This window comes from Amycolatopsis sp. M39 (genome assembly GCF_001651785.1).
GTDB classification, from domain to species: Bacteria; Actinomycetota; Actinomycetes; order Mycobacteriales; family Pseudonocardiaceae; genus Amycolatopsis; species Amycolatopsis rubida.
In genome coordinates, this window is the sequence record NZ_LWSF01000016.1 from 1 (window position 1) to 55506 (window position 55506).

Genomic DNA, 55506 nt, shown 5'->3' on the forward strand with positions numbered 1-55506 from the left:
GACCCGCGTCACGAGCCGGAAGAAACACCCCTACTACCGATTAGGAAGTCAGCGATGACCGAAAACCAGGGTGCGGGCACTTCCGGCACGGTCGGTGCGCGCGCGTATCTCGAGCAGATGGTCCGGCGCTACTACGCCAGCCTGATCGACGCCTGGCACTACGCGGGCGACCCGGAGAAGGCGATGGAATGCGCGGCCGCCGCGGTCCGGCAGGGGGTGTGGGACCAGCCCTTCCAGCGGGCCCGGGAACACATCCCCGGCCTGCGCGCGCGGCCGGTGCATGACGCCGGGGAGTTCTGGTTCACCGCCTACCTGGAGGAGAACTACCCGCTGATCCGGGCGGAGATCGAGCAGGTGCTCGACACCCCGCTCGACCCGGTCGTGCCGACCACCGACGACGCCGGGCTGATCCGCAAGGGCGCGTGGAAACAGGCGCACCTCTACCGGGACGGCCGGTGGCAGACCCGGATCTGCTCGCGGTTCCCGGTCACCACCGGCATCCTGGACAAGGTCCCGGACGTCACCGCGCTCAGCCCCGGCGTGATCACCGTGTCCCGCGTTTCCCCGGGAACGCACATCATGCCGCACTGCGGGCCGACGAACGCGCTGCTGCGGATCCACCTGCCGATCACCGTTCCGCCCGGGGTGAGCATCCGCGTCGCGGACCGGGAAATGCGGTGGCAGGAAGGGAAATGCCTCGTCTTCGACGATTCGTTCGAACACGAGGTGCACCACCGCGGCACCGAGGACCGCGTGGTGCTGATCCTGGACGTGCTGCACCCGGACCTGGCGGGCGACCACCAGGAACGCCTGCTGCGGCGGCAGCGGAACTTCGAGGAGCAGATCGTCGCCTTCATGCGGGAACGCGGCCTGGCGCGCGTGCGGGTCCGCGACGGGGAGATCGCCCTGACCCCGGACGACACGGTGCGGCAGCTGGTCGCGACCTACCTGTCCGGCACCGGGATCACCGGCGCCGAACTCGACGGCGACCAGGTGCGCTGGGAGCGCGCGGACGCGTCGGCGGGAGCGCCCCGATGATCAACCTGTTCGAGCCGGTCCTCGGCGAGGAGGAGCTGGCGGCGATCGGCGAGGTGTTCGCCGACGGCTGGCTGGGCAAGGGAAAGCGGACGCGCGCGTTCGAAGCGGCGTTCGCGGATCATCTCGGCGTGGCCGAAGAACAGATCGTCTCGGTGAACTCGTGCACCGAAGGGCTGTTCCTGGCGACGGAGCTGCTGGAGATCGGGCCGGGCGACGAAGTGGTGCTGCCTTCGGTGAGCTTCGTCGGCGCGGCCAACGCGGTGGCGGCGCGCGGCGGCAAACCGGTCTTCTGCGACGTCGACGCCGACACGCTGAACCCCGGCACCGCCGAGATCGCGCGCCGGATCGGCCCGGCGACCAAGGCCGTGCTGGTGCTGCACTACGGCGGCTGTCCCGGCGACGTGGCGACGATCGCCGCGCTGTGCCGGGAACACGGGATCGCCCTGGTGGAGGACGCGGCTTGCGCGGTGGCGTCCCGCGCGGCCGGGACCGCCTGCGGGACCTTCGGCGACCTCGGCGTGTGGAGCTTCGACGCGATGAAGATCCTGGTCACCGGCGACGGCGGGATGCTCTACGCCAAGGACCCCGCGCTCGCCCGGCGGGCCGCCGAACTGGCCTATCTCGGCCTGCGCCAGCTCAGCGGCTACGCCGAGGCCGGAACCCGCAAGCGCTGGTGGGAATTCGACGTCGGCCCGTTCGGCCGTCGTTCGGTGACCAACGACATCTGCTCGGCGATCGGCATGGTGCAGCTGGGCAAACTGCCGTCGTTCGTCCGGCGCCGCCACGAGATCTGCCGTCGCTACGACGCCCGGCTCGCGGCGGTGCCCGGGCTGCGCGTCCCGCCGCGGATGCCGCCGGGACACGAAAGCTCGTACTACTTCTACTGGGTCCGGATGGACTCGCGGATCCGCGACGACGTCGCGGCGCGGTTGCACGAACGCGGGATCTACACGAGTTTCCGTTACGCGCCGCTGCACCTGCTGCCCGCCTACGGGGCGCCGCGGCCGGAACTCCCCGGCACGGAACGGGCCGCGGCGGAAACCCTGTGCATCCCGCTGCACCACGGGCTCGACGACCGGGAAGCCGACACGGTGGCGGACGAACTCGCCGCCGCGGTCGCCGAATTCGGCGCGGCGAGGGAAAGGACGGAACCGTGAACCGGGCCCGGAAAGCGGCGAAGCTGGCGCTCGGCGGCGGCGAAGGCGTGCCCTGCCTGTGGGTGGGCGATCTGGACCGGGCGGTGTCGTTCTACCGCGACCGGGCGGGCTTCCGCGAGACGGAACTCCTCGGCGGCCAGCGGCCGCACGCGGCGCTGGCCTCCGGGCACGGCGCCACCGTGCTGCTCCGGGCGGCGGGGGGCGAGGAGCGGGAAAGCCGGCGCCTCCGATCGGGGAATTCCGACTGGGACGCCCTGTTCTTCGTCGGCGACCTCGACCGGGTCGCGCGCGAACTGCGCGACGGCGGCGTCCGGATCGAGGTCGGCATCGGCGTCTCGGCGGTGGCGTACCGGACGCTGGAGATCCGCGACGAGTGGGGCAACGCGCTGGCGTTCGCCGAAGCGGCCGGGGGATGGCGGCCCGCGACGCGGGATCTCGCCGAACGGGTGATCCCGGCGCGGCTGCGGACTTCGCTGCGGGACCGGAAGTTCGCCAGGCAGGAGCGACCGGAGCACGCGAGGTTCGCCCGGTTCCACGCGGAGCTGCCCGACCGGCGGGACCCGGTGTACATGTTCTTCACCAAGGGTTTGCTGCACTGGGTGGCCGCCTCGGCGAAGCACATTCCGCCCGAGGTGAACCTGGTGTTCTTCGGCTCGGGCCTGCCCGCCGAAGAACAACGATGGCTGAGCGAGCACCTCGGCCGTCCGGTGTTCAACTCCCAGCTGGAAATCGACGACAACACCGCGTGGGAGATCCTTTTCGCGGCCAACACGACGAACTTCGGCTACGTGGACATCGACTGCTTCGTGCTCGACCCGCGGGTGTTCGCCGACCTCGCCGCCATCGGCGACGACGTGGCGGTCAACGCGGCCTGGACCTATCCGGCGGCGCCCGGGGTCCCGGTCGCCTGCACTCATCTCGTCTTCCTCAACGCCGGGATCATCGCGAAACTGCGGGACAGCGGCCGGTATCTCTCCCCGGCCAACTACGCCTGGGACGGCGGCATGGTCCCGCTGCTGCACCACCGGACGTACTGCCGCGTTCCGACTCCGGAGCAACGGCGGCTGCTGCTCGAAGTGCTGCCCGCCGACGAGCGGGGGTTGCCGAAAGCCCCGGGCGAGGCTCCGTTCTTCGACACCTTGATCGGCTACCAGATCGCCGCCGCGGCGGCGGGGTACCGGACCCGCGCGATCCGGCCCCTCGCGCACCGCACGCAGGCGATGTTCGCGGACGCGGCGGCCGCCGGGAAACACGTGTGGCAGCAGGATTTGTCCGACGAACTCGTGCACATCGGCGGAATCAGCTACTACGGCCGCTATTTTCACGCTGCGGAGTTCCGCAAGCTCTATCTGGCCGCAGAATATTCCGTCCTGCGCGCGTCGGTGGACCGCCTGCCGCCCGGATACCGGGAACGGCGGTCCACGATCGAACGGCAGCTGCGCGAGGCCGGCCTGGATCCCTTGCTGGCACGGGAATTCATCCGCGAGCACCTGGTGGCCGACCGCGGGATCGGCGCGGAGGCGGCCGACCGGATCCTCGGCGGGCCGGAATAGCCCCCGGTCAGTATGCTGGCCGCCGCTGCCGCACGGCGACCAAGGACGGAACTCGGTGGAACTGAAGACCTCCCGGCTGGACCTGACGCCGCTGGACCCCGAAGAGCACGCCGACGCCCTCCACGCGGCCTACGGCGATCCGGTGGTGATGTCGTGGTGGACCCGGCCCGCGACCGCGACCGAGGCGGAGACCCGGCAGCTGCTCGCCGCGGACGCCGCGCAGCCGGGCGCCGCCCTCTGGGCGATCCGGCGGGCAGGCGACCCGGCCGCGATCGGAATGGCGGGCCTGCTCGGCGGCACCGCGATCCCCGGGCTGAGCTGGATACTGGCCGAATCGGAGTGGGGACACGGTTTCGCCACCGAAGCGGCCTCCGCGATCGTCGAGCACGCCTTCGGCGCCGCCGGGCACGACCGGGTCGAAGCCTGGGTCGAATCGACCAACACCCGCTCGATCGCCGTGTGCCGGAAGATCGGCCTGACCGAACGGGGACGGCTCGCCCAGCGGTACGAGCACCGCGACCGCCCGCACGAGATGATCGTGCTCGGCCGGGCGCGGCATCCGGAGCCGACCTCGGTGCTGCACCTCGAACCGGTGCTCCCGGTGACCGACGTCGCGGCGACGACCGAACTGCTGCGCGCCGCGCTGGCGGGCCGGGTCTCCTTTTCGGCGGGCGAACCGCCCGAGGTCGCCGGGATGGTCTTCGGGCCGTGGAGCGCCGGGCCGAGCGTCCAGTTCGTCCGGAAGCCGCGCGGGGAGTGCGCGCCGGTGGTCCTGACGCTGGACGTCGTCGCGGGGTTCGACGAGCTGTACGCCGCGGTGACGGCGGCCGGGACGGCGGGAGTCGAGCCGCCGGTCCGCGAGCCGTGGGGGCGGCGCGAGTTCGCGTTCCGCCTGCCGGAGGGGCACCGGATCGTGGTGAGCACGCCGGGGTGAGCGCGGGTCACCCGGAAGCGGCGCCCGGGTTCCTCAGCAGAACGCGCGCTTCGAACAACTCCCCGAAGACCGGCAGCACGGAAGGGAATTCCCCTCGTTCGAGAGCCTCGGCGTCGGCCCGATGGCACGCGGCGGGGTCCGGCGCGGGGACCGGCCACCGCACGCCCGTCTGGTTGACGCCGCGCCGGGTCAGCCGGCCGTCCACCGCCGCGGCCGTCGAAGTCCACTGGGGACAGCTCGGCAACGTCGCCACGACGGCCCCGTTGACCAGCAGGTCCGCGGTCGTGCCCGCTGGCGCGTCCGGCATCCGGTAGGTCACCGCCAAGGTGAGATCCCCGGGGCGCGCGAGAGCGAACGCGAACACCGACCGCCGAGCCATCCCCCGGTGGTAGGCGAGCGGCGGCCGCCAGTTCGGGAGCGGATGCCCGTCGGCGGTGGGGCTTTCGAGCAGATCGGCGTCGCGATCGCTCCCGGGCGCCGATTCGAAGAGTTCGCTGAGGCATTCCCGCAGAGTCCACAGTTCGGGCGGCACGCACCGGGTCTGCACCAGGCCGGAGAGAAACGGCAGCAGCTCCGCGGCCTCGGCCAGCCGCAACGCGGCCGGATGCGTCCACAATGGACGCGGCGCGTCCAGCAGCGCCAGCGTGCCCGCCAGGACCGGACCCGCACCGGGGTCGGCGTCGACCGCGGCGCGCAGCCGATTCAGCACCGGAAGCACCGGCTGGCCTTGGAAAGCGATGTGCGCGGCGGCGTGCGCGTGGCCGAAGGCCCGCAGCCGCCGGTCCGGTCCGGGGCCGGGCGCCGTGGTTCCGGGAGGGCTGCCGGTGACGGCGTCGGCGACGGCGGCCATGGCGCGTTCGATGCCGGGGCCGGAAAGGTGGCAGTAGTCGTGGAACAGGTCCGGGTCGGGCAGTCCGGGGGCGCCGAAGACGGTGCGCAGGTCGACACACCGCCAGCCGCGGTCGCGGGCGAAGGACGCGAGCAGGTCCTGGACCGGCCGGGTGATCCTGGGGACGTGCCGGACGAACAGTCCGCACACCGCGTCCCGGGAGTCCTCGAACGCCGCCCGCGCCGCCGCCTCGTCGCCAGCGCCGCCCGGCCGCGCAGCCAGCCGGGGATCGAACTGGTGCCCTGATCGAGCGCGGCCATGGCCGCGGCCAGGGGGGCGATCTCCGCCCACCGCCCGGTTTCGGCGGCGTGCCCGGCCTGGTCCTTCAGGTCGTGCCAGGAGGCGAGCGCGGCGGGCGGGAGCACCGGGGTCTCGATGTCGGCGGGCGGAACCCAGCCGCGGAGATTGAACTCGGGCACCACGACGACCACCTCGGCCGGGCACCGTTGCCGAAGCGCGGCGAGGCGCTCCAGGAACCCTTGGGCATAGGCGTGCGTGACCACGGAAAGGAACCGTTCCCGGAGCGCGGCGTACCCGCCTTCCCGCAGCGCGTCCGCGAGCGTGTCGCGCACCTCGATCTCCCCGGCCAGGCCGAGCCGGAAGAACGGTTCCGCCCAGTTGTTCCCGGCGAAGGCGATCACGACGTCCGGAGCCGCCAGGTCCAGCCGGTCGACGAGGGTGTTCAGGACGGCTCCGGTCGCGCCGGTCTTGGCGAGGTCGACGCATTGGTAGCCCTCGCCGCCCAGCTGGCGTTGCAGCACTTGCCCGCAGCTTTGCCCGTGCTCGAACGGCCAGCCCCGGGCCGCTGATTCGCCGATCAGCACGACCCGCCGGGCATCCCCGGCCGGCGGCAGGTACTCCACGGGGGCCCAGGATTCGAGTTCTTCGGGCGGCCAGTCCGTCCGGCGCAGCGCGGTGTCCGGTTCGACCCGCCACGGCCCGAGTTCCGGAATCCGCTCGCCCGCCGGTCCGGGCCGCTGCCGCCGGACGGCCAGTTTCTGGAGTTCGGCCAGGATCTGGGCGCCGGCGGCGTCGCCGAGCAGCGCGGCGAGCCGGTCCGCCCTCTGCCGGAGGGGTTCCGTCGCGGGCATGGGCACCTGCTTCCCGGGAAGGCGTCAGACGAAGCTGTACACGGTGGTGCGCTCCCGCGGCGGCGAGGCGGGGATCAGGCCGACGAGCCGGTCCCACCCGTCCGGAAGATCCCGGGCGCGCACCAGCAGGTCGCCGAGGACGAGAGCGTCGAGCCCGCAGCGGACGAACGCGGCCAGCGCGTCCGCGGGAGTGCACACGATCGGTTCTCCCCGCACGTTGAACGAGGTGTTGAGCAGGATCGGGTAGCCGGTGCGCTTCCCGAACGCGGTCAGCAGGCCGTGGAAGCGCGGATCGACCGCGGCGTCGACGGTCTGCAGCCGGGCCGAACCGTCGACGTGGGAGATCGCGGGCAGCGCGGCGGGGTCGAGGACCCGCGCGGTATCGAGCATGAACGGCGCCGGGCCGGTCCAGGCGAAGAACTCGGGACAGCGGTCGGCGGCCACGGCGGGGGCGAACGGCCGGAAGGACTCGCGTTTCTTCACCAGCGCGTTGATGCGGTCGCGCATCCGGGAGTCCCGGGGATCGGCGAGGATCGACCGCGCGCCCAGCGACCGGGGGCCGAATTCCATGCGGCCCTGGAACCAGCCGATGATCTCGCCCCCGGCCAGCAGCTCCGCCGCGGTGTCCAGCAGTCCGGTCTCGTCCCCGGCGAACGCGAGGTAGGGGACGCCCGCGATGTCGAGGCCTGCCCGGACCTCGTCGGCCGGATAGGCCGGGCCGAGGCGGGCGTCGGTCATCCGCTCCCGCACATACGTTCCGGTCAGCCGGTGGTGCACCAGCGCGGCGGCGCCGACGCACCCGCCCGCGTCGCCCGCCGCGGGCTGGACGAAGAGGTCGCGGAACGGCCCGTCGCGGCGGAGCCGGGTGTTCGCCACGCAATTCAGCGCGACACCGCCCGCGTAGCTGAGGTTTTCCGATCCGGTGCGCTCGTGCAGATGACGCGCCTTCGCCAGCAGGATTTCTTCGAGCACGATCTGCAGACTGCGCGCGAGGTCCTGATGGACGGTCTCGATCTCGTCGTCCGGCCGTCGCGGCGCAACGGGCAGCAGGTCGGCCAGCGCGTCGGTGTACATCCGGTCCGGCCGCCGGAAGTCGAAGTACTCCGGGTCGAGCCGGAACTGGCCGCCGGGCAGGTCGGCGACCAGCGTGCGCAGCGTCTCGGCGCAGGTGCCTTCGCCGTACGGAGCGAGGCCCATCACCTTGTACTCGTCGCTGTTGACCTCGAACCCCAGGTATGAGGTGAGCGCGCTGTAGAACAGCCCGAGCGAATCCGGGAACGCGACCTCCTCGAAGAGTTCGATCCCGTCCGGACCGGCGCGGCCGTAGCTCGTCGTCGTCCACTCGCCGACCGCGTCGGCGGTCAGCAGGGCGGATTCGGCGAACCCGGAGAAGTAGAACGCGCTCGCCGCGTGCGATTCGTGGTGGGTGACCGGGACGACCTCGCCGGAGTAGCCGAGCAGCTCGCGGATCTCCCGGAACGGCCGGTCGGCGTCGAGCCGGAACAGGGTTTCCGGACTGCTCTGCGGCAACTCGGGCAAGCCGTTCCACAGCTGACGGCCCAGCCGCGCGACGGGATCCTCGTAGTAGGCGACGCGGTCGATGTCGGCGATGCCGATCCCGGCCTGGCGAAGGCACGCGCGAAAAGCGTGGGCGGGCATCGACGCGTCGTACCGCCGCCGGGTGAACCGCTCCTCCTGCGCGGCGGCCGCCAGCCGTCCGTCGATCAGCACAGCGCACGCCGAATCGTGGTACAGAGCCGAAATCCCGACGACGATCACGCGAGGCTCACCTGCCTGTCCCTTCGCTTGGCGGCGGTCGAGGTCATCCCGGTCCTCCGGCGGGCTCCTGGCGTCCGACCGCGAGCGCGGCGGCGTGCGGAGACAGCCCCCGTTCCTCGACCAGGTGCCGCGTGCAGAGGTCTGCGACAGATTCCTCGGCGATGCCTTGCGCGGCCAGCGTTTCGGTCACCGCGGCCAGCCTCCTGCCGTACCAGTCGGGCAGCGTGGCGGCGACCGGGGCGAGCGCCAGGTACTCGGCCAGCAGATAGCGGAGCCGGACCTCGGCGTCGTGGAAGTATCCGCTGAATTCTTCGAGCACGTCGGCGTGCCCGAGCCCGGCGATGTACATCAGCTCGTCCGAACTCTCGTCTCCCGCCGTCGCGCCCTGCGGCGTGCCGTAGCCGGAAAGCTCGCGCACCTGGGAGATCCGCTTCCCGAGGGTGCGAGCGGCGAGCTGGTACAGGACGGTCGGTTCGTAGAAGGCCATCCCGCCGGGGACGGCCGGGCCTGCCAGTTCGCGCAACGCCCGCGACGGAGTCCTGCTGTAGCAGCGCCGCCCCTCGACCTGCCGGTTGAACCGTTCGCGGGCGTAGACGCCGGGACCGACGTCGATGCCCGCGTCCCGCACCTCGGCGATCGTCCCGGCGCTGAAGAACGCGAGATGGGTGTTGGCGATCGGGAAACCGGCTCCGGAGTCCCACGACCACGCGCAGGCGACCGAAGTGTCCTGGTCGAGCGCGGACAGTTCGGCGAAGAGACCCGGGTTGAGCACGAGGCATCCCGGCTCCAGCCAGCCGAAATCGTCCCCGGCCGCGGCGAAGAGGAACTCCAGCACGCCCGCGTCGTCCATCCGGAGGTCGATGTGGTGGAAGGGACGGCCGAGATTTTCCCGCACCCAGGCGCGTTCGGCGGACGGGAGAGCGGAACCGAGCAGCACGAGGGGAACGTCGCCGGGGACGAGCCCGGCGGTTTTCCCCGCCCAGTGCAGGAGTCCTTCGGTGAAGTGGAGGAAGTAAGCCCCGGACGTCCGAGGCCGCGCGCGCAGAAACTCGCGGAACGCCAGGAGCCCGCGGTGTTCGGCGCGGGCGGTCCGGCTCCGGTCGAGCGCGCGGCGCGTGGTGTCGAGCGGCTCGGCGATCCGGTGCCGGAGCGCGGAAACCCCGCCCGCCGGGCCCACGGCGATCACATTGCCGTAGCAGTCCCGGAAACCGTACGAGCAGTCCGGCCGCGCCGTGCCGGGGCCGACCAGATGCGCGCCCCGGTCGTCGAGCCTGCGGCGCAGTATTTCCGGTTGCGCGACAAGGATGACCGCGTCCGGCACCGGTGTGTCTTCGGCGCGCTGCCCGGCTCGGAGCGCGAGGAAAACGCCGTGCCCGTGCAGCAGCGCCGCTTGGCCGGAGACGGTGACCGGGGCGAAACCGAAAAAGGTACGGTAGTAATCGACGGCCTTGCCCACGTCGCCGACCTGGAGACAGGGAACTCCGGACGGCCGGTGAACGCGCATTCCATCCTCCTGCCGCCGACGAGAAGCGCGTTGTCGAGAGTAGTACTTTTCGCGGACGCGGGCGATAGCCTTTCCGGGTCAGCCGCACCGAAAATACCCGTGCCGGCAACGAAAATGGCGAGAGAACGGTGCGGCGGCCGTCTCCGCGACGGGCGACCGGGTGAACCGCGGATCACCTCATCGCCGGACCCGCGGCGATGATCGGTGACGGTGCGCCGATCACGGCAGCGGATTCTCCTCCGTCCGGATCCGGATCCGCCCCGGCGAAAGCATCCGCCGGGTACCCGCCGTCGCGCGGTTTTCAGACGGCAGCTCACCGGCTTTCGCGTTCGACGGCCGCAGCGATCCCGTCGACGGTACGAGCGGTGGCGATCGCGTAGAGGCCGATCTCCACGCCGAAACGCCGCTGAACACNGAGGCGAGGCGAGCCGCGTCCATCGACGTCCCGCCGAGCCGGAAGAAATTGTCGTCGCCCGCGACGTTCCGCGCACCGAGCACTTCTCCGACCAGCTCGGCGACCCCGGCGGCGGTCGAAGGCGCCGGTTTCCCGGCAGGCTCGGGCCGGGCCGGGGCGTGCGTCCGCCATCGCGCCGGTCTCTCGAAGGCGAGTTCCGAGATCCGGGCCTCCGGTCTCGCGACAGCGTCCCGCAGCAGCGCGACCAGCAACTGTTCGACCAGCGGCAGCGACGCGGGCGCGAACAGCACGTCGTCCAACTGGAGGCGGATCGGCAGCTCTCCGTGCCCGGAGTCGAAGACCTCAAGCCAGAGATCGGCTTCCGAGCGACCGGCCGAGGCACCCGGTTCCGGCTCGGGCAGGGCGGCCGGGGCCAGCCCGGGCAGCGGGGTCTTCGCGCGGGGAACGTTGTGCACGGAAAGCCCGAACTGCCGAAGCGGACTCGGCTCGCGGTCGCGCGCCGGGTCCAGCAGGGCGACGACTTCGGCGAACGGCAGCTTCGCGGCGTCGAACGCGTCGAGCGCCGAATCTCGTGCCGCGGCGAGCAGTTCCCGGAAAGTGGGATCCCCGGGGGCGCTGAGCCGCAGCACCAGGCATTCGGTCAGCAGGCCGACCGTCCGCTCGGTCTCGCTCCCGTGCCGTCCGGCCGAAACCGAGACCACGGCGAAGTCGGCGGCCCCGCTCCAGCGGCTGATCAGCGCGTGCAGCCCGGCCAGCAGCGTGCCGAACAGCGTGACCGCTTCCGCCGCGCCGAGCCGGCGCAGACCGGTGCTGAGTTCGTGGTCGAGCACGGATTCCCGGGAGTGGGAGCCGAGGTTGGGCAGTGCCCGCCGCGGCCGGTCGGAGGGCAGGTCGACCGGGCGGACTCCGCCCAGCCGGTCCCGGCAGCGCTCGCGCAGCGCGGACATCCTGGCCGGAGTGAGCCGCCGCCGTTGCCGCCGGCCGAGTTCCGCGGGCTGCCCGAGCGGGGGCTGCAGCCGGTGCGGCCTGCCCGCACAAGCGGAGCTGTAGGCCGAAGACAGTTCCTCGAGCAGCACCGCGATCGACCAGAGATCGGCCGCGAGATGGTGGACGCTCAGGAGGATCACGTGGTCTTCGGGCGCCAGCCGGAGCACACCGGCCCGGAACGGCGAACCGGATTCGAGGGCGAAGGGCCGGGCCCGCTCCTGCGCGACGACCGCGGCGAGCGGGGGAGCGCCGGGCCCGGCGAGGTCGAGGATCCGGATCCTCGCGGGCGTATACGGATCGACCACCTGGCCCGGGGCGCCGTCCCGCAACGGAAACCGGGTGCGGAGGCTTTCGTGGCGGCTCGCCGCCACGCCGACCGCGGCGTCCAGCGCCGGGATGTTTAGCGGTCCGCGCACCCGCGCCATAACCGGTTCGTCGTCGGCGACGGACGCGGGGAACAGCCGGTCGACCAGCCACATGCGTTCCTGGTCGAACGACAGCGGCAGGGGCCCGTCGCGGTCCGCCGTTTCGCGCGTTTCGCGGTCGGCCGGTCGCCGGGAGAACAGCCGCCGGGAGAACAGCCGCCGGGAGAACAGCCGCCGGGAGAACAGCCGCCGGAGAATATTCCGCTTTTCCCCGGGGCCCCCGCGCCGCCCGGCCGGAATCCGAACCACATTTCCTCCCGGACGGAACGTCGGAGCGCGGCTTTTCCCGGCCGACGGCTAGGGGCGAAGTGTCGAGAGGCTGAAATTGCCGGTGGCCGTCTTTCAGCCTAGCTGTTCGCGGGCGTTACGCGAAGGGGCGAATCGGGCCGCGCGCATTCGCCAGTCCCGGCTCGGGCGGTAGGGTGGGCCGCGACGAAGAACGACGACCGCCTCGGGTTGGAGATGGCTGAAATGGCTCTGTTGACCGCGATTCCGTGTCTTCCGGTCGCCGACATCAAGCAGGCCGCCGATTTCTACGCCGAGAAGTTCGGTTTCGCCGCCGGCTACGTGGGCGACGACTACGGCGTCGTGGAGCGCGACGGGGTGGAGATCCACTTCTGGCCGGCGAACCAGCCGGGCACGGCCGGCGCGGAACCGCATCTCGCGGGCTCCGGCTCGTGCCGCGTCCGGGTGTCGGACGTGAAGGCGCTTTACGAAGAGCTGCGCGTGCTCGACGTCGTGCACCCCAACGGGGCACTGGACGCCCATCCGTGGGGCCCGGAATTCACCGTGCTCGACCGGGACCACAACGCACTCACCTTCTACCAGGCCGCCGGAACCGAAAGCTGATCCGGACGGGCGCTCGCGTCCGGAACCCGGCGCCGCCTTCAGCGGCGCTTCGTCAGGCTGAGGCAGGCGACCGTGATCGGAGGCGGGAACGGCGCCAGGCCCTGCCCGGTCGCCAGGCATCCCAGCCGGTACAGCAGCGGATGCCGCCACGGCAGCAGCCGCCGGTCGAGCTTGGCGGCGTAGGACGTGGTCAGCCGGTCCGGGAGGGCGAGGTCGGCGGCCACGTCCGCGCCGTCGTCGTCGGAGAACCCGGCCGCCAGCACCGAAAGGACCTGGACGGCCTCGTCGACCAGCGGCGGGTCCGGCGGCAGATCGGCGGTGAGGATCAGCCGCCCGCCGGGCCTGAGCACCCGGTGGAATTCGGCCACGATCTCCTCCTGCCGGTCCGTGTGCTCGAGCACGGAAACGCAGCAGACCACGTCGAAACTGCCGGATTCGTAGGGGAGTTCGTGCAGATCCGCGACGGTGAACCGGATCGGGCCGTCGACGGCGTCGAACACCGAGGCGAGCGAGGCGTCCTGGTCGCAGCACCACACGTCCGCGTCCGGCGCGGTCTCGGCGATGAGGAACGGAAGGAAGGTCACCCCGGAGCCCGCGTCGAGGACCCGGGCGGGCCGGTCGGGCATCCGGCTCACCACGAACGGGTATTCCCATTGCCTGCTCCACTGGTGCAGCGGATCGGGAACCCATTTCCGGCGGTACGGCCGGAGCGCGGTCCAGTGCCGGGCGAGGAACCGGTCCGAGTACCGCTCGACGACGGCGAAAGCCTCCGACCGCAGCAGGCGCTCGTAGCCGGCGACGGCGGGGATCCCGGCGGGCAACGGCGGAATCAGCACTTCTTGCCCTCCTTGCCGGAAAACCGGGCGCACAGCGTCTGCACGTGGCGGACCGTCCAGGCGGCGGCCCGGTTCATCACGCGCAGCCGCAGCGGCACGCCTCGCATGCCCTTGTGGTGGATGGCGTACATGTCCTCGTGCCCGGGCAGCGGTTTGCGGTCGCGGCCGACCTGGTACCGCGCGTCCCCTTCCAGCACGTGCCCGGGGACGACCAGCGCGGTGCCGTCGTCCCGGCAGCCGAGGCGGACGACGCAGTCCTCCAGCATCTCGGAGCCGGTGCTGCGGCTGACGTAGTACATCTGGGTCCAGTCGAGCAGCCTGCCGGGGCGCGGCGGCGGGCGCTCGCGGCGCCGCCGCATCGCGGCGAACACCTCCGGCCACAACGGATGCCCCGGCACGCTGCCCATGATGGCGTTGCCGATGCAGTTGCGGTCGCAGAAGATCAGCTGGTGGTCGCCGAGCAGCGTGTCCAGCGGCCGGACGAACTCGATGTCCATGTCCACGTAGAAGCCGCCGAACCGGTGCAGCAGGAAGTAGCGGATCGCGTCGCACCGCTGGATGCGGAACCGGTACGCGTCGAAGACCGGGAGGAACGCCGGGTAGTGCTCGCGCAGCAGGCCCCTGGCCGATCTTTCGGTCCAGAACCGGTGGCACCAGTCCGGGTGGCTGGCGAGCACTCCTTTCCGGTATTCCCGGTAGCTGCTCGGCGCTGCGGCCTCGTCGGGGAAATACAACTGGTGGATGATGCGCGGGATGGGTTTCACCGACACCTCTTTCACCGATTCCGGGGATATGCCGATGGTGCGAATCACCTTGACCGTGGACGGGCTCGACGACCGGGACGGCCAGCTCGAATACGGCCTGCAGGACCGGGCCGGCGCGCTCGAGCCCGGCACCGCGCTCGCGGACGGCGCGGTGCGCTACACCACCGAGGTCGGCACCCGGCCCCGCCCCGACGGCACCGTGTCCTACTCCGGGGACCACGTCCACGGCCCGGCCCGGGAACGGTTCCTCTACCTCAGCTTCCGGCCGCCGGGCGGAACCGAATGGACCCGGCGGCTCAAGGTGCCGCTGCCCGAAAGACTCGGCGAGTCGGTGGTCGAACTCGTCGGCCGGGTCACCGACCTGGGCACGACCCGGGGCCGGTTCCACGACGACGGCTGGACGCGGCGCGAGGGGGAGTGAGCCGCCCGGACGGCAGCGCGCGCCGGGAAAACCGCCCGGGGCCGCCTCAGAAGAGGCGCGTCCGCGCGTGATCCCGGACCGGCCCCACGGCCGCGAGAGGAAAACGCCTTCGGGAAACAGCTTGACGACCAGTTCGCGCACGAGCGGATTCCCACCCTCCGCGGGGCAGCGAGTGCGATGCGTGATCCCTCGACGGTGCCGGATCTCCTCCGCGAAGGTCAACTCATCCGGCTCGAAGTGACCGAACGGCGCAACGCCCGCCGACCCGTATCGCGGCCGCCGCATCTCGACTGCGGTCCTCCGCGACGCGACGCATTGAGACGTCGTCGTGACGAAGCTCGGCTCCGAGCACCCGCGCCACCACGATCTGCGGCACACGGGGCTGACCTGGATGGCTGATGCGCTCGTACCTCTTCACCACTTGCGGAAGACCGCGGGCCACGGCTCGTTGTCGACGACGCAGAGATATCTCCACCCGAACCTGAGCGCGATCACCGGCGCCGACGAGTTGCTCGCCCAGCACCTCAGGTCGCCGAAACGCGCGCATTTGTGCGCAGTAAGGTAATTCGGTGAAATCTGTCGGAGTATCCTGTCACAAATGCGTTGCGCTTTCGGCCGTGTGAGAGGAATGGTTGTCGAACGTCGTTTTTCGCCAAACGCGGACTTTCTTCAGTCCTCCTTCTGCGGTTGACCAATCCGCCGACGGCCTGATTCCTGCGGCCGGGCGTCATCGCGGGTTGGATCGCCATGTCCGGCAGCCGCTGATGCCGACTGTGCGGACGTCGGCGGTGTCCGGGCGGCACGCGTGCCATGCTTGGTCAAGACCCCGGGGGCCGAGTCTGGCGAGCCACTTGGCAAGATCAACATTATGATGACAAAAAAGCCGCCCGACCTGGGCTTTCACCCAAGCCAAGCGGCTCGTTNCGTCCGGTCGGGCTGACAGGATTCGAACCTGCGACCCCTTGACCCCCAGGACGGTGGAGTCAGGGTTTTCGCAGTTCAGGGGGCGTTTGCTTGATCGACTGGCGTGTCTGAAACGCCTGGTCGTGTGGGTCCGGGCATGACGTGTGGTCCCCAAATGGTCCCCAAGATCCTGCCTGGTCATGGCCTGGTCGCCGTCTCGCCCCGGGCGGTGGCCATCGTGCGGAGGCAGCCTGGCCTCTTCCTCGTCCCTGCCGCACCTAGCGTCGGAGTGGCGCGGTCAAGGGTGAGCGAAGCTCATCGCGCCAGCGACGCCGGAGGCGCCCTTGAGGGCGTCGGTCCGCCGTTAGACGATCGCCGACGAGGAAGCGGCCTCCGCAACCCAGACGGCAGGCAAGTAACACGGGCGTCGCTTTGAGCGTTCTATGTCTCATGTGGATCTACATGTTCGGTGCGAGCCTGGGGCGGCGCGCCCCCGCACCCGCACCTTCGGCGGCCTGCCCCGCGGCCGGTGGCCGAAGCGGAGCGGCAGGCCGCCGTGCCGCATGGGGGCGGGATCGCCGGACGCTAGGTGACCAGCGCGCTGCCCGAGGCGGCGCGCCTTGATCCCATAGAGCCAAGTTCGGCAGTCGTTAGGTAATAGGAGACTTTACGTGCGTAGTCCAGTTTATATGAATGTTCCACTGCTCCAAAACATGGCCGACTATTATAACGTTCCTATACCTGAGGACGCGCAGGTTACGCGTAAGAGTACCGGCTCAGCGGGCTCGAAGATCGGAATTGATAAGGGGTTAGTTGCATCTCGGGACACTGGAAGGTCCTCGGAGCTTGTCGAAGTATTCGAAACCAGACTGCGACCTGTCCGTTTGCTAAATGATGTAGTGGATCATATCTCAAGGGAGACCAGCGGCGTCGACTTGACTCTCAATCCAGACGCTTCAGTGGTCCATAGGGAGCCGATCATTGTTGAAGGGGTGATATCTCCGTCGCCCGCAACCAAGGCTGCCGAATATTTGGAGCCAATGATTCCCCAATTGATGGAGCAAGCGGCGGCTGGGGCAACTGAAATGAAGCTGGATCAGGCGCGTTTCATTTCCAGCTTTTCTCGAAATGAAAGATCTTCTAATCCAAAGGCGTACCTCATTGACCCGGCGGATAGAATTGAAAAGTTCGTCGTTATTTTGCGCAGTGATAACTTGGTCGGCGAAGAGGTGTCACTGGAGGATATTCTGGGCGAGATGACCGTTTTTGGACTGGTGGAAAAAGTCGTGCGCGAGAGAAGCATGATATCTCTTGAAAAGTATCTGTTGCCTGGCATGAATAGATCGCTTCGCCGATTGCTTCCGGATCCTGTTATTGCTGATATGCTGGAAAAACTCAGCGATACACTGAAGGAGGATATTGACCCGGAGGATTTGCATGTGCCAGGCCCGGCGTATGTTATCGATGTTGCTGCGATATTTGCGTAGGTATACATGAGCAAAGACGGTCTGCCTGCTAGCTCGATTATAATCTTGTCTGCGGGTGCGGCGGATTTTATGGCCCAGGCTTCCAATTCTGCACCAATTGCAGGCGCTCTTGGGGCTGCTGCCGCCGCTGTAGGTGTAGCCGCAGAGGGTGTAAGGCGTCGCCAGCAGGAGCAGGCGGCGAATTCGCTTGCATTCGCGAGTTCGCTTAGCGGTCTCGAAGAGGAGGAGGTTGTATCAAGACTCCTGGGGACTCCTGGCGGAACTGAACTACTGTCGATTTGCCTTAACGGTGCTGCCCGGTCCGTCGATCGGAGAAAACTGCGGGTTCTGGGAGCAAGTCTGGCCGCAGGTTCGATACAGTCGGATGACGCATTGCTAGATGAAGATCTCTACTTATCTCAAGTTGTAGCGGATCTGGAGGCACCCCACCTTGCACTGTTAGATTTGTTAAACGAGCCCCATCCAGAGCTTGCCGGAACCAAGAACATGCAGGCGGCAGGTCGACTCAGGTCTCGCGTGAACCCACCAGTCCTTGCACGTCAGCTGATTGCCACCCTGGAAAGGCACGGGCTCATTTATGGATGGTCGCGCGAATCTTATTCCATGCTGCATAAAAGTACTCGCGCAGTTATAGGTGTCAATTTAGAAAAAGACCCTGTCATGTGGTCCATTACTGAATTCGGTGAGTTCGTGTTAGCAAGGTTTCTGGAGGTGGATCCGGAGCTTAGCTGAAAAATGTTTCACGACTCGAAAGCGCATGGCTCAACCGAAGCATTATTGACGGGTGAATATTTAGGGTTTTCAGTTCATGCTCCGATTTCCATAAAACTTCCTTACTTTCGGCACTCGTGCTGAGTTCGCCCGATATTCTTCGCGCGCGGAAGCAAATGGAGAACTCCTGCCTTACTTCACCATCGTCGTAAGCGATCACATGGTTCGGGTTTGAATACAACCCGACCACGCCTGTGATCTCACATTCGATGCCGGTCTCTTCTTGCACCTCTCGGACGGCGGCTTGGGCAAGGGTCTCGCCTAGTTCGAGCTGACCGCCGGGGATGGCATATAGATCGTTGTCCGTCCGGCGGATCATGAGGATTCGGCCTTCATCGTCCTGGATGAAGGCCGATACTGCGACGGCGATGCTGTTGGCTTTGGGGGCGTTGGGGTCGTTGTAGTAGTCGACACGTGCCATGTGGTGCCTCCTAGATGGTGGCGGGCTTGGCGAGGTTCCAGACGGTCTCGAAGCTCTCCGAGTAGGTCTCGAAGAGGTCCCCGGCGGAGAGTCGGCGAAGGTGCAGGGACGGCGCGTGCGCGCCCTGGAAACCGTAGACGTGCGTGTTGATGATCATCTCGTCGTCGAAGCGGAAGATGGAGTTGTAGAGCGTCGTGTTGTGGAATCGCATCTCGACTCCTTCGACGCCGACGAGCGGCCGGTAGAACGCCAGCGCGTTGCGAACGCGCGCGGGGAGCGTCCCGTCGCCGAGCTGCTCTTCTTCTCCGCGCAGGGCGACGCTGTCGCCGTCCGGGTCGCCGAACGCCAGGCGGATCCTCGTGCCGGCCGCGGCCTTGGCTGCGAGGTCCTTGATGAACCGCGGGCGTTCGACCAGGAACAGTGCCGCGTGGACCAGGATCTCCACGGTCTCTGACGCGTCGTTGATCAGGCGGTCCCACAGTTCGACCGGGATCGCGTTGCGGTGCGGGAAGACGCTCACGACCTCGGCGGCGGCAGTCTCGGCCCTGCGCTCGGGCGCGACGGAGTCCGGCCACAGGTAGGTTTCTGATTCGCGCGCCATCGCGGCGATCTTGTGCCGGTGCTTCGGGTACGGGGTGCGGCCTTTGGTGATCCACCGCTCGACCGTCTTCTGGTCGACCCTGAGCGCCTTGGCGACCTGTTCCAGCGTGAGCCCGTTGCGCAGCAGCGCGTCACGCAGCCGTTCGTTCGGCATCCGCACCCCCTTGGGACTTTTAGGGACGTCTTCGACCGTACCAGGGACGTCCCAAGATGTCCCGCCACGTGGTGATCATGTCCCGCCTTTTGCCGGAGATTGGGTGGCACGTTGCCGGGACTCGCTCGGCGGCATAGCCCGAGGAGGCAGACATGACGACTGTAAGCACGGCCTCGGCCCTCGGCGGCGGGTCGAGTGGTCCGGCCGCGCCGGTGTCTCGCAAGTACGTGGTTTAGGCGCGGGCGACATGCGCGACACGGTCCAGATTCACGTGACGGCAGACCTGCCGATCCGCGTCCGCGCGCTGACGTACGCGAACCGAGCGGAGATCCGCTTCGGCAAGGCGTTCCCCGTGGTCCTTCTCGTGGACTCCGACGCGATCGCGGTTCTGGGCAAGCAACTTCACGAAGCAGAGACGGCGCTGAGCGCAGCGACACGGACGAACCACGGCGGCGAGACGCCGGACACGACTGACTGACAAAGAACACTGGGAGCTAGCGGTTATGGCTATCGAAAAGGGACACCGGTTCGCGATCGACTTCGACGACGCGTTCCCGCAGGGGCTTGTGATGGTGGGGGAAGTGATCCCGGACAACGAGTATCAGTCTCGGGAGGACCGGGCTGCGGGGCGTCCGGTGCGACAACGGGTGGATGAGGTCACCGGGAAGCGCCAATGGAGGGCTGCGGTTACGGACCCGGGCGAGACGAAGGCGAAGCGTGCCTCGTTCGAGGTGACATTCATGGCGGATGTTCAGCCGGTGCCGACGACGTCGGAGGCGTTGCCGGGGATGCGGCCGATCGAGCTGGACGGGTTGACGGCGGAGCCGCGTGTCGGCGGGCAGGGCGAGTTCAAGTATCAGACGTACGTCTTTCGGGCGACGGGGTTCAAGGCTGCTGCGGGCAAGTCGTCGTCGCGGTCGGCCAGTGGGTCGTCTGCGTCTGGTGAGGGCAAGGCGGCGTAGATGGGTGTTCTCGTTTTGCAGACAGGGACGATCCCGGGCCGGAGGTGTGGTTGATGCGTGGCACGGATATGGCGAGCCCGCGAGCACGCGGCCTGGGTGCTGCGTTGCGGGATGCGCGGATCGAAGCGCGGTTCGGGTTGCGGGAGCTGGGGCGGCGGATCGGGGTGAACCCGGCGTTGTTGTCGAACTGGGAGTTGGGGCAGCGGGTGCCGACGCCGGTGGAGGTGTCGGGGGTACTGGGCGCGCTCGGGGTGACTGGAGAGCGGAAGGCGTGGATCATGCTGTTGGCGCGGGGTGTGTCGGGGCCGAGCTGGTTCTCGGCGGGGTCGCAGGNTGGGGCGGCGGATCGGGGTGAACCCGGCGTTGTTGTCGAACTGGGAGCTGGGGCAGCGGGTGCCGACGCCGGTGGAGGTGGCAGGCGTGCTGGGCGCGCTCGGGGTGACCGGGCAGCGGAAAGCCTGGATCATGCTGCTGGCGCGGGGTGTGTCGGGGCCGAGCTGGTTCTCGGCGGGGTCGCAGGCGGACCCGGCGCATTACACGACGTTGATCGCGCATGAGCGGGTCGCGACGTCGGTGACCGTGTGGGCTCCATTGCTGGTGCCGGACCTGCTGCAGGTCCCGGACTACGCGCGGCTGGTGTTCGGCCCGGACCTGCGGGACAAGGAGAAGCTGGACCAGGTGGTGGAGAGTCGGTTGGACCGCAACCGGATCGTGTTCGGCGCGGGCGCGATTCCCGCGCGGATGTTCATCGGGTCCGAGGCGCTGCGGAATCACTTCGGGGATGCCGAGGTGATGTTGCGGCAGATGCGTTTTCTCAAGGATCTGATTGGGATCTCGCGGGCGGTGACGATCCGACTGGCTCCGAGTCAGGCAGTGACGCAGGGGGCGTTCAGCCGATACACGATGAAGGACACCTCGGATGTCGTTTACTGCCCGCACCACGGGGCCGGGGTGTTCCTGGTCGGCAAGGAAGCGGTCCCGTACACGGGAACGATCGAGCGGCTTGAGGAGGCGGCGTTGTCTCCGGCGGAGTCGCTGGCGCGGCTGTCGGTGGTGGTGGACCAGCTTCTGAAAGAGGTGAAGGCGCAGCGGCGGGCGACTGACGCCGGGCTGACTCAGCTCCTGACCGGCGAGGAACCGACCACTGACGAGGAACCGACCGGCGACGAGTCGACCACGGACGAACCGACCACCGACTAGCCGGAAAACCTAAGCGAGTACTGAAAAAGCGCACGGCGACGTGTGCTGTGTTCAACGCGCCCTGATGCGCTTGGAATTGTTCCGTATAAACGCAGAACCGGCTTCTGGCTGCCAACCTTCACCGGTTCTGCGCTGTCCACTGGGAAGTGAACAATGACGAACATAACCGGTTCTGGACGGTGTGCGTCAACGGGGGTCACCCGGATGCGTTGCGCCGCATGCAAAAAGTTCACTCGCCTCGTGCGGGGCGAGACGAAGTGCGCGGCCTGTCAAGGAATGCTGCCGCTCGACCTCACCGCGGCTGAGGGCGGTGAGCGGCGATGAACGCGGTGGTGGTGATCGCTGTCGGCGCGGGTGTCGCGGTGATGTTGTGGGTGCTGGCGAAGCTTGGGCGTGCGTTGGCGTCCATTGTGGAAACGCTGGCGGCATTGGCGTTCCTGGGTTTCGCGTTCTGGACGGTGGTGCGGGCGCTCGGCTGGCTGGTGCGGCAGATCGTCACCCGCTGGCGCACGTGCCTGACGCTCGTCGCCCTGGCGGCGTGGTTGCGGTGGTGGGGCTGGCTGTCGCTGACGGTCGTGCTCGTCACGCTGGCGCTGATCGCGGTGGTTTGGCATCAGCTCGATGTGGTCGGGTTCGACCGGTGGTGTGGTCGGTGGCTGCGGGCGTGGTGGCTTCGCTGGGCGGTCTACGGGCGCAAGCTGCCGGACTGGCTGCACGCCTGCGGATTGACTGTCCGCGACGAAGCGATCCCGGTGGACGTGACCGTGAATCTTGTGTCGCGGCGGCGGAAACGCCAGGCCGTCACGCAGGCGCGGCAGAAGTCCGGGGTTGCGGTGCCCGCGCTGGTGCGGGTGCGGTCGGGGGCGTCGTGGGACGAGGTCCGGGTGCGGTTGGTGCCGGGGCAGACGCCGGAGGATTTCGACGAGGCGGCGCGGGCGTTGGCGACGGCTCGGCGGGTGTCGCGGGTGCAGGTGCGCGAGATCGCGCCGGATGTGGTGTCGCTGGATTTCATGCGCCGCGACCTGCTCACCACCCCCGTCCGTTGCCGTGAGCTGCCTGGGCTGGAACCGGCTCGGGTGAACCTGCGCGCGGTGTATGCGGGGACGACGGAGTACGGGACGCCGTGGCGGCTGCCGTTGACCGGCGCGGGCGCGCACATCCTCGTGGCCGGTGCCAGCGGTGCCGGGAAGAACTCGGTGATGTGGTGCCCGCTGGTGTCGGCCGCTTCGGCGATCCGCTCCGGGCTAGTGCGGGTGTCCGGTGTGGACCCGAAGGGCATGGAACTGGCCTACGGGCGCGGGATCTTCGCCCGCTACGCCGTGTCCGGCAAGGACACTCTCGAACTGCTGGAGGGCTTGCGGGACGAGCTGGAACACCGCAAGCGGGAGTTCGCCGGGAACACCCGGGACGTGCCGCTGTCTCAGGAGTTTCCGTTGGAATTGCTGGAGTTCGACGAGATCGGCGCGTTGACCCGCTACACCGACCGCAAAACCCGCGAGGCCATCGTGGAACACGTCGCGGTCCTCAACACCCAGGGCCGGGCGTTGGGGGTGTCGGTCCGCGGCTACGTGCAGGAACCGACCAAGGACACGGTTCCGGTGCGGGAGCTGTTCACCCGCCGCGTCTGCCTGCGCGTCACCTCCAAAACCCATGTCGGGATGGTGCTCGGCGACGGCGCGTACGAACGCGGCGCGTGGGCCAACCGCATCCCGGAGACCATGCCCGGCACCGGTTACGTGTGGGGCGAAGGCATCCGCGAACCGCTGCGGGTCCGTGCGGGCTGGGTCTCGGACGAGACGGTGAAGGCCCTGGAGCAGTACGTCACCAACGGCGGCACCCACCACCTCGACCACGCGCAGACCGAGGATAGGAGGGCAGCGTGAACCGGCTCATGATCTTCCTCGATGCCATCCGGGACCACCTTGACGCGCACGCGTTGCCTCCGTCCTGCTCGGTGGAGGTCACCACCTGGTCCACGCCGGTGAGCGTTCACCTCGACACAGACACGGTGACCGGAGTCGCGCACGGTCTGAGCACCTGGGCGGCAACCCTGGACGCACCGCGAGTGAGCTTGTGGCGCACGGGGGACCGGGTTCAGCTGGAGCTGAGTGGCCGGACGCCGTGCGGTGTGCTGGTGACGGTCTACGGCTGGGTCCCGTTCGACCCCGTTACGTTTCCTGACCTGCCTCCGCGCACCGAGCAGGAGATGCCGGTCTGGCTGCTGCGCGACTGGGTACGCGGCGGGGAGGCGGCTGCATGAGCACCGAGAGCAGGGTCGAACGCACACGTGGGGCGCTGGCTGCCGATGTTGTGAAGGCGACTGCGGAGAAGCATGGCGTGTGCGTGCGGCCGTTCACGATGGAGGTCGCCGACACTGACACCGGGGAACTGCGCTACGTCCCTGTTCCGTGCGGGTCCACAGTGGAATCCGTCTGTTTGCCGTGTGCCCGCAAGGCGAAAGCACTGCGGCAAGCGCAATGCCGAGTGGGCTGGCACCTCGCTGAGGAACCGGTCATCACCCGCGGCGAACCCACGGCCGCACAGACCGAGCTGATGACTTATCGGGCCGACTTGGTCGCCGCCTACCGTGACGCCCACGCCGACGATGCGGAAGCTCTGCGCACCGAGATCACTGCCGTGGATATGGAACTGCGGGAATCAGGCATGAGTGGGCGGCTCCCGGCTGTCGAGGCTTCGGTCAAGCGGGCGGTGAAACGCTCGACCAAGCGTCGCCAGGACGCACCGAATCTGCCCCGCCGCAAGGTCGCCAAGACCACCGTGGGCAGGGAGTTCGCTGGACGATTCCGGCCGTCGATGTTCGTCACGCTCACCTGCGACACCTACGGCCGCGTCCGTCCGGACGGCTCGCCGGTCAACCCTGCGACCTATGACTACCGGCGGGCCGCTCGGGATGCGGTGCACTTCGCGGCGCTGGTGGACCGGTGGTGGCAGAACCTCCGTCGGGTCGTCGGGTTCGACGTGCAGTACTTCGCCACGGTCGAGCCACAGAAACGTGCCGCACCGCACCTTCATGCGGCGCTCCGCGGCTCGATCTCGCACGATGTCATTCGCCTGGTCACCGAAGCCACCTACCATCAAGTGTGGTGGCCCAACCACGACCAGATTTTGTACGCCGGAGACCGGAAACCGTTGTGGGACCCCGATATGCGCGCGTTCGTGGACCCTGACAGCCGGGCTCCGCTGGTCTCGTGGGACGACGCCGTTGAGGACGTCGAGGAACCCGCGCATGTCGTCCGGTTCGGGGAACAGGTGCACTCGAAGGGGATTCTCGGCGGCAGCGAGGAAGCCGGGCGGCACATCGGGTACTTGACGAAGTACCTCACCAAGTCGACCGGTGAGGTGGTCGACGCCGATACCGCCGCGCAGCGGGACCATCACGACCGGCTTCACGCCGAACTGGCCATCACGCCGTGTTCGCCGCGCTGCGCGGTCTGGCTGCTGTACGGCATCCAACCCAAGGGCGCGACAGGCAAGACGACTCCTGGCCACTGCAACGGTCGCGCGCATCGGAGGTCAACGCTGGGGCTGCCGGGGCGCCGTGTGCTGGTTTCGCGGAAGTGGTCGGGCAAGACGCTGGTGGACCACAAGGCCGACCGGCGGGCGTTTGTGTTGCAGTCGCTCGCGGCAGTCGGGATTGAGAAGGCAGAAGCGGACCGGTCACACCTCGTCTGGCGGAAAGTCGAACCGGGAGATCCGCAGGCGCCGCCTCGGCCTCATCTGGTGATGCGGGCGATCGCGGAGCGGATTGCGTGGAGGGCCGAGTACGACCGGGCGCTACTGGCAGCGAGACCGCCGGAAACTTCGGCAACTCGGTTGGCAGCGTGAGGGAGGAGGACGAGATGGAGTTACGGCTTCTGGGTGAGCAGTGGTTCACCACTGAGGAACTGGCCGAGTTGTTGGGGGTCGATCCGTCATCCGTGCGGCGTTGGCGCACCTCTCGGCCGCCGCAAGGTCCGCCGTTTGTGCAGCTCTCGGAGCGCGTGACGATCTACAACGCTGCCGACGTTGAGGCTTGGCTTCGCAGCAAGCGCGTCGATCCTGGGACGGTGGCCGCGTAATGGTCGCCGAGACCGGGCTGCCGATCGGCGTCTCGCTGTCGTCGAATATCGAGTACCGGCCTGATCGGGCCAAGCCGTACAAGGCTCGTGTGCGGTGGATTGATCCGGTGACGAAGAAGCGGCCGAGTAAGTCTGAGGCGTTCGCGGAGGAGGACGAAGCTCGGGCGTGGGTCTCGCGGATTGAACGTGCTGCGGCGCAAGGTATTGACCCGCTGACGGCGACTATGTCGCTGGCCGAGTACGGCGACGTCAACATGCCGCTTGCCTTGCGCGGGCTGGAAGCGAAGACGACGGATCCGTACCTGGCCGGCTGGCGCAAGCGGGTTGTGCCGACCTTGGGGCATCTGCCGGTCAGCATGATCACGAACGGGGCGGTTGACCGGGCGGTTCACGGGTGGATCGCGGACGAGTGCGGCCGGTCGACGGTGAAGAACAGCATCGCCGTGCTTGTGCGCGTGATGGAGCAGGCCGTGCGCGATGAGTTGATCGACCGGAATCCGGCGAGGGTGTCGGGCTGGCAGCAGGAGTACAAGCGGGCTGAGGATGAGTTGGACGATCCGCGGTCGTTGGCGCTTCCGGATTGGCACGCGTTGACGACGTTGGCGGATGCGCTGGTTGCGCGGTCGTCCGACGAGTATCGCGGTTGGGGTGACGTGGTGTTGTTCGCTGCGTGCACGGCTGCCCGGATCGGGGAGGTTTCGGGCTGTCGGGTGCGGGACATCGACACCAAAGAGTGGATGTGGAACGTCCGACGCCAGACGACACCGTCACCGGGTGGGTTGGTGGACAAGGGAACTAAGGGCAAGAGGGCGCGGGACGTGCCGCTGATCGAGGACATTCGAGAGCTGGTCGAGCGGAGGATGGCTCTCGTTGATCGAGACCCGGATGCGCGGCTGTTCCAGGGGCCGCGTGGGGGTCGTATTACGACGGCCGTGCTCCGTGACGCGACGTCGTGGGACGAGGTGGTGTCGAAGCTGGGGTACGACCACCTTCGCCGCCACGACTTGCGGCATACGGGGCTGACTTGGATGGCGGACGCCGGTGTTCCGGTGCACCACCTCAGGAAGATCGCGGGGCACGGCTCGCTTACTACGACACAGCGGTACTTGCATCCGGATCGCCAGTCGGTGACGGATGCGGGGGAGTTGCTGACGAAGCACTTGCGATCACCGCGACCGGCCCGTCTACATGCGGTCTAATCAATGAGTCCCAAGGTCCTTGAATATATCGTCGAGGATGAGGCGCGTGCGCTCATCCATGCGTTCTCTGTCTTCCGGCGGAGGTTCTTGGTTGACGGCGACGATGACTACAACCTTGCCGTCTTCGCGCTTCTCAGGGTCACTTTGGAAAGTGATTACTTTGAGCTTGAGGGCGCGCCCTGCTCGGCGGCCTGCCGTTCGTGCCTCGGCGATGCCGTCGACGTTCGCCGGATCAAAGTGCCGCACCCACTGCTGGTCGATCTCAAGGTGGCGCATGATCTCGAGGGTCAGGTCATCGGTCGGTTCTTTTGCCATCGAACGATCCTTTAGCTCCCCATTCGTCATGGTCAAGCGACGCGCCGCCTGCGCGGCCAAACGGCGCTCATAGCCACTGGATCGGCCCAGCGTGTTGCTCAGTGGTCCCCAAATGGTCCCCAAGCCTCCACCCCGGCACTCGACCTCAAGATCAACTCCCGGAAGCAAAAAAGCCGCCCGACCTGGGCTTTCACCCAAGCCAAGCGGCTCGTTCGTCCGGTCGGGCTGACAGGATTCGAACCTGCGACCCCTTGACCCCCAGTCAAGTGCGCTACCAAACTGCGCCACAGCCCGGACTCCGCACCCCCGAGGAACCCCTCGTGAAGTGCGATGTGACTACTCTAGCGGGTCCCCCAACCGGCCCTGCAACGAGGTCTCTTTTACCTCCTGACCTGTGCAAACACGGCAACCCGACACTCCCGCCGGGAAGCGGTGAAGACCCCGCCAAGATCAACGGCACGCAATCGCCGGTATACGAAACCAGCCCTGGTCCCACACCGGACCAGGGCTGGGCAGCGATTCCCGTCAGCGACCGGTGAACCGAGCCTTCCCCGGCCCCTCGGCCAGGAACGACTTCACCGCACCCCGCAAGTCCTCCGTGTTGTACAGCTCCGCCGCAATAGCCGTCACATGCGCGTTCGCCTCCGGCACTCCGCCATGCTCGAAGTGCGCCAAGATCCGCTTCGTCGCGGCGTGCGCCTGCGTCGGGCCGTCGGCGAGCTGGCGGGTGAATTCCCGGACCGCCTCGTCGAAACCCTCGTCCGGCAGTACCCGGTTGACGACGTTCCACCGTTCCAGCGTGGCCGCGTCGAAAGGGGAGCCGGTGAAGACGAACTCCTTCGCGCGGGCCACTCCAGCCCGGGCGGCGAGGCGTTGGGTGCCGCCCATGGTGGGGGTCAGGCCGACGACCTTTTCGACCAGGCCGAACTTCGCGCCGGAGGAAGCCAGGAGAAGATCGCAGGCCATCGCGACCTCGAAAGCCCACGTCAGGCACAGGCCGTGCGCGGCGAACACCGTCGGGAACGGCAGTGCGGCAAGGCGATCCGGGACGCTGAGCAGCTCGTCGAAGAGCACCTTGGCTTCGGCCGCGGAAGACTGTGCGTCGAAGAGTGCGACATCGACACCGCCGCTCACGACGCGGCCCTCGGCACGGATCAGGAGGGCTCGGGCGGGGGTTTCCTCCAGCGAGCCGATCGCGTCGAGAAGCGCGTCCTGGAGCGGCTTCGTGTACAGGTTGAGGGGCGGCTCGTCGATGGTGAGCACGGCGAGCCCGCCGTCGCGTTCCAGCCTCGTCATGCTTGGTCCTCGTTCGCGGTGAGGTGGTCCCAGTACGCCTGCGCGGCCGGCCGCCATTCCACGTGTTTGCGGTGGAACAGTTCGGCCGCCTTGGCTCCGCTCCAGCTCGCGGGCAGCAGCTCCGCGGGCAGTTGCGGGTCGAGGAACGGGAAACGCCGCCACTCGTGCACCAGTTCGGTCTGCGCGCGCAGGATCGCCTGCTCGTCCGACGGCGACACGCCGGTGAACCGGTCGATGAAGTCCTCGTACCGGTCGGTCAGCTCGGACAGGTCCCACGACCGCGCGACCATGCTCTCCTGGTCGCCGATCGCGCCGTACTGCGCGGTGAAGGACATCGCCTGCGCTTCGAGGCCCAGTTCGGCGACGATCTTCTGCGCCTCGGGCTCGCGGCTCGGATCGGGGCTCACCCAGACGCCCGCGACCGGCGAACCGAAACCGGCCCAGGTGAGCCGGGTGCGGAGGCGGTGGCGCAGGTCGCGTTTCGCCTCCGGCACCGAGACGATCAGCATCAGCCAGCGGTTCTTCCAGGCGTGCGCGTCGCGGCCGAAGGCGTATATGCGCTCGGCGCCCTCGGTGAGCAGCCGCCGCCCCGGCGGGGTCAGCGACCACCGGACGCGGCGGCCGATGCGCTCCGACACCAGCCAGCCCTCGCCCGCGGACCGGGCCAGCGCCTGGCGCGCGGACTTCTCCTCGATGTCGAGCATGCCGAGGGATTCGACCAGCATCGACGTCCACACCGGACGGTCGCGGGGCAGCACGTACTCGCCCAGCACGGTCATCAGCAGCGACCGCGCGCTCGCGTGGCTCACCTCGCGCCGTCTGCTGACGGTCGGCCGGGGAGCCCGCTGCTTCCCCTGTCCGAACGGGACCGGGGCGGGTTCCGCCATCGCTTTTCACCGACCTCACTGCTCAAGTTGGACCCGGCAACCCGCCCAGAGTACCCACTCGGAGTGACTGAGCCGACACGCGGCACGCGGCGCGCGGGGTCCCCGTAAACTCGGCTCCGATATGAGCGCCACACTCGTCGCGAAGGACCTGGCCGCTGGCCACGGTGACCGCGTTCTCTTCTCCGGTCTCGATCTCGTCGTCGCCCCGGGCGAGGTGATCGGACTGGTCGGCGTCAACGGCGCCGGGAAGTCCACCTTGCTCCGCACGCTGGCCGGGCTGGCCCGCCCGGAATCCGGGGAGGTCCGGCTGAACCCGCCGACCGCCACCGTCGGGCACCTGCCCCAGGAACCGGAGCGGCGCGAGGGGGAATCGGTGCGNCCTTCCTCGCGCGACGCACCGGAGTCGCGGCGGCGCAAACCGCGCTCGACGCGGCGACGGATGCCCTTGCCGCGGGCGCGGACGGCGCCGACGACGCATACGGCGCCGCGCTGGACCGCTGGCTCGCGCTCGGCGGCGCCGACCTGGACGACCGGGCCGGCGAGGTCGCCGCGGACCTCGGGCTGGCCGTCGACCTCGACCAGCCGATGGTCTCGCTGTCGGGCGGGCAGGCCGCGCGCGCCGGGCTGGCGTCGCTGCTGCTCAGCCGCTACGACATCTTCCTGCTCGACGAGCCGACGAACGACCTCGACCTCGACGGGCTCGCCCGGCTGGAGCGGTTCGTCGCCGGGCTGCGCGCGGGCACCGTGCTGGTGAGCCACGACCGCGAGTTCCTGGCCCGCACGGTCGGCCGCGTGGTGGAACTGGACCTGGCGCAGCAGCAGGTGAACACCTACGGCGGCGGGTACGAGTCCTATCTGGAGGAACGAGCCCTCGCGCGGCGGCACGCGCGCGAGGGCTACGACGAATATGCCAATACCCGTGCGGCGCTGGAGGCCCGGGCGGGCATGCAGCGCGCGTGGATGGAGAAGGGCGTCAAGAACGCGCGCCGCAAGGCGACCGACAACGACAAGATCGGCCGCAAGTTCCGCAGCGAGGCCACCGAGAAACAAGCGTCGAAGGCGCGCCAGACGGACCGGATGATCGAACGGCTAGAGGTCGTCGAGGAGCCCCGCAAGGAGTGGGAGCTGCGGATGGAGATCGCGGCGGCTCCGCGTGCGGGCGCGGTGGTCGCGACGCTGCGGGGCGCGGTCGTGCGGCGCGGCGAGTTCACGCTCGGACCGGTGGACCTGCAGATCGACTGGGCGGACAAGGTCGCCATCACCGGCGCGAACGGCGCGGGCAAGTCTACGCTGCTGGCGGCGTTGCTCGGCCGGTTGCCGCTGGCCGAGGGCAACGCCGCGCTCGGCCCCGGCGTGGTGGTCGGCGAGGTCGACCAGGCCCGCAGGCTGTTCCTCGGCGACCTCCCGCTGGCGGACGCGTTCGCGCGGGAGGTCCCGGCGCTCGCCGACGCGGAAGTCCGTACCCTGCTGGCGAAATTCGGGCTCAAGGCCGCGCACGTGCTGCGCCCGGCGGCGACACTGTCGCCCGGCGAGCGCACCCGCGCGGCACTGGCGCTGCTGCAGGCGCGCGGGGTGAACCTGCTGGTGCTGGACGAGCCGACCAACCACCTGGACCTGCCCGCGATCGAACAGCTTGAGTCCGCTTTGGACAGTTACCCGGGCACGCTGCTGCTGGTGACGCACGACCGCCGGATGCTGGACGCGGTTTCGGTGACGCGCAGGCTGGAAGTCGGCGGGGGCAAGGTTTCCGAGCGCTAGGACGGAACCTCGGTCACTTCGGTGAGCCCGCGGACCACACCCCGGTCGCCGCTGCCCGCTTGGCGTAGTCCGCGAAATCCCTTGGCTCGCGCCCGATCGCGCGTTGGACGCCGTCGCTGAGGAAGCCGGTTTTCCCTCGGTGCAGCCATTCGAACGGGCCTGCTTGCATTTCCGCCGCTGCCCGGTCGTAGCCGCCGCCGATCAGGCGGCGCACGTACTCCGGTATCTCCACCGGCATCTGCCTGATCTCCCGGCCGGTCGCCCTCGCGATCTCGGCCACCGCCTCGGGGAACGTCAGCGGCCTCGGACCGGAGAGTTCGTAGCTCTGCTCCTGGTGCCCGTCTTCGGTGAGGGCGGCGACGGCGACCGCGGCGATGTCGGTGGCGTCGACGAACGGCACTGTGCCGTCGCCGACCGGGATCGCGACTTCGCCGTCGCGCAGTTCGGACAGTTTCGGGTCTTCCTCGAAGGTCTGCGCGAACCAGCACGGGCGCACGATCGTCCATTCCGCGCCGCTCTCGCCGGCCGCGCGCTCGCCGTCGAGCACCGCCTGCGCCCAGGGGCCGTACGGGGTTTTCAGCAGGTAGTCCTCGCCGTCGTCGCCGCGGCCGGACAATGCCACGATCCGCCGGACTCCCGACCGCACCGCCAGTTCCGTGAACTCCGCCGGATCCGCCGTGCCGACCGCGCCCCACACGTTGAGGTACAGCGTGTCCGCCCCGGCGAGAGCGGGCTGCCAGGTGGACCGGTCCGCCCAGTCGAAGCGAACCGGGCTGGACCGGGAGACGGGCCGCACCGCGTGCCCCAGCTCCCGCAAGCGGACCACCACGTGCCGGCCGACCTTCCCGGTCGCGCCCATCACCAGAACAGCGCTCATGCCGACAGGTTAGCGGTGCGAGATAGGTAAGGCTAGCCTAAGTCTGAGTCCAGCTTCGGACCCGGCTCGCCGCGGAGCCGGGTCCGGCACCGAGAGTGCTGGCTACGGACGGTCGGTGAGATATCCGCCCATGGTCGTGAAGTACTCAGCCGCCGGCAGTTCCCGGTCGTCAGCCGTGCGGACGCGTTCGATTCGGAGCCCCGGCGACTGGCCGCGCCGTGCATCCCGGCCGGCGACGATCACCACGCCCTCGCCTTCGCGGATGAAGATGCGGCCTGGAGTTCCGCCGTAGTGACCGTCCGAAACCGAGGCGCGCACGATGCGCAGCCGCTCGCCGCGGTGGTAGGCGAAGGCGTTGGGGTACGGGTCGGATTGGGCGCGCACCAGGCGGTCCAGTTCCTCGGCGGACCAGGACCAGTCGATGAGGCTGTCGCGCGGGGCGCGTTTGTGGAAGAAGCTCGCCTTCGTCCGGTCCTGCGCGATCGGGACCACGGTGCCGGATTCGATGAGGCCCAGGGCCTCGGTCACGAGCGGTTCGATGAGATCCACGGTGCGGTGGAACAGATCCGTGGCGGTGTCGCGGGGGCCGACCGCGACCGCGCGCTGGGCGACGATGTCGCCCGCGTCGAGTTCGTCGTTCATCATGTGCGCGGTGACGCCGACTTCCGGCTCGCCGTTGATCAGCGCCCAGATGATGGGAGAGAAGCCGGCGTAGGCGGGCAGCAGCGAGTCGTGCACGTTGAGCGTGCCGTGGCGCGGCAGGGCGAAGATCTCCGGCGGCAGCCAGGTGCGCCAGTTGTTCGCGACGATCAGGTCGAGGTCCGCCGCCTTCAGCTCGGCGAGCAGTTCGGCGTCGTCCGGGCGGGTGCGCAGCAGGGTGCGGATCCCGTGCTCCTCGGCCAGTTCGGCGACCGAATCGCTCCAGATCCGTTCGTAGGCGTGGTCGCTCGGCGGGTGAGTGACCACCAGCCGCACGTCCTGGCCTGCGTCGAGGAGGGCCTTCAGGGTGCGGTGTCCCCAGGTCTGGTAGCCGAACATGGCCACGCGCATCGGCGGTGCACCTTTCGTGGTCGGGACGAACATCACCCGGAAGACAGTACTAGCTGAGGCTTGCCTAAGTTAGGTTAGGGTTTCTTGAGCATTGGTCAGTCGAGAACGGTGATGCGGCAGTGCCGCGCTAGGGGACTTTCATGTCACGAGCAGGGGCCGAGGACAGCCAGGTGCCGGTGTACGACGTGGTCGGGGTCGGGTTCGGGCCGTCCAACCTCGCGCTCGCGATCGCCCTCGCCGAGCACAACGCGGGCTCGGGGGAGACGGTCACGGCGCACTTCCTGGAGCGCCAGTCCCGTTTCGGCTGGCATCGCGGGATGCTGATCGACACCGCGACCATGCAGGTGTCGTTCCTCAAGGACCTGGTGACGATGCGGAATCCGGCGAGCGCGTTCACCTTCCTGAACTACCTGCACGAGAAGGGGCGGCTGGTCGATTTCATCAACCACAAGACCCTGTTCCCGCTGCGCGTCGAGTTCCACGACTACTTCGAATGGGCCGCGGCGAAGGTCGACGACCTGGTGTCCTACGGCAGCGAAGTCGTTTCGGTCGAACCGGTCCGCGACGGCGACGAGATCGCGTTCTTCGACGTGCGCGTCGCGGTGGACGGCGAGATCACCGAGCTGCGGGCCCGGAATCTGGTGCTGGGCACCGGATTGCGCGCGAAGCTGCCGGAGGGGGTCGTGGCCGGAGACCGGATCTGGCACAACAGCGAGCTGCTGCACCGCGTCGAGTCGTTGCGCGGTACGGACGCGCGGCGGTTCGTAGTGATCGGCGCCGGTCAGAGTGCGGCCGAAGTCGCCGCTTTGCTGCACGACGAATTCCCGCGCGCGGAAGTATGCGCGGTGTTCGCGCGCTACGGCTACAGCCCCGCCGACGACAGTGCGTTCGCCAACCGGATTTTCGACCCGGAGGGGGTCGATTCCTTCTACGCGGCAAGCGAACCGGTCAAGGAACGCCTGATGGGCTATCACGGCGCGACGAATTACTCCGCGGTCGATCTCGACCTCATCGACGAGCTGTACCGGCGGCGCTACCAGGAGAAGGTGCTCGGCGTGGAACGGCTGCGGCTGTTCAACGTCTCGCGTCCGGTCGAGGTGGCCGACCAGGGCACGCACGTGCGCGCGACTGTCGAATCGCTGGCGACCGGCGAACGTTCGGTGCTCGACGCCGACGCGGTCGTCTACGCGACCGGCTACCTGCCCGCGGACCCGACGCCGCTGCTCGGCGGACTGGCCGGCCGATGCCGCCGGGACGAGCAGGGCAGGCTGAAGGTCGAACGCGACTACCGGATCACGACCGACCCGGCCGTGCGCGGCGGGCTCTACTTGCAGGGCGGCACCGAGCACACGCACGGGATCACGTCGTCGCTGCTGTCGAACACCGCGGTGCGGGTCGGCGAGATCCTGCAGTCCATTGTGGACCGGCGGGCGGCCGGATCCGATCCGGTGGAGTACGCGGTCAGCGGGATCCGCTGAAGCGGGGGAAGGTCTGGGCCATGACGAATCCGTTCGAAAACCCCGACGGCGTTTACCGGGTCCTCGTGAACGACGAGGGCCAGCACAGCCTGTGGCCGGACTTCGCGGCCGTGCCGGACGGGTGGCGGACCGCCTTCGGGCCGGCCGCGCGGCAGGCCTGCCTGGACCACATCGAGCGGACCTGGACCGATCTGCGCCCGCTTTCTCTTCTCGCGCCTGACGAATCCTGACCTCGGTGAGGGGAACCCTGGGAATCAGGGTTCCCCTCACCAGCGGTGGCCGCGCAGCCCGGACCAGGCGGTCCAGAGCGTGGCGTACCGGCCGCCGGCCGCGACCAGTTCGTCGTGCGTCCCGGATTCCACGACCACCCCGGAGTCCAAGACCACAATGCGGTCCGAAGCGGCCGCTTGCGTCAACCGGTGCGCCACGATCAGGCCGGTCCGGCCTTCGAGCGCGGCCGCCGCGGCGGATTCGAGCGTTTTCGCCCCCGCGCTGCCTGCCTCGGCCGTGGCCTCGTCGAGGATCGCGACCGGCGGATCGGCGAGCACCAACCGAACGAGCGCCAGCTGCTGAGCCTGCGTGACGGTGAGCCGATGCCCGCCCTCGCCGACGACCGTCGCGAGCCCGTCCGGCAACGCCTCAACCCACTCGGCCGCGCCGACCTTGGCCAGCGCGGCGTGGAGATCCTCATCGCCGGCCTCGGGGGCGGCCAGCCGGAGATCGTCGGCCAGCGATCCGCTGAAGACGTGCACTTCCTGGCTGATCAACGCGACCGCGCGCCGGGTGGCGGCCGGGCCGAGCTGGTCGAGCGGCACGCCGCCGATCGACACCGTGCCGCTGGTGGCCTGATGGATCCCGGCGATCAGCTTGGCCAGCGTCGTCTTCCCGGCCCCGCTCGCCCCGACCATCGCGACGCGCTCGCCCGGCGCGACCTCGAGGTCGACCTCGCGCAGCACCGGATGATCGTCCACATAGGAGTGTCCGATGCCTGCTGCCTTCACCGAGGCGTCGACCGGAGGGCCCACGCGGGTCGGCTCGGCCGGTGAAGGCAGATCCGTGACGCCGATGAGCCGGGACAGGCTCGCGGTCGCCGCCTGCGCGTCGTCGACCAGCGCGAGGGCGGTGTTGATCGGCCCGAAGAGGCTGTGGAAGTACAACGCGGCCGCCGTCGCGACGCCGACCGTCGCGAGATTCGCGCCCACCAGGAGAAAACCGGCCGCCAGTACCGCGGAAAGGCCGACGAACTCGGCGAGATTCAGCCGCCCGTAGAACCGGGTGGCGAGGCGAACCCCGCGCAATGCCAGCTCAACCGCGCCGTTGGACCGTTCGCGGACCCGGTCGACGTGCGCGTCCGCGAGCCGGAACGCGCGGACGGTCTTGGCGCCGCCGATGGTGTCGAGAAGTTGTTGCTGCTGCGCTCCGACGGCGGCTCGCTGGGCGGCGTACAGCGGGGTGGCGCGGCGGACGTACCAGCGGACAGTGTGCAGCTGGATCGGGACCGCCAGCAGGGCCGCGACGAGGAAACGCCAGTCGAGGATCGCCATCGCGACCAGCGTCAGCACGATCGTCAGCACCGAACGGGCCAGCGCGGGCAGCGCTTGCCGGACCGCGTCGGCGACGACCGAGACGTCGTTGGTGACCCGGGTGGTCAAGTCGCCGGAACCGGCCTTCTCGACCTGCTCCAGCGGCAGGCCGAGAGCGCGGTCGATGAATCGTTCGCGCAGGTCGGCGAGCATGGTTTCGCCGAGCCGGGCGAGCATCGAGACGCCGATCGCGGTGGTGATCGCGGACGTCGCGGCGACCAGGACCAGTCCGGCGACGGGCCAGCCGAGCGCGGCCGCGGACTGGCGGGTGGCGACAAGGTCGACGACGCGGCCGAGCAGGGGAGCGGTGAGCAGCCCGATCGCGGTCGCGCCGACGACGAAGGCGAAGGACCCGATCGCGCGGCCTTTCGCTTGCCGCAGCAGGTCGAGCAGGACCGAACGGATGCGCGGTCCGGCGGCGACGGGGAGGAGTTCGCGTTCGGTCACGAGAGCACCGCCGCTCGGTAGGCCGCCTCGGCGCGGACGAGTTCGGCGTGGCTGCCTTCGGCGACGACCCGGCCGTCTTCGATCAGCACGACCCGGTCGGTCACGGTGAGCAGCGCCGGGCTGGTGGTGACCACGATCGTCGTGCGGTTGCGCCGGAGTTCCGCGACTCCGGCGGCGATGCGGGCTTCGGTGACGGTGTCGACAGCGGTGGTCGGGTCGTGCAGCACGAGGACCGGAGTCTCGGTGGCGAGGGCGCGGGCGAGCGCGACCCGTTGCCGTTGTCCGCCGGACAGTGATCGCCCGCGTTCGGTGACGGCGGTGGCGGTGCCGGACGGGAGCGTCGCGGCGACCTCGTCGGCGGCTGAGGCGGTGAGCACCCCGTCGGGGACGGCGGGCATTCCGCCGCGGACGTTCTCTTCCACGGTGCCCTCGAACAGGTCTGTGTCGTGCGCGGCGACGAGGACGACGTCGCGGACTCGGTCGGGATCCACAGTGGACAGATTCACGGCGTCGACGCGGACGGCACCGGAGCGCGGATCGGCGAACCGGCCCAGGCAATCGAGGAGATCGGTAGCCGTGGCGGGGTCGGCGGTGACGACGCCGAGCAGCTCGCCGGGCGGGACGACGAGGTCGAGTTCGCGGAGTTTTCCATGCGATACCGCGGAAAGCTCCACCCCGCCGGCAGCCGGCGCGGGCAGCTCTCCGGTTCCTTCGGGGACGGCCGGCGGTGCGCTGAGCACCGCGGCGACCCGGCCGGCGGAGGCGCGGCCCTGGGCGAGCTGGCCGTTGACCCAGGCGAAGATGGTGAACGGCGTCTGCAGGAACTGCGCCAGCCCGACCGCGGCGACGAGGTCGCCGACGGAGATCTCGCCGTTCGCGGCCAGCGAGCCGCCGACGAGCGCGACGATCGCGATGAAGATCCCGGTGAGCGCGAGCAGAGCGCCGTTGTGCCACGCCTGCGCCCGAGCCGCGCGGATGGTCGCTCGCAGGGAATCCCGGCTGGTGCGCCGATACCGCGCGGTCGCCGCCGGTTCCGCGCCGATGCCCTTCAGCACTCGCAGCCCGCTGACGAGGTCGGCCGCGACACCCGAGGCGTGCGCGGCGCGTTCCTGTTCCACCTCGCTGCGCTTCTCCAGCGGTTTGCCGATGAGGTGGGCGAGGAACAGCAGCGGCGGGGTGCCGAGGAGGACGAGCAGCCCGAGCGGCACCGACATCCGGAGCAGCACGACCGCGCTCACGACCAGCCCGGCCAGCGCGGCGACGCCGAACGGGAGCACCGCGTTGATCATCCCGACCCGGCGGGCGTCCGAGGTCCCGACGCTCACCAATTCCCCGGCGAGCGCACCGTTCTCCACGCCGCCGCGAGGATGCAGGACGCGCCGGCTGACCGCGAGCCGGATCTCGTGCGCGGCCCGCTCGGACGCGCGTTCGGCGGCCCGCGCGCCGAAGCGGTAGCTGGAGGAGAGCACGAGGAAGACGACCGCCAGCACGGCCAGCCAGCCGAGGAGGGTGAGCACCGAGCTGTCGGCGACGGCCCGGTCCAGCACGACGCCGATCACTACCGGGACAAGCGCCTCACCGCCCTGGTGTCCCGCAGCGAGGACAGCCCCGGCGACGACGGATTTCCGTTGTCCGGCGATGGCACTGCGCAGGACGTCCCGGCCGGTGGTCATCGGCGCCTCCGTTCGTGCGGACGCGGCCGGTCCGGTCGCCGGTTTCTCCTTTTCGTCCACTAGAGAAGGCTAGCCTAACCTTTTGGCGAGACGGTGCCGGGGAAGAGCTACCGGCGGGCGTCGCGTCCCGCGGGTTCCGCTTCCGGCGGTTGCTCTCCGGCCGAGGCGACGGCCGGTTCGGGTTCGCCGAAGCGAGCGAGTGCGAGAGCGGCGGCCACGGCGAGGACGAACCCGATCAGTGCGACGGCAGCGAACCCAGGCCGCGTCCGGTCGCCCAGCAGCAGGACGCCGATCAGCGACGGCATGACCGTTTCGCCGAGGACCATCATCGCGGTGGCGGTGGTGACGCTGCCGCGTTGCAGTGCGGTGGCGAAGAACAGCATGGCCAGCGCGCCCGCCACGGCGACCACGTACAGCGCGGGGTCGCGCAGCAGGTCCAGCGGCGCGAGGCTCGGGATGACCCGGCCCGCCACCGCGACCAGTCCGAAGCACAGCCCGGCGACCAGCCCGAGCCCGGCGGTGCGGACGCGATCGCCCGCGCGTCCGGCGAGAAGCCCGGCGACGCCCAGGACAACGGCGGCACCGGCCAGCGTGAGCCGGAAACCGAGGCCGACCTCGCTGGAACCCTCGCTTTCCGCCGACGAGCCGAGCAGCGCGAGTCCGGCGACCACGACGCCCACGGCGGTCCATTCCCGCACCCCGAGCCGGACGCCGAACACCCGCACCGCGACGGCCGTCACCGCGAGGCTCGCGGCTTGCGTGGCCTGCACGAGAAACAGCGGCAGGACGTGCAGAGCGGCGATCTGCGCGACGAAGCCGACGCCGTCGAGCAGCAGTCCGACGACGAACTTCCACTGCTTCAGCACCCGGAGCAGCAAGCGCGGGTCGACCCCGGCACCGCCCTCGTCGGGCGCTGCTTTCGCGGCCACTGCCTGCAGCACCGAAGCGACGCCGTAGGCCACCGCGGACAGCAGCGCGCACAGAAATCCCCACACCATGCGGCCGAGACTATTCCTCTCCGGCACCAGTAGGGTCGGGGCCATGGCGGAGAGCGAACGCGTCTGGCCGGATCCGCTCGACGGCGACGAGATGACCGTGCAGACGCGGTTCCTCGACTTCCTCCGGGCGACCGCGGTGCAGAAGATCACCGGCCTGACCCGGGAGCAGGCGGCCGCGACGCCGCTGCCGAGTTCGCCGCGGACCAGCGCGCTGGGCGTGCTCAAGCACCTGACCGCGGTCGAGCGGTGGTGGCTGGTGATCGAGGCGGGCGGCTCCGCCGAGCCTTCGCTGTGGCCGGGCTCGCCGGACCCGAGCTGGGACCTGACGCCGGAAGACGACGTCGCGTCGGTGGTCGCGGCTTATCGCGCCGAGCGGGAACGGGCGGCTTCGGCGCTGGCCGGGCTCACCCCGGAGGACCGCACTCGCCGGTCGGGGGAGTTCACCGTCCGCTGGGTGCTGGCGCACGTCGTGCAGGAGACCGCGCGGCACGCCGGGCACCTCGACGCGCTCCGGGAACTGGCCGACGGCTCCGTGGGGGAGTGACGTTACGCTGCGGGCATGGCAGACCAGCTCTACTTCCGCCAACTGCTCGCCGGCCGCGATTTCGCCGTCGGGGACCCGGTCGCGACCCAGATGGTGAACTTCGCTTACCTGATCGGGGACCGCGAATCGGGCGAGGCGGTGCTGGTCGACCCGGCGTACGCGGTCGGCGACCTGGTGGAGACGCTGGAAGCCGACGGGATGCGGCTGACCGGCGTGCTCGCGACGCATCACCACCCCGACCACGTCGGCGGCGACATGATGGGCTTCTCGCTGCCCGGGATCGCGGAACTGCTCGCGCTGCGGCCGGTGCCGATCCACGTCAACGCGCGGGAAAGCGAATGGGTGCGCCGGGTGACCGGCGTGTCGGACACCGACCTGCGCGCGCACGAGCACGACGACGTCGTGACGGTCGGCTCGATCGACATCCGGCTGCTCCACACGCCCGGGCACACGCCGGGCAGCCAGTGTTTCCTGGTCGGCGACCGGCTGGTCTCCGGGGACACGCTGTTCCTGGAGGGCTGCGGCCGGACCGACTTCCCCGGCGGCGACGCGGACGCCATTTTCCGCAGCCTGCAATGGCTGGCGGCGCTGCCGGGCGATCCCGTGGTGTATCCGGGACACCAGTACTCGCCAGAGTCTTCGGCGTCGTTGTCGCGGGTGAAGAGTTCGAATTTCGTGTTCCGGCCCCGGTCGCTCGAGGAATGGCGGATGATGTTCGGCGGCTGAGCCGGGTTTCGGTCCGGGCCGCCGCCGATTCGGCTCGGTGCGCATCGCCGGAGGACGGCGGGTCCGGCCGGTTGATTGTGCGTTCGCCGCGGCGGCGGTGCGGCAGGTTGCCCGCGGGCTGCGGCGGGGTGCGCGCCGCGGGTTCGGGTTCGGGGCGAAGAGCGCTTGCTGTGCGCGGGAAAAGAACATAGTGATCTTGTACCGCACGGCACCGACAATTTCGTGACGATCGAGCGCCGGTGTTCGGCAGCGGACCGGGAAACCCGTCCCGCATCCCGGGCATCCGGGTGCCCGCCCGAGGAACAAACCCCGTACACCGCCGCACGGATTCCAGTGCGTGAGAGCCGTCCGGCACGACATTGACTTCACCCGTCCGGGGATCGAAGCTCGGGGACATGAAGCGCGGCGTCCTCCTCGTGTGCCGCCTGCACGTCGACCTCCGGCAGCAGGCGAGCGCGGTCTGTCTGTCCCGCCGCTGAATTCCGTTTCCTGAACCGAAAACCCCACCCGGGAGAAATCCGTGTCGATTTCCACCACGGGCGTGCTGCCGCGCGCCGAAACGGCCGCGCCGAAACGCGCGCCGCGGCGGCGGCTGCCGTCGCCGCGCCGCTGGATCAGCCCGGTCGCGCTGGTCGCGGCGTGGCAGATCGCCAGCTCGACCGGCGCGTTGCCGCCCGACAAGCTCAGCTCGCCCTGGACTGTCCTGCAAGCCGGTGCCGACGTCGCCCGCAGCGGCGAACTCGGCAGCGCTTTCGTGGTTTCGCTGGGCCGCGTCGGCGCGGGATTCGCGCTCGGGGCGCTCGCCGGCCTAGTACTCGGGGCCGTCGCGGGGTTGTCGCGCTGGGGCGAGGCGCTGGTCGATCCGCCGGTGCAGATGCTGCGGACCTTGCCCTTCCTCGGGCTGATCCCGTTGTTCATCCTGTGGTTCGGGATCGGCGAAGAGACCAAGGTCTTCCTGGTCGCGTTGGGCGTGGCGTTTCCGCTGTATTTGAATGTCCACTCGGGAATCCGCACCGCCGATCCGCAGCTCGTGGAAGCCGCGCGGGCGCTGGGATTCACCCGCGCCGAACGGCTGTGGCACGTCGTCCTGCCGGGTGCCTTGCCGCCGGCGCTGGTCGGGCTGCGGCAGTCGCTCGGGGTCGCGTGGCTGGCGCTGATCGTGGGCGAGACGGTCAACGCGGACGCCGGGATCGGTTATCTCATCAACAATGCCCGCGAGTTCCTGCGCACCGACGTCGTGGTGGTCGGGCTCGTGGTCTACGCCGTGCTGGGCCTCGTCACCGACGCGCTCGTCCGGCTGCTCGAAAGGAGGGCCCTGCGATGGCGAGCCCAGTAGTCGAAGTCCGTGACCTCACGAAGAAATTCGGGAACCGTACTGTCCTCGCCGGACTCGACCTGGACATCGCCCGCGGCGAATTCGTCGCGTTGCTCGGGCGGAGCGGATCCGGGAAGTCGACGCTGCTGAAGGTGCTGGCCGGGCTGGACCAGGAGATCGAGGGCACAGCCAGCGTCGACGGGACGGTTTCCGTCGCGTTCCAGCAGCCGCGGTTGCTGCCGTGGCGCAAGGTCTGGCACAACATCGTGCTCGGCCTGCGTCAGGACAACGACCGCGCGGTCGCGGAGAAAGCGCTGGCCGAGGTGCGGCTGGCCGAGCATGCCGGCAAGTGGCCGCTCACGCTGTCCGGCGGTGAGGCGCAACGGGTTTCGCTCGCCAGGGCATTGGTCCGCGAGCCGGATCTGCTGCTCCTGGACGAACCGTTCGGCGCGCTCGACGCGTTGACCCGGCTGGCGATGCACCGGCTGGTCGAGGATCTGTGGCGCAAGCATGAGCCCGCCGTGCTGCTGGTGACTCACGACGTCGACGAAGCTCTCGTGCTCGCCGACCGGATCCTCGTCCTCGGCGAGGGGCACATCGTCGCCGAACACGTTCTCGGCCAGCCGCGTCCGCGGAAGGCCGCCGACAATGCCGAGGTACGCAGCCGCGTCCTGGCTGATCTGGGAGTGACCGAAGGTGCACCTGCGTAACATCCTGGCCGCAGCGCTTCTGCTGACCGGGCTCGCCGCTTGCTCGTCGTCCGCTTCGGACGGTCGCGCGCCGGTTCCCGCCGCGGTTTCGCCTGCGGAGCTGAAGAAGGTCACGCTGCGTGTCGGTGATCAGAAGGGCGGGGTGAAATCCCTGCTCACCGCGGCTAATCAGCTGAACGGCGCGCCGTACCGGATCGAATGGTCCACGTTCACTTCCGGGCCGCCCTTGCTGGAGGCGGCTTCGGCGGGGGCGATCGACGTCGGCCGGGTCGGCAATACGCCGCCGATTTTCGCGGCGGCGTCGAAGGCGAAGATCTCCGTGGTGAGTGTGGCGAAGAGCAATGTGGAGCGGGAAACCATTCTGGTGCCGCCGGATTCGCCGCTGCCGGACGTCGCGTCCCTGCGCGGCAAGACGGTCGGAGTCGCGAAGGGGAGTTCGGCGCACGGGCAGCTGCTCAACACGCTGAAGAAGGCTGGTCTCTCCACAAAGGACATCAAGATCTCGTTCCTGCAACCGTCCGAGGCGTTCGCCGCGTTCACCCAGCATCAGATCGACGCGTGGGCGATCTGGGACCCGTACACCGCGCAGGCCCAGATCGACGCCCACGCCCGGGTGCTCGCCGACGGCCGCGGCGCGTCCAACGGGCTCGCCTTCGAGACCGCCAGCACGACCGCGCTGGCCGACCCGGGCAAGAACTCGGCGATCAGGGATTTCGTGCAGCGCGTGGTGAAAGCCCAGCTCTGGTCCAACTCGCATACCGACGAATGGGCGCGCGCGTGGGCGGCCGAAACCGGGTTGAAGCCGGAGGTGGCGAAGAAGGCCGTCTCCGCCGGACGGGACCGGCCGATTCCGCTGGACGATGCCGTCGTCGCGTCCGAGCAACAGCTCTCCGACGCGTTCGCGAACGAGGGCACGCTGCCCGGGAAGGTCGACTTCGCGGCGTTCGTCGACCGCCGTTACGGGCCCGACATCGAGGCCGCGAGGAGGAACGGATGAGCCTGAAACTGCACTGGTTCCTGCCGACCGCCGGGGACGGCCGGACGATCGTGGAACGCTTCCACGCCAACAAATCCCAGGGCCCGAGCGCGCAGCGGCCCGCGGATCTGGACTATCTCGCGCAGGTGGCCCGCGCGGCCGAGCGGCTGGGCTTCGAGGGCGTGCTGACGCCGACCGGCACCTGGTGCGAGGACGCCTGGCTGACGACCGCCGCGCTGATCCGTGAGACGAGCAGGCTGAAGTTCCTGGTCGCGTTCCGGCCGGGCGTCATCTCGCCGACGCTCGCCGCGCAGATGGCCGGCACGTTCCAGCGGCTGTCCGGGGGCCGGGTCCTGCTGAACATCGTGACCGGCGGCGACGCGATCGAACAGCGTCGTTTCGGCGACTGGCACGACCACGACGCCCGTTACGCCCGGACCGACGAGTTCTTGTCCGTCGTGCGCGGGGTGTGGTCGGGCAAACCGTTCGACTTCGCGGGCGACCACCTGCGGGTCGAAGGCGCCACGACGCTCGCCGCGCCGGATCCGGTGCCGCCGCTGTACTTCGGCGGTTCCTCGGCGGCGGCGCTCCCGGTCGCCGCCCGGCACGCCGACGTCTACCTGACCTGGGGCGAACCGCCCGCGCAGGTCGCGGAGAAGATCGGCAAGGTGCGGGAACTGGCGGAGAAGGAAGGACGCGCGGTCCGGTTCGGGGTCCGGCTGCACACGATCGCGCGCGACACGTCGGCGGAGGCTTGGGCGGAGGCGCAGAAGCTGCTCGATGCGTTGGGCCCGGAGCAGATCGCCAAGGCGCAGTCGCAGCTGGCGGCGAGCGAGTCGGTGGGGCAGCAGCGGATGGTCGCGCTGCACGGCGGCCGAGCCGCGACGACGGCGCGGGATCTGGAGATCCATCCGCGTCTGTGGGCTGGGATCGGCCTGGTCCGCGGGGGCGCGGGGACGGCGCTGGTGGGCAGTTACGCGGAGATCGCGGACTTGATCGAGGAGTACCACGAGGCCGGGGTCTCGGAGTTCGTGCTGTCCGGGTATCCGCATTTGGAGGAGGCGTACTGGTTCGGGGAGGGAGTGCGGCCGGAGCTGGCGCGGCGCGGGTTGCTGGACGAGGGGGCGGCGGCGGAGCGGACGGCGCCGGGGGTGCGGGCGGAGCCGGCGGTGCAGGGGGAGCGGGCGGTGGCTGCTCAGTAGGGGGATCGCCACTCACGAGTCTCCGCATTGCCCAGAGCGGCGGGGTCGGTGGTGCGTTCGGCAAGGCGGGTCTTCCGGATGCCTGTGCCGGTGACGGCCGGGCGGACGCGCACGGGTTCTCGCGTTGCCGGGGTGGTCGCGGTGCTCGTGAGTGGCGTTGCCGGTTCTAACCGGCACAAACACTCACGAGTCTCCGCGCCGGCCGGGGCGGCGGGGTCGGTGGTGCGCCAGCCTGGGAGTCGTGAGCTAGAACCGGGATGAACACTCACGAGAGCAGGTGGGGCACTTCGTTCCGGCGGCGCAGCGCGAGGTGCATCGTCGCGCGGCCGCCGAGTTCGAGGTCGTCTTCGAGGGCCTTCAGCGCGGTCTGGCCACCGAAACCGAGCTGGTCGACGAGGTGGCGGTGGGTGGTCGCCAGGTGGGCGGCGGAGGACTCGGCGCGGATGGTCGCGAGCATGCAGTTCAGTTCGTTCGCGCAGGCCCGGTGCGCCGCCAGCACGCGGGGGTTTCCGCTGGCCGCCACGATTTCCGTGTGCACCGCGCTGTGCGCCTCGATCACGTGCCGCCACGGAGTTTCGGCGGTCATCGCTTCGAGTCGCCGCACCGCCTCGTCCACCGCGTCGAAGTTCGCGTTCTGCAGCAGGGCGAGCCGGAGCGCGCCGAGTTCCAGGATTGAGCGGTACGAGCACATCGCGTCGATGCGTTCGGTCGTCACCGCGGGGACGACGATCCCCTTGTTGCGCTGGTGTTCGAGGAGGCCCTCGGACACCAGCGTCTGCAGGCCGGACCGCACCGAATGCCGTCCGGCGCCGAAGCGGGCGCTCAGCGATTCCTCGGTGAGCCGCGTCCCGGGTTCGAGGAGGCCGTCCAGAAGGTCGTCGCGGAGGGCTTGCGCGATGCTTCCCGGCGTACTGCCCGCCTGTTCGCGCACTTCGCCACTCGTTTCAGCAGAACTTCCCACAGCNCCCACAGCGACTGCCGATCTTACCGCCGTCACAGCCGGACAGGCAGCCGCAGGGAGGCGTGTTCGGCGCTGATCTCGTCGGTACGTGTGACGCCGAGAAGCCGCAGCGTCCGCACGTACTCGGCGCGGAGGATCTCGATCGCGCGCTCGACGCCTTGCTCNCTTGCTCGCCCGCCGCCATCAGGCCGTACAGGTAGGCCCGGCCGACCATCGCCGCCGACGCGCCCAAGGCCCGTGCCGCGACCAGGTCGGCACCAGTGCGGATGCCGGTGTCGAGGATGACCTCGCAGTCGTCCCCGACAGCGTCCACGACGCGCGGCAGCAGTTCGAGCGGGGTCGGCGCGCGGTCGAGCTGGCGGCCGCCGTGGTTCGAGAGCACCAGGGCGTCAACGCCGCAAGCAGCCATCTCCTTGGCGTCCGCGACGCTCTGAATCCCTTTGACGATCAGCTTTCCCGGCCACAGCCCGCGCAGCCACCGCAGGTCTTCGACGGTCAGCGACGGGTCGAACATCGTCCCGATCAGCTCCTCGACCGTGCCGTCGAAGTTGGTCAGCGCGGCGAACCGCAACGGTTCGGTGGTCAGCAGGTTCATCCACCAGGACGGCCGGACCGCGATCCCGGCGAGCGTGCGGACGGTCAGCGTCGGCGGGATCGTCAGCCCATTCCGGACATCGCGCATCCGCGCCCCGCCGATCGGGGTGTCGACCGTGAGAACGAGCGCTTCGTACCCGGCTTGAGCTGCGCGTTCGACGAGTGCTTCGCTCGCGGCGCGGTCTTTCCAGAGGTAGAGCTGGAACCACTGCCGCGCGGACGGCGCGCAGGACCGGACGTCTTCGAGATCGGTGGTTCCCATCGTCGAGAGCACGTACGGGATCCCGGCGCGGGCAGCCGCGCGGGCGACGGCGATCTCGCCTTCGTGGTGCATCATGCGCGTGAAACCGGTGGGCGCCAGCACAAGCGGCAGCGCGGACTGTCCACCGAGGACGGAAGTCGCCGGGTTCACCTCGGTGACGTCCTGCAGCACGCGCGGATGCAACTCGACGTTCTCGAAGGCCCGCCGCGCCCGGCCGAGGCTGATTTCCTGCTCCGCCGCGCCGTCGACGTAGTCGAAAACCGGCCGGGGCGTGCGGCGGCGCGCGATGGTGCGCAGGTCGTCGACGGTGTGCGCGGTGGCGAGGCGGCGCTCGCGGACGTCGAACCGGGGCTGCCGGAATTTGAGCAGCGGCCGGATCTCCGACGGCCGGGGCAGCCGCCGCTTGATCGCCCGCCGGGGCAGGTGCTCGGGTTCGAACGTGGTCATCCGCTGCCTCCTGGCCGCCGAGAAAATCGGTACACAATCGCAAGCCGGTGAACTGTGTGCTGCACCAGTGTTTCCGGAAATCCTGCGCAGGCTGAGTGAAGCATGGCCCCTTCGAGAGTGCAAGGATTGTGACACAATCAGCGGTGTGCGGACTCCAGCGCGCCAAGAGTGTCGAGGTCGTGTTCGAGCGCGTGCCGGGCCAGCGCGGTCCGGTTCGGGCAGCCGAGCTTGACCAGCGAGGACTCGACATGGCTGCGCACGGTCCGGACCGCGATGCCGAGCGCCGCCGAGATCCGCTCGTTCGGCCATCCGCGCGCGACCAGCCCGACGACGTCCAGTTCCCGCCCGGTCAGCGGCCCGGGATCGGACAGACGGGAGATCCGCAGCAGTACCCGGTCCGGACGGCGCACCCGCGCACGCACCTGCCACCAGGCGCCGTCCGCGTCCCGATGGCGGAATCCGGTCCGCTCGGCCGTGGCGCACCGGGCGGCGAGCCGGGACTCGTGCTCGCTCAGCGGCAGCTGCTCCACGACGGCCGAGCGCACCTCGACCTTGGCCCGAGAGACGTGCAGTACGACTTCGGCCGCGGGATCGCCCGGTTCGGCACCTGGATCGGCGAGCGCGGCGAAGTCGTGAGACAGCATCGTGAGCGCGAGGACGGATCCGTCGTCCAGCGGCCGGTCGTGCGTCGAACTCAGCGCGACAAAACTCTGCTCCGGGCCGGTGCCCGGCGCGAGCGGCAACGTCACGCCTTCGCGGAAACCGTAGGGCTGAATGCCTTCCCGGTACGTCCTGGTCTCGTGGACCTGCGGGATGTCGGCGAAGCGCAGCGGCAGGCCCAGCCGGGCCGCGCGCAGGTGGATCGGGCATTTCCAGCGGTAGGTCGTGGTCAGGTAGCCGAGCATGTCCGCCGGGTAGCCGAGGTTGACCGTGGCGGTGCGCTGTTTGCTGCCGCTCACCAGCGCGACGCAGGCGAAACCGAGTTTGTCCCGCACCGCGCGGAGCGGGGTTTCGACGGGCAGTTCGCCGCGGCCCGCCGCGCGCACTTCCCGGGCCAGCCAGGCCCACCACTGCACATCCGCGGTCATTTCCGCACCTCCGCCGCCGGACGGAGCATGAACGGCCGCTGTCCGGGATGTCAACGGGCGCACATCCGCGGCGGAGACGGAACGGCTTTTCGGCCGATGCCGCCGTCCGCACCCGCTCGTAGCGTTCCGGTTCCCCGGCTGAAGGAGACTGGATGAACCTCGACGAATACGCCGCACTGGACGCGACCGCGCTGGCCGCGGTCATCGCCTCCGGCGAGGCAGCCGCCGAGGAGGTGGCCGCACTCGCCGTCGAAGCCATCGGCAAGGTGAACCCGGAGCTGAACGCGGTCGCAGGCGGTCCGTTCGAGCGCCCGCTCGGCTACTCGCGCGACGGCCGGTTCGCCGGAGTTCCGTTCGCGATCAAGGACCTCGTCCTGCACGCGGCCGGAGTGCCGACCCGGATGGGCACGCGGATGCTCGGCACCGGCGTCGTCCCGCCGGCGGACACCCACCTGATGGAGCGCTTCCGTGCGGCGGGCCTGGCGACGCTGGCGGTCACGACCACGCCGGAACTGGGGTTCAACGGCAATTCCGAAGCGCTGGCGTACGGTTCGACGCGCAATCCGTGGAACACCGGGCACAGCGCAGGCGGATCCAGCGGCGGTTCAGCGGCCCTCGTCGCGGCCGGGGCGCTCCCGGTCGCGCACGCCAACGACGGCGGCGGGTCGATACGCGTTCCCGCGGCCTGCAACGGCCTCGTCGGCCTGAAGCCCAGCCGGGGCCGGGTGCCGACCGGCCCGGACTACGCCGATCCGTTGTACGGCATGGGCGTCGAACTCGCAGTGTCGCGGACGGTCCGGGACACCGCGGCCCTGCTGGACGAGGTCGCGGTGAGCTATCCGGGCGACCCGTACGTCCTCGCCCCGCCCGCGCGCCCGTGGCTCGACGAGGTCGGTGCCGATCCCGGACAGCTGCGTATCGGCCTGCACACCGAATCGTGGGCGGGCAGCTACGTCGACCCGGAGGTCGCGCGCGCCGTAGAAGCCGTGGCCGAAGTGCTCGAAGCGGCGGGCCACCACGTCGAACGCGCGACGCCGGTCTTCGACTGGGAATCGTTCATGCACGCGAATCACGTGCTGTGGTCCGGCTTCCTGGCCGGTTCGGTCGNCGGTCGCCGGGATCGAAGAGCTGACCGGGGTCGCGGCGGGTCCGGAGAATCTCGAACGCACCACGTGGGCGTGCGTCGAGTACGGCCGCTCGATCAGCGCGACGGAACTGACCGCGGCGTTGGGCGCGATGAACGTCGTTTCCCGGGAGGCGGGCCGGTTTTTCACCGGATACGACCTGCTGCTGACCCCGACGATGAACACCCCGGCGCTGCCGCTGGGCCGTCTGGACGCGAACGCCGAGCTGGCCGCCGGCGAGTGGACGAGGCAGCTTTTCGACGCCTGCTCGTTCACGCCGCTGTTCAACCAGACTGGCGCTCCGGCGATCAGCCTTCCGCTGGGCGAGTCCTCGCAGGGCTTGCCGATCGGGGTGCAGCTGGGTGGTCCGGCGTGTTCGGAGTCGGTGCTGCTGCGGGTCGCCGCGTTCCTGGAAGAGGCGATGCCGTGGGCGTCCCGGCGACCCGCAGTCCACGCGGCTACGCGCAGCGGCAGGTCCTGAGGTAGCTGAGGAACGAGGCCTGCACCCCGGTCAGGTGCGTTTCGCGCAGGACCTCGCTGGTGACGGCCCCGCCGCGCGGGGTGAGGCGGTGCAGGAGCGTCGCCGTGTTCTTCGCGAGGTTCTGGTAGACGGCGAGGTCTCCGAAAAGCTCGCGATCGTTGACGGTCACGTGCAGCTTGGCGGCGGGCAGGCTGTCGCCCAGCTCGCGGAGCCGGGCGAAAATCTGGCTGTCTTCACCGATAACGCCGGGGCTGCCTGCTCCGACGGTCTCGAAGAGCGGGCGGCCGCTGAGCCAGGCGTAGAGGCTGAAAAGCCCGCCATAGGAGTAGCCGAAGAGGCCGTGACCGCTCTCGGCGGTGTGGTAGTCGCGTTCGATGCGCGGGTGCAGTTCTTCGGCGAGGAAGGCCAGGAACGCGTCGGCGCGGGTGTCGCGCAGTTCGGCGAGGTAGGCCTCGGCCTCCTCGCGGGTCATCCTGCCCGTGCTGACGCTCATCTCCACGGCATCCGCGAATTCCGGGGCGATGGGCTCGCCGGGCGGCACGAGGTCCCGGTTGCGCAGCCGTGCCCAATGCTGGGCGTCCTCGCCCGCATAGCCGACGCTGACCTGGAGATACGGCTGGATCTGCTGCATGGGGTCCGCCTGGGTGACGACGAGCGGGGCCGTCATGCCCACGGCCCAGTTGCCGTCGAGCACATACACGGCGGGCACTCGCGTCGCAGCGGGGTCGTAGCCCGGCGGCGTGGTGACCCAGACGCCGTAGTCGTGCCCGCTGCTCGAACGCATTTCGAAGTAGTCGGTGTCGGCGAGGCAGCCGTGCCACATGGTGCTCATCGGAGGTCCTTCACTACGTGTCCGGCCTTGACGACGACGATCGCGTTGGCCGGGTCGGCGAACAGGTGCGGATTTTCGAGCGGGTTTCCGTTCCAGAGCACGAAATCCGCCTGCAAACCGGGCGCGATGACTCCCACCTCGCCGGACAGGCCGAGGATCTCGGCGTTGGTCTTCGTGGCCGCCACGAGAGCTTCCATCGGCGTCTCCAGGGCAGCGCGCAAGGCGAGTTCTTCGCCGCGGTGGTGCTGGGCCGGACCGATGAGGTCGGACCCGAGCCCGATCCGCAGCCCGGCTTTCCTGGCGACAGCGAGCGCCTCGGCCATCCGCTCGCGAACGCCCAGCACTCGCTCGCGGATCGACTCGTTGAGGCCGGTGCCCGCAGTGTCTCGAAGCAGTTGTTCGACGACGGCGAGCGTGGGCACGAGGGCGACGTCGTGAGCGGCCATCAGGGCGGCCGTCGGCTCGTCGAGGTCGGTGCCGTGTTCGACGCAGCGCACCCCGGCCTCGACCGCGTTCCGGATGCCTTCGTTGTTGTGCGCGTGAACCGTCACGTAGGTCCCGCGTGCGGCGGCTTCTTGGACAGCGACAGCGATTTCTTCCCGGGTGAACTGGGTGTCGGTCAACTGGTCGTGCGAGCTGACCACTCCGCCGGTGACGCACAGCTTCAGGAAAGAGGCTCCGCGACGGAAGGCCTCGCGCACGTTGCCGCGCAGTTCGTTCGCGTTGCCCGACTGCATGGACAAGGCGCAGAGGCCCGGAATGTGATGGCTGCTCCACAACTCGGTGGGCTCCCACTCGGCTCCGTAGTAGCCGTGGCCGCCGGTCTGGCAGTGGACCGGTCCGCACGACAGCACGCGCGGTCCCCGGACCTTGCCCTTGGCGATCGTGGTGACGACGCCGCCGTCGATGCCGCCGGTGTCCCGGACGGTCGTGAAGCCGGCGTCGAGCGCCGCGCCTGCCGTGGCGAAGATGTCCGCCGCGAGTTCGGCGGCGCTGAGCCGGAACGAGAACTGCGGCTCGATCGGGCTCGCCAGGCCCAGGTGGACATGCGCGTCGATCAGGCCGGGCGTCATCGTCAGCCCGTCGGCGTCGAATCGCTCGCCGGCCGCGCCGGGCGGGGCGATCAGCCCGTCTTCGACCGTGACGGCGAGGTCGGCCGGATCGCGCCCCGACCCGTCGGCGACCGTCGCGCCGACCACCTGAAAACGTCCCACGAGCCGTCCCTCCGCCGTTGCACTGTTCTTTTCCAATGGATAAACTGCGAGGGTGACCTTGTCAAGCGCAGAACCTCAAGGCGACGCCCGCGAGCGCCTCCTGACCCGGCTTCTCGACGCCTTCGACGGGACCCTTCCCTCGCCGGAGGTGTCGCTCCGCGAGGTCGCCGCCCGGGCCGGCACCAGCCATGCCCTGCTGCGCTACCACTTCGGGTCGCTGCCGGGGGTGCTGGCGGCGATGCTCAAGGCACAGCGATCCCGCGACAACGAGGTGCTGTTCGAGAAGGCGAAGCGGAGCACCTTCGACGAGTTCGTCATGACGATCTGGCGGACCTACACTCGCCCGGAACAGCTGTCGCGGCTCCGCGGGTTCTTCCACGTCGCAGGGCTGGCCGCGTACCGGCCGGAGGACTTTCGCGAGCTGGTCGATTCGCTGGACGACCTGACCGAAATGCTGGCCTCGCTCGCCGAACGGGAAGGGCGTGGCGCCGAGGAAGCGCGGACGATGGCGACCGTCGCGGTCGCCGCGATTCGTGGTCTGATGTTGCGGGAGGTGCTGACTCCGGAGGGGCCTTCGGAGGGGGCGGTCGCCTTGCTCCTGCGCATGAGCAAGGCCTGATCAGGTCTCGGAAACCGTCCGCGACAACGCCAGCGCCACCGTCCGCACCGCGGGCGCGACCCGTTCGGTCCGCATCCGCGTCGCCCATCCGGAGATCGACACCGCGGCCACCGCGAGCCCGTTCGCGTCGACCAGCGGGCTCGCCGCGCACACCACGCCCACGCCGGATTCCTCGCGCTCGAAGGCAATCCCGTCCTCGCGGATCCGCGCCAGCTGACGGCGCAGCAATCCGGGCGCGGTGATCGTCCGCGGGCTGACCCGGGGCAGCCCGGCGTCGATCACGCGCGCCACGACGTCGTCGGGGGAGCAGGACAGAATCGCTTTCCCGACCCCGGTCGCGTGCGCGGGGAACCGCCCGCCGGTGCGCGAGGGCAGGTCCGGCGCGTCCGGCCCGCGCAGCACGTCCAGGTACACGACCTCGGTGCCTTCCAGGACCGCGAGATGCACTGTGTTCCGCGTGGCCTCCCGCAGATCCGCCAGGTACGGCCGCGCCGCCTCCACCAGACCTCGGCGGCGCACCGCCAGCTGGCCGATTTCGAACAGCCGCAGTCCCAGCCGGACGGAGGTGCCGTCGCGTTCCAGCAGGCCGGTGTCGGCCAGGTGCCCGGCCAGCCGGTGCACGGTCGTCTTCGCGAGGCCGGTCCGGCGCGCCAGTTCGGACACGCCGAGCGCGTCGTCGCCGGGGCGGAAGGCTTCCAGCACGGCGGCGACCCGCGCGGTCACGAGCCCGTCGCCGTTCCGTCCAGTGGTACGCATGGGTTGAGTGTGCCCCATCCCGGCGAGCACCGTGGCGGCATGGCGGAACGCAAGGTGACGGCCGCGATCGTCGGCCCGGGCAACATCGGTACGGACTTGCTGGCGAAACTCCAGCGCAGCGAGCACGTGGAAGTGCGCTACATGGTGGGCGTCGACCCGGCGTCGGACGGGCTCGCCCGCGCCGCGAAGCTGGGGCTGGAGACGTCCGCCGAGGGCGTCGACTGGCTCCTGTCGCGCGCGGAGCTGCCGCAGCTGGTGTTCGAATCGACGTCGGCGAAGGCGCACCAGGCCAACGCGCCGCGGTACGCCGAGGCCGGCATCCGCGCGATCGACCTGACGCCCGCCGCGGTCGGCCCGCTGACCTGCCCGGCGGTGAACCCGCCCGGCCAGCTGACCGACCGCAACGTCAACATGATCACCTGCGGCGGCCAGGCGACGATTCCGATCGTGCACGCGGTTTCGCGGGTGACGCCGGTGCCGTACGCGGAGATCGTCGCCTCAGTGTCGTCGCGGTCGGCCGGACCGGGCACGCGCGCGAACATCGACGAGTTCACCGAGACCACCTCGCACGCGATCGAGCAGGTCGGCGGCGCGGACAAGGGCCGCGCGATCATCATCATCAACCCGATGGACCCGCCGATGATCATGCGCGACACGGTGTTCTGCGCGGTCGACCCGGACGCCGACTTCGCCGCCATCAGCGAATCCGTGCACCGCATGGTGAAAGACGTCCAGCAGTACGTGCCGGGCTACACGCTCAAGGCCGACCCGCAGTTCGACCCGCCGCGCCCGGACTGGAGCGGCAAGGCCCGCGTGGGCGTCTTCCTCGAGGTCGCGGGCAACGGCGACTACCTGCCCAAATACGCGGGCAACCTGGACATCATGACCGCCGCCGCCGCGCGCGTCGGCGACCTCTTCGCCGCTCAGGAGGTGGCCGCGTGAACAACACCGACGTACGGCTGGTCGACACCACTCTGCGCGACGGCAGCCACGCCATGGCGCACCAGTTCACCGAAAAGCAGGTGCGCGACACCGTCCGCGCGCTCGACGACGCGGGCATCTCGCTGATCGAGGTGACCCACGGCGACGGTCTCGGCGGCTCGACCTTCAACTACGGCTTTTCCTTGGTGGACGAGCGAAAGCTGATCGCCGCCGCGGTCGACGAGGCGAAGCAGGCGAAGATCGCCGTGCTCCTCCTGCCCGGCCTCGGCACGGTCACCGACCTGCGCGCGGCGGCCGGCCTCGGTGCGGGCGCGGTGCGGATCGCGACGCACTGCACCGAGGCCGACGTGTCCGTCCAGCACTTCGGCGCGGCGCGCGATCTCGGCCTGGAAACCGTCGGATTCCTGATGCTGTCGCACATGTCGGCGCCGGAGGGCCTGGCGAAGCAGGCCCGGATCATGGCCGACGCGGGCTGCCAGTGCGTGTACGTCGTGGACTCCGCGGGCGCGCTGATCCTGGACGACGCGTCCGACCGCGTCGCCGCCCTCGTCGCGGAACTCGGCGACGACGCCCAGGTCGGCTACCACGGGCACCAGAACCTGAGCTTCGGCGTCGCCAACTCGGTGCTCGCGTACCGCGCGGGGGCCCGGCAGATCGACGGTTCGCTCGCCGCGCTCGGCGCCGGTGCGGGCAACTCGCCCACGGAGGTCCTGGCGGCCACGTTCGAGCGGCTCGGCGTCAAAACCGGGGTGGACAAAGACGTTCTGATGGAAGCCGCGGAGAACGTCGTGAAGAAGTACCTGACCCGGCTGCCGGTGATGGACCGGTCGTCGATCATCCAGGGCTACGCCGGCGTGTACTCCAGCTTCCTGCTGCACGCCGAACGCGCCGCCGAACGCTACGGGGTCCCGGCGCACGAAATTCTCTACAAGGTCGGCGAAGAACGCTACGTCGGCGGCCAGGAGGACATGATCATCGACATCGCGCTGCGGCTGCGCGACGAGCGGGCAGCCGCTCAGTGAGTCCCCGAGTCGAAGGCGTCCGCGCCGAGCACCAGCCGCACGCAGTGCTCGACGAGGCGCTCGCGGCTCACCTTCAGCGTGCCGTCGAGGTAGGCGATGAACACGTTGCTGAGCGCGCCGACGAGACCGATCGCCACGAGCTGGCGGCCGGTTTCGTCGCCGCGCGACAGCTGCTCGCCGACGAGCGTGGTGAACGCCGGGAGGAGGTGCAGGCCGCGGCGGGTCAGCGCCGGATCGGTCAGCGGCGCGAGCAGCAGCACACGGCCCTTGCGCGGGTCGTCCAGCATCAGCTCGACGAACGCGGTGACGGCGCGTTCGGCGCGGCGGCTCGGATCGGCTTCGCCGGAAACCGCGTCGGACAATGCTTTCCGGGCCTGATCTCCGACGTCCTCGTAGACAGCGGCGACCAGGCTCTCCCGGTCGGCGAAGCTTTCGTAGAAGTACCGCTCGGTCAGTTTCGCCGACCGGCACACCGCGCGGACGCTCACCGCCGCGCTGCCCTGCGCGCCCAGCAGGTCGAGCCCGGCGGCCAGCAGCTGCGCGCGGCGCTGGGCCTTGCGGTCGTCCAGCGTCGTGCCCGCCCACGTGCGGCCCGGCATACCCGCTCCCGTCCCGAGTTGACCACAGCTGTTGTCACATCCTAGCCTGACAACAGCTGTAGTCACTTCGCTGACCCGCCGAGGAGCCGCGATGAGCAGGGACGCACCGGAGCCGCTGGGACCGGACTCGCTGACCTGGAAGTACTTCGGCGACTGGCGCGGGCTGCTCATCGCGCTGTGGGCCGGGTCGATGCAGAACATGCACCCGGGCCTCGGCGCGGGCGTCGAGGAGCATTCGCGGTTTTTCGAGGAACGCTGGCAGCGGCTGTTCCGTTCGCTGTACCCGATCGGCGGCGTGGTCTACGACGGCCC

General features: G+C 69.5%; 53 protein-coding genes, 1 tRNA gene and 4 pseudogenes (1 of these 58 only partly in view). 33 read left to right on the forward strand and 25 right to left on the reverse strand.

The window, feature by feature from the left end; translation table 11 throughout:
* Positions 1-54: 54 nt before the first annotated feature.
* From A4R44_RS27885 to A4R44_RS27900, 4 genes are read left to right on the forward strand one after another with little or no spacing between them, the layout of a single operon-like run.
* Positions 55-1038, forward strand: coding sequence for an aspartyl/asparaginyl beta-hydroxylase domain-containing protein (locus A4R44_RS27885; protein WP_095213645.1), 984 nt, complete (start codon positions 55-57; stop codon positions 1036-1038).
* The gene (locus A4R44_RS27890) at positions 1035-2195 is read left to right on the forward strand and encodes a DegT/DnrJ/EryC1/StrS aminotransferase family protein (protein WP_067587097.1); all 1161 of its coding nucleotides are present in this window, start codon (positions 1035-1037) and stop codon (positions 2193-2195) included. The genes A4R44_RS27885 and A4R44_RS27890 overlap by 4 nt, the downstream gene beginning before the upstream one ends.
* Positions 2192-3748 carry a VOC family protein gene (locus tag A4R44_RS48305; RefSeq protein WP_067587100.1) on the forward strand — a complete coding sequence of 519 codons (1557 nt, stop codon included), beginning with the start codon at positions 2192-2194 and terminating at the stop codon, positions 3746-3748. Before A4R44_RS27890 ends, A4R44_RS48305 begins: the two co-directional genes overlap by 4 nt.
* Before the next feature lie 55 nt (positions 3749-3803).
* Positions 3804-4682 (forward strand): GNAT family N-acetyltransferase, encoded by an 879-nt coding sequence (locus A4R44_RS27900; RefSeq protein WP_067587103.1) that lies wholly within the window; start codon positions 3804-3806, stop codon positions 4680-4682.
* Positions 4683-4689: 7 nt separating this feature from the next.
* Here A4R44_RS27900 and A4R44_RS49320 read toward each other — a convergent pair whose 3' ends face one another.
* The 5 genes from A4R44_RS49320 to A4R44_RS27920 all read right to left on the reverse strand — a co-directional run bounded on the left by A4R44_RS49320 (position 4690) and on the right by A4R44_RS27920 (position 12021).
* The gene (locus tag A4R44_RS49320) at positions 4690-5391 is read right to left on the reverse strand and encodes a hypothetical protein (RefSeq protein WP_161269622.1); all 702 of its coding nucleotides are present in this window, start codon (positions 5389-5391) and stop codon (positions 4690-4692) included.
* Positions 5385-6662, reverse strand: coding sequence for a hypothetical protein (locus A4R44_RS27905; RefSeq protein ID WP_067587106.1), 1278 nt, complete (start codon positions 6660-6662; stop codon positions 5385-5387). Before A4R44_RS27905 ends, A4R44_RS49320 begins: the two co-directional genes overlap by 7 nt.
* A gap of 24 nt (positions 6663-6686) precedes the next feature.
* On the reverse strand, positions 6687-8441 hold the full coding sequence (locus A4R44_RS27910; RefSeq protein ID WP_067587109.1) for a carbamoyltransferase C-terminal domain-containing protein: 1755 nt from the start codon (positions 8439-8441) through the stop codon (positions 6687-6689).
* Positions 8442-8484: 43 nt separating this feature from the next.
* Positions 8485-9945, reverse strand: coding sequence for a VOC family protein (locus A4R44_RS27915; RefSeq protein WP_067587112.1), 1461 nt, complete (start codon positions 9943-9945; stop codon positions 8485-8487).
* 219 nt (positions 9946-10164) lie between these two features.
* Positions 10165-12021, reverse strand: a complete 1857-nt coding sequence (locus tag A4R44_RS27920) for a condensation domain-containing protein (protein ID WP_067587115.1) — start codon at positions 12019-12021, stop codon at positions 10165-10167.
* Positions 12022-12243: 222 nt separating this feature from the next.
* On the opposite strand from A4R44_RS27920, the gene A4R44_RS27925 reads away from it, so the two are divergent.
* Positions 12244-12621, forward strand: coding sequence for a VOC family protein (locus tag A4R44_RS27925; RefSeq protein ID WP_093576815.1), 378 nt, complete (start codon positions 12244-12246; stop codon positions 12619-12621).
* Between the two features lie 38 nt (positions 12622-12659).
* On the opposite strand, the gene A4R44_RS27930 is transcribed toward A4R44_RS27925, so the two are convergent.
* Positions 12660-13457, reverse strand: a complete 798-nt coding sequence (locus tag A4R44_RS27930; RefSeq protein WP_067587121.1) for a class I SAM-dependent methyltransferase — start codon at positions 13455-13457, stop codon at positions 12660-12662.
* Entirely contained in the window at positions 13451-14221 is a 771-nt protein-coding gene (locus A4R44_RS27935) for a glycosyltransferase family 32 protein (RefSeq protein ID WP_067587124.1), read from the reverse strand. Before A4R44_RS27935 ends, A4R44_RS27930 begins: the two co-directional genes overlap by 7 nt.
* On the opposite strand from A4R44_RS27935, the gene A4R44_RS49325 reads away from it, so the two are divergent.
* From A4R44_RS49325 to A4R44_RS48315, 4 genes are all read left to right on the forward strand, one after another.
* Entirely contained in the window at positions 14211-14642 is a 432-nt protein-coding gene (locus A4R44_RS49325) for a DUF5990 family protein (RefSeq protein WP_067587127.1), read from the forward strand. The two genes, A4R44_RS27935 and A4R44_RS49325, sit on opposite strands and share 11 nt — an antisense overlap.
* 328 nt (positions 14643-14970) lie before the next feature.
* Positions 14971-15207: a tyrosine-type recombinase/integrase gene (locus A4R44_RS50835; RefSeq protein WP_067587130.1), complete on the forward strand. Its 237-nt coding sequence runs from the start codon at positions 14971-14973 to the stop codon at positions 15205-15207.
* 1237 nt (positions 15208-16444) lie between these two features.
* Positions 16445-17032, forward strand: coding sequence for a hypothetical protein (locus A4R44_RS48310; RefSeq protein WP_157905010.1), 588 nt, complete (start codon positions 16445-16447; stop codon positions 17030-17032).
* A gap of 6 nt (positions 17033-17038) precedes the next feature.
* A complete protein-coding gene (locus A4R44_RS48315; protein ID WP_157905011.1) occupies positions 17039-17764 on the forward strand; it encodes a hypothetical protein in 726 nt (241 codons plus the stop codon).
* On the opposite strand, the gene A4R44_RS46275 is transcribed toward A4R44_RS48315, so the two are convergent.
* Positions 17757-18224, reverse strand: a complete 468-nt coding sequence (locus A4R44_RS46275) for an NUDIX hydrolase (RefSeq protein ID WP_095213648.1) — start codon at positions 18222-18224, stop codon at positions 17757-17759. The two genes, A4R44_RS48315 and A4R44_RS46275, sit on opposite strands and share 8 nt — an antisense overlap.
* Before the next feature lie 10 nt (positions 18225-18234).
* Entirely contained in the window at positions 18235-18978 is a 744-nt protein-coding gene (locus A4R44_RS27950) for a DUF5919 domain-containing protein (RefSeq protein WP_067587134.1), read from the reverse strand.
* Positions 18979-19225: 247 nt separating this feature from the next.
* Between A4R44_RS27950 and A4R44_RS27955 the strand changes: the two genes are divergently transcribed.
* The 9 genes and pseudogenes from A4R44_RS27955 (at position 19226) to A4R44_RS27990 (ending at position 26418) form a co-directional block, all read left to right on the forward strand.
* On the forward strand, positions 19226-19456 hold the full coding sequence (locus tag A4R44_RS27955; protein ID WP_067587137.1) for a hypothetical protein: 231 nt from the start codon (positions 19226-19228) through the stop codon (positions 19454-19456).
* A gap of 25 nt (positions 19457-19481) precedes the next feature.
* Positions 19482-19940 (forward strand): hypothetical protein, encoded by a 459-nt coding sequence (locus A4R44_RS27960; protein WP_067587140.1) that lies wholly within the window; start codon positions 19482-19484, stop codon positions 19938-19940.
* Positions 19941-20008: 68 nt separating this feature from the next.
* Positions 20009-20146 (forward strand): annotated as a pseudogene (locus A4R44_RS52610) (XRE family transcriptional regulator); the annotation flags it as partial.
* Positions 20147-20291: 145 nt separating this feature from the next.
* Positions 20292-21140, forward strand: a complete 849-nt coding sequence (locus A4R44_RS50840; RefSeq protein ID WP_067587147.1) for a DUF5753 domain-containing protein — start codon at positions 20292-20294, stop codon at positions 21138-21140.
* A gap of 320 nt (positions 21141-21460) precedes the next feature.
* Positions 21461-23023, forward strand: a complete 1563-nt coding sequence (locus A4R44_RS27970; RefSeq protein WP_067587153.1) for an FtsK/SpoIIIE domain-containing protein — start codon at positions 21461-21463, stop codon at positions 23021-23023.
* Complete coding sequence (locus A4R44_RS27975; RefSeq protein WP_067587156.1) at positions 23020-23400, forward strand: hypothetical protein; 381 nt, start codon at positions 23020-23022, stop codon at positions 23398-23400. Before A4R44_RS27970 ends, A4R44_RS27975 begins: the two co-directional genes overlap by 4 nt.
* The gene (locus tag A4R44_RS27980) at positions 23397-24986 is read left to right on the forward strand and encodes a replication initiator (protein ID WP_067587158.1); all 1590 of its coding nucleotides are present in this window, start codon (positions 23397-23399) and stop codon (positions 24984-24986) included. Before A4R44_RS27975 ends, A4R44_RS27980 begins: the two co-directional genes overlap by 4 nt.
* Positions 24987-25000: 14 nt before the next feature.
* Complete coding sequence (locus A4R44_RS27985; protein WP_067587744.1) at positions 25001-25219, forward strand: AlpA family transcriptional regulator; 219 nt, start codon at positions 25001-25003, stop codon at positions 25217-25219.
* Positions 25219-26418, forward strand: a complete 1200-nt coding sequence (locus tag A4R44_RS27990; protein WP_067587161.1) for a site-specific integrase — start codon at positions 25219-25221, stop codon at positions 26416-26418. Before A4R44_RS27985 ends, A4R44_RS27990 begins: the two co-directional genes overlap by 1 nt.
* On the opposite strand, the gene A4R44_RS48325 is transcribed toward A4R44_RS27990, so the two are convergent.
* From A4R44_RS48325 to A4R44_RS28010, 4 genes are all read right to left on the reverse strand, one after another.
* On the reverse strand, positions 26419-26733 hold the full coding sequence (locus A4R44_RS48325; protein ID WP_157905013.1) for a hypothetical protein: 315 nt from the start codon (positions 26731-26733) through the stop codon (positions 26419-26421). It lies immediately after the preceding gene.
* Between the two features lie 220 nt (positions 26734-26953).
* Positions 26954-27027: transfer RNA gene (locus A4R44_RS28000), tRNA-Pro, on the reverse strand.
* A 231-nt stretch (positions 27028-27258) separates the two neighbouring features.
* Complete coding sequence (locus A4R44_RS28005; RefSeq protein WP_067587168.1) at positions 27259-28029, reverse strand: enoyl-CoA hydratase/isomerase family protein; 771 nt, start codon at positions 28027-28029, stop codon at positions 27259-27261.
* Complete coding sequence (locus A4R44_RS28010) at positions 28026-28916, reverse strand: PaaX family transcriptional regulator C-terminal domain-containing protein (RefSeq protein ID WP_093576820.1); 891 nt, start codon at positions 28914-28916, stop codon at positions 28026-28028. The genes A4R44_RS28005 and A4R44_RS28010 overlap by 4 nt, the downstream gene beginning before the upstream one ends.
* Positions 28917-29037: 121 nt before the next feature.
* Between A4R44_RS28010 and A4R44_RS52080 the strand changes: the two are divergent.
* Positions 29038-30674: pseudogene (locus tag A4R44_RS52080) on the forward strand (ABC-F family ATP-binding cassette domain-containing protein).
* A gap of 13 nt (positions 30675-30687) precedes the next feature.
* On the opposite strand, the gene A4R44_RS28020 reads toward A4R44_RS52080, so the two are convergent.
* On the reverse strand, positions 30688-31551 hold the full coding sequence (locus A4R44_RS28020) for an NAD(P)H-binding protein (protein ID WP_067587171.1): 864 nt from the start codon (positions 31549-31551) through the stop codon (positions 30688-30690).
* A 102-nt stretch (positions 31552-31653) separates the two neighbouring features.
* Positions 31654-32601 (reverse strand): methionyl-tRNA formyltransferase, encoded by a 948-nt coding sequence (locus A4R44_RS28025; RefSeq protein WP_067587174.1) that lies wholly within the window; start codon positions 32599-32601, stop codon positions 31654-31656.
* Between the two features lie 140 nt (positions 32602-32741).
* On the opposite strand from A4R44_RS28025, the gene A4R44_RS28030 reads away from it, so the two are divergent.
* Positions 32742-34079: a lysine N(6)-hydroxylase/L-ornithine N(5)-oxygenase family protein gene (locus tag A4R44_RS28030; protein WP_067587177.1), complete on the forward strand. Its 1338-nt coding sequence runs from the start codon at positions 32742-32744 to the stop codon at positions 34077-34079.
* A gap of 20 nt (positions 34080-34099) precedes the next feature.
* On the forward strand, positions 34100-34309 hold the full coding sequence (locus A4R44_RS28035) for an MbtH family protein (RefSeq protein WP_067587180.1): 210 nt from the start codon (positions 34100-34102) through the stop codon (positions 34307-34309).
* A gap of 36 nt (positions 34310-34345) precedes the next feature.
* Here the strand turns inward: A4R44_RS28035 and A4R44_RS28040 are convergent, their stop codons facing one another.
* From A4R44_RS28040 to A4R44_RS28050, 3 genes are all read right to left on the reverse strand, one after another.
* Positions 34346-36109 (reverse strand): ABC transporter ATP-binding protein, encoded by a 1764-nt coding sequence (locus A4R44_RS28040; RefSeq protein WP_067587183.1) that lies wholly within the window; start codon positions 36107-36109, stop codon positions 34346-34348.
* Positions 36106-37782: an ABC transporter ATP-binding protein gene (locus A4R44_RS28045; protein WP_067587760.1), complete on the reverse strand. Its 1677-nt coding sequence runs from the start codon at positions 37780-37782 to the stop codon at positions 36106-36108. The genes A4R44_RS28040 and A4R44_RS28045 overlap by 4 nt, the downstream gene beginning before the upstream one ends.
* A 107-nt stretch (positions 37783-37889) precedes the next feature.
* Positions 37890-38780: a hypothetical protein gene (locus A4R44_RS28050; protein WP_067587186.1), complete on the reverse strand. Its 891-nt coding sequence runs from the start codon at positions 38778-38780 to the stop codon at positions 37890-37892.
* Between the two features lie 43 nt (positions 38781-38823).
* Between A4R44_RS28050 and A4R44_RS28055 the strand changes: the two genes are divergently transcribed.
* The 6 genes from A4R44_RS28055 (at position 38824) to A4R44_RS28085 (ending at position 44253) form a co-directional block, all read left to right on the forward strand.
* Positions 38824-39324 carry a DinB family protein gene (locus tag A4R44_RS28055; protein ID WP_067587189.1) on the forward strand — a complete coding sequence of 167 codons (501 nt, stop codon included), beginning with the start codon at positions 38824-38826 and terminating at the stop codon, positions 39322-39324.
* Positions 39325-39339: 15 nt separating this feature from the next.
* Positions 39340-40050 carry an MBL fold metallo-hydrolase gene (locus A4R44_RS28060; protein WP_067587191.1) on the forward strand — a complete coding sequence of 237 codons (711 nt, stop codon included), beginning with the start codon at positions 39340-39342 and terminating at the stop codon, positions 40048-40050.
* A 520-nt stretch (positions 40051-40570) separates the two neighbouring features.
* A complete protein-coding gene (locus A4R44_RS28070; RefSeq protein WP_067587193.1) occupies positions 40571-41386 on the forward strand; it encodes an ABC transporter permease in 816 nt (271 codons plus the stop codon).
* Entirely contained in the window at positions 41371-42075 is a 705-nt protein-coding gene (locus A4R44_RS28075; protein ID WP_067587195.1) for an ABC transporter ATP-binding protein, read from the forward strand. Before A4R44_RS28070 ends, A4R44_RS28075 begins: the two co-directional genes overlap by 16 nt.
* Positions 42062-43072 carry an ABC transporter substrate-binding protein gene (locus A4R44_RS28080; protein WP_161269312.1) on the forward strand — a complete coding sequence of 337 codons (1011 nt, stop codon included), beginning with the start codon at positions 42062-42064 and terminating at the stop codon, positions 43070-43072. The genes A4R44_RS28075 and A4R44_RS28080 overlap by 14 nt, the downstream gene beginning before the upstream one ends.
* Positions 43069-44253, forward strand: a complete 1185-nt coding sequence (locus A4R44_RS28085; protein ID WP_067587197.1) for an LLM class flavin-dependent oxidoreductase — start codon at positions 43069-43071, stop codon at positions 44251-44253. The genes A4R44_RS28080 and A4R44_RS28085 overlap by 4 nt, the downstream gene beginning before the upstream one ends.
* A 265-nt stretch (positions 44254-44518) precedes the next feature.
* Here the strand turns inward: A4R44_RS28085 and A4R44_RS28090 are convergent, their stop codons facing one another.
* From A4R44_RS28090 to A4R44_RS48330, 3 genes and pseudogenes are all read right to left on the reverse strand, one after another.
* A complete protein-coding gene (locus A4R44_RS28090; RefSeq protein WP_067587200.1) occupies positions 44519-45184 on the reverse strand; it encodes a GntR family transcriptional regulator in 666 nt (221 codons plus the stop codon).
* A gap of 62 nt (positions 45185-45246) precedes the next feature.
* Positions 45247-46517 (reverse strand): annotated as a pseudogene (locus A4R44_RS28095) (alpha-hydroxy-acid oxidizing protein).
* A gap of 137 nt (positions 46518-46654) precedes the next feature.
* Positions 46655-47605, reverse strand: a complete 951-nt coding sequence (locus tag A4R44_RS48330; RefSeq protein WP_157905014.1) for a response regulator transcription factor — start codon at positions 47603-47605, stop codon at positions 46655-46657.
* 152 nt (positions 47606-47757) lie between these two features.
* Here A4R44_RS48330 and A4R44_RS50855 point away from each other — a divergent pair.
* Together A4R44_RS50855 and A4R44_RS50860 are read left to right on the forward strand one after the other, a co-directional pair.
* Positions 47758-48582: pseudogene (locus A4R44_RS50855) on the forward strand (amidase); the annotation flags it as partial.
* 259 nt (positions 48583-48841) lie between these two features.
* Positions 48842-49210: an amidase family protein gene (locus A4R44_RS50860; protein WP_232791831.1), complete on the forward strand. Its 369-nt coding sequence runs from the start codon at positions 48842-48844 to the stop codon at positions 49208-49210.
* Here A4R44_RS50860 and A4R44_RS28110 read toward each other — a convergent pair.
* Entirely contained in the window at positions 49188-50042 is an 855-nt protein-coding gene (locus tag A4R44_RS28110; protein ID WP_067587203.1) for an alpha/beta hydrolase, read from the reverse strand. The genes A4R44_RS50860 and A4R44_RS28110 overlap by 23 nt on opposite strands.
* Entirely contained in the window at positions 50039-51256 is a 1218-nt protein-coding gene (locus tag A4R44_RS28115) for an amidohydrolase family protein (RefSeq protein WP_067587206.1), read from the reverse strand. The genes A4R44_RS28110 and A4R44_RS28115 overlap by 4 nt, the downstream gene beginning before the upstream one ends.
* A gap of 52 nt (positions 51257-51308) precedes the next feature.
* Between A4R44_RS28115 and A4R44_RS28120 the strand changes: the two genes are divergently transcribed.
* Positions 51309-51875: a TetR/AcrR family transcriptional regulator gene (locus A4R44_RS28120; protein WP_067587209.1), complete on the forward strand. Its 567-nt coding sequence runs from the start codon at positions 51309-51311 to the stop codon at positions 51873-51875.
* Here the strand turns inward: A4R44_RS28120 and A4R44_RS28125 are convergent, their stop codons facing one another.
* Positions 51876-52631 (reverse strand): IclR family transcriptional regulator, encoded by a 756-nt coding sequence (locus A4R44_RS28125; RefSeq protein ID WP_067587212.1) that lies wholly within the window; start codon positions 52629-52631, stop codon positions 51876-51878.
* Between the two features lie 39 nt (positions 52632-52670).
* Between A4R44_RS28125 and A4R44_RS28130 the strand changes: the two genes are divergently transcribed.
* Complete coding sequence (locus A4R44_RS28130) at positions 52671-53573, forward strand: acetaldehyde dehydrogenase (acetylating) (protein WP_067587216.1); 903 nt, start codon at positions 52671-52673, stop codon at positions 53571-53573.
* A complete protein-coding gene (gene dmpG, locus A4R44_RS28135; RefSeq protein ID WP_067587218.1) occupies positions 53570-54595 on the forward strand; it encodes a 4-hydroxy-2-oxovalerate aldolase in 1026 nt (341 codons plus the stop codon). Before A4R44_RS28130 ends, dmpG begins: the two co-directional genes overlap by 4 nt.
* Here the strand turns inward: dmpG and A4R44_RS28140 are convergent.
* Positions 54589-55194: a TetR/AcrR family transcriptional regulator gene (locus A4R44_RS28140; RefSeq protein WP_067587220.1), complete on the reverse strand. Its 606-nt coding sequence runs from the start codon at positions 55192-55194 to the stop codon at positions 54589-54591. The two genes, dmpG and A4R44_RS28140, sit on opposite strands and share 7 nt — an antisense overlap.
* A 91-nt stretch (positions 55195-55285) precedes the next feature.
* Between A4R44_RS28140 and A4R44_RS28145 the strand changes: the two genes are divergently transcribed.
* A protein-coding gene (locus A4R44_RS28145) for an oxygenase MpaB family protein (RefSeq protein ID WP_067587221.1) crosses the window boundary here: on the forward strand, positions 55286-55506 show its start. Its footprint extends 709 nt past the window's final position; only the first 221 of its 930 coding nucleotides appear in the window; it begins with the start codon at positions 55286-55288; the stop codon falls past the right edge of the window.

Bases quoted from the DNA above. Each gene is read 5' to 3' on its own strand.
- A4R44_RS27885 (WP_095213645.1), top strand. From the start codon at position 55: ATGACCGAAAACCAGGGTGCGGGCACTTCCGGCACGGTCGGTGCGCGC.
- A4R44_RS27890 (WP_067587097.1), top strand. From the start codon at position 1,035: ATGATCAACCTGTTCGAGCCGGTCCTCGGCGAGGAGGAGCTGGCGGCG.
- A4R44_RS27905 (WP_067587106.1), bottom strand. From the start codon at position 6,662: ATGCCCGCGACGGAACCCCTCCGGCAGAGGGCGGACCGGCTCGCCGCG.
- A4R44_RS27915 (WP_067587112.1), bottom strand. From the start codon at position 9,945: ATGCGCGTTCACCGGCCGTCCGGAGTTCCCTGTCTCCAGGTCGGCGAC.
- A4R44_RS27925 (WP_093576815.1), top strand. From the start codon at position 12,244: ATGGCTCTGTTGACCGCGATTCCGTGTCTTCCGGTCGCCGACATCAAG.
- A4R44_RS49325 (WP_067587127.1), top strand. From the start codon at position 14,211: ATGGGTTTCACCGACACCTCTTTCACCGATTCCGGGGATATGCCGATG.
- A4R44_RS48315 (WP_157905011.1), top strand. From the start codon at position 17,039: ATGAGCAAAGACGGTCTGCCTGCTAGCTCGATTATAATCTTGTCTGCG.
- A4R44_RS46275 (WP_095213648.1), bottom strand. From the start codon at position 18,224: ATGGCACGTGTCGACTACTACAACGACCCCAACGCCCCCAAAGCCAAC.
- A4R44_RS27950 (WP_067587134.1), bottom strand. From the start codon at position 18,978: ATGCCGAACGAACGGCTGCGTGACGCGCTGCTGCGCAACGGGCTCACG.
- A4R44_RS27955 (WP_067587137.1), top strand. From the start codon at position 19,226: ATGCGCGACACGGTCCAGATTCACGTGACGGCAGACCTGCCGATCCGC.
- A4R44_RS27960 (WP_067587140.1), top strand. From the start codon at position 19,482: ATGGCTATCGAAAAGGGACACCGGTTCGCGATCGACTTCGACGACGCG.
- A4R44_RS27970 (WP_067587153.1), top strand. From the start codon at position 21,461: ATGAACGCGGTGGTGGTGATCGCTGTCGGCGCGGGTGTCGCGGTGATG.
- A4R44_RS27980 (WP_067587158.1), top strand. From the start codon at position 23,397: ATGAGCACCGAGAGCAGGGTCGAACGCACACGTGGGGCGCTGGCTGCC.
- A4R44_RS27985 (WP_067587744.1), top strand. From the start codon at position 25,001: ATGGAGTTACGGCTTCTGGGTGAGCAGTGGTTCACCACTGAGGAACTG.
- A4R44_RS27990 (WP_067587161.1), top strand. From the start codon at position 25,219: ATGGTCGCCGAGACCGGGCTGCCGATCGGCGTCTCGCTGTCGTCGAAT.
- A4R44_RS48325 (WP_157905013.1), bottom strand. From the start codon at position 26,733: ATGGCAAAAGAACCGACCGATGACCTGACCCTCGAGATCATGCGCCAC.
- A4R44_RS28005 (WP_067587168.1), bottom strand. From the start codon at position 28,029: ATGACGAGGCTGGAACGCGACGGCGGGCTCGCCGTGCTCACCATCGAC.
- A4R44_RS28010 (WP_093576820.1), bottom strand. From the start codon at position 28,916: ATGGCGGAACCCGCCCCGGTCCCGTTCGGACAGGGGAAGCAGCGGGCT.
- A4R44_RS28020 (WP_067587171.1), bottom strand. From the start codon at position 31,551: ATGAGCGCTGTTCTGGTGATGGGCGCGACCGGGAAGGTCGGCCGGCAC.
- A4R44_RS28025 (WP_067587174.1), bottom strand. From the start codon at position 32,601: ATGCGCGTGGCCATGTTCGGCTACCAGACCTGGGGACACCGCACCCTG.
- A4R44_RS28030 (WP_067587177.1), top strand. From the start codon at position 32,742: ATGTCACGAGCAGGGGCCGAGGACAGCCAGGTGCCGGTGTACGACGTG.
- A4R44_RS28035 (WP_067587180.1), top strand. From the start codon at position 34,100: ATGACGAATCCGTTCGAAAACCCCGACGGCGTTTACCGGGTCCTCGTG.
- A4R44_RS28045 (WP_067587760.1), bottom strand. From the start codon at position 37,782: ATGACCACCGGCCGGGACGTCCTGCGCAGTGCCATCGCCGGACAACGG.
- A4R44_RS28050 (WP_067587186.1), bottom strand. From the start codon at position 38,780: ATGGTGTGGGGATTTCTGTGCGCGCTGCTGTCCGCGGTGGCCTACGGC.
- A4R44_RS28055 (WP_067587189.1), top strand. From the start codon at position 38,824: ATGGCGGAGAGCGAACGCGTCTGGCCGGATCCGCTCGACGGCGACGAG.
- A4R44_RS28060 (WP_067587191.1), top strand. From the start codon at position 39,340: ATGGCAGACCAGCTCTACTTCCGCCAACTGCTCGCCGGCCGCGATTTC.
- A4R44_RS28075 (WP_067587195.1), top strand. From the start codon at position 41,371: ATGGCGAGCCCAGTAGTCGAAGTCCGTGACCTCACGAAGAAATTCGGG.
- A4R44_RS28085 (WP_067587197.1), top strand. From the start codon at position 43,069: ATGAGCCTGAAACTGCACTGGTTCCTGCCGACCGCCGGGGACGGCCGG.
- A4R44_RS48330 (WP_157905014.1), bottom strand. From the start codon at position 47,605: ATGACCGCGGATGTGCAGTGGTGGGCCTGGCTGGCCCGGGAAGTGCGC.
- A4R44_RS50860 (WP_232791831.1), top strand. From the start codon at position 48,842: ATGAACGTCGTTTCCCGGGAGGCGGGCCGGTTTTTCACCGGATACGAC.
- A4R44_RS28110 (WP_067587203.1), bottom strand. From the start codon at position 50,042: ATGAGCACCATGTGGCACGGCTGCCTCGCCGACACCGACTACTTCGAA.
- A4R44_RS28125 (WP_067587212.1), bottom strand. From the start codon at position 52,631: ATGCGTACCACTGGACGGAACGGCGACGGGCTCGTGACCGCGCGGGTC.
- A4R44_RS28130 (WP_067587216.1), top strand. From the start codon at position 52,671: ATGGCGGAACGCAAGGTGACGGCCGCGATCGTCGGCCCGGGCAACATC.
- A4R44_RS28140 (WP_067587220.1), bottom strand. From the start codon at position 55,194: ATGCCGGGCCGCACGTGGGCGGGCACGACGCTGGACGACCGCAAGGCC.